The sequence below is a fragment of the Pseudomonas sp. PvP027 genome (assembly GCF_017833005.1).
Taxonomy (GTDB): Bacteria; Pseudomonadota; Gammaproteobacteria; order Pseudomonadales; family Pseudomonadaceae; genus Aquipseudomonas; species Aquipseudomonas congelans.
On sequence record NZ_JAFIBK010000001.1, the window covers coordinates 1843256 to 1900673 of the forward strand.

Sequence of the window (57418 nt, forward strand, 5' to 3'; positions counted from 1 at the left end):
TGCATATCCGCCGACAACACCGCCGCCATGAACGGCGCCGGGTAGTGAGTCTTCAGCCAGGCGGTCTGGTACGACACCAGCCCGTAGGCCGCGGAGTGGGATTTGTTGAAACCGTAACCGGCGAACTTCTCCACCAGGTCGAAAATGTTACCGGCAAGGTCGGGATCGATGTTATTGGTCTTGCAGCCATCGATGAAACCACCGCGCTGCTTGGCCATTTCCTCGGGCTTTTTCTTGCCCATTGCACGACGCAGCATGTCCGCACCGCCGAGGGTGTAACCGGCCATGACCTGGGCGATCTGCATCACCTGTTCCTGATACAGGATGATGCCGTAAGTCGGCGCCAGTACCGGCTTGAGGCCTTCGTACTGATAATCGACGTGCGGATAGGAGAGTTCGGCGCGACCGTGCTTACGGTTGATGAAGTCGTCCACCATGCCCGATTGCAGCGGGCCGGGACGGAACAGCGCCACCAGTGCGATCAAGTCTTCCAGGCAGTCGGGCTTGAGCTTTTTGATCAGCTCTTTCATGCCCCGCGACTCGAGCTGGAACACCGCTGTGGTCTCGGCGCGCTGCAGCAACTGATAGGTTGGCATGTCATCGAGCGGAATGAAGGCGATGTCCAGCGGCTCTTCGTTGACCTTGGCGCGGTCGCGATTGATGGTCTTGAGCGCCCAGTCGATGATGGTCAGGGTACGCAGACCGAGGAAGTCGAACTTCACCAGCCCCGCAGCCTCGACATCGTCCTTGTCGAACTGGGTTACCAGACCGTCACCGGCCTCGTCGCAATAGATCGGCGAGAAGTCGGTCAGCTTGGTCGGGGCAATAACCACACCACCGGCGTGCTTGCCGACGTTACGCACAATGCCCTCGAGCTTGAGCGCCATCTCCCAGATTTCCGCAGCTTCCTCATCGACCTTGAGGAAATCGCGAAGAATCTCTTCCTGCTCGTAAGCCTTTTCGAGGGTCATGCCGACTTCGAACGGGATCATCTTCGACAGACGATCGGCCAGCCCGTAAGACTTGCCCTGCACCCGCGCCACGTCACGCACCACCGCCTTGGCGGCCATGGAACCGAAGGTGATGATCTGGCTGACCGCGTTGCGACCATACTTCTCGGCCACATATTCGATCACCCGATCACGACCGTCCATGCAGAAGTCGACGTCGAAGTCGGGCATGGAAACCCGTTCCGGGTTCAGGAAGCGTTCGAACAGCAGGTCATATTCCAGCGGGTCGAGATCGGTAATCTTCTGCACATAGGCAACCAGCGAACCGGCACCCGAACCACGACCCGGTCCCACCGGTACGCCGTTGCTCTTGGCCCACTGGATGAAGTCCATCACGATCAGGAAATAACCGGGGAAGCCCATCTGGATAATGATATCCAGCTCGAAATTCAGCCGGTCGACATACACCTGACGCTTGGCTTCGTAATCTTCGGTGGTGTCCTTGGGCAACAGGACGGCAAGACGCTCTTCGAGACCGTCGAAGGAGACCTTGCGGAAATACTCATCGATGGTCATGCCATCGGGAATCGGGAAGTTGGGCAGGAAGTGCGTGCCCAGCTTGACGTCGATGTTGCAGCGCTTGGCAATCTCGACGGTGTTTTCCAGCGCTTCCGGCAGATCGCTGAACAGCTCGGCCATTTCTTCCGGGCTTTTCAGGTATTGCTGATCGCTGTAGTTGTGCGAGCGACGCGGGTCGTCCAGCGCACGCCCTTCACCGATGCATACGCGGGTTTCGTGAGCTTCGAAATCGGCCTGCTTGATGAAGCGCACATCGTTGGTCGCTACCAGCGGCGCGCCGTGACGCTCGGCCAGAGCCACCGCAGCGTGCAGATGTTCTTCGTCGTTGGCACGGTTGGTACGCTGCACTTCGATGTAGAAACGGTCAGGAAAGACTTCCAGCCATTCGCGCAACAGTTCGTCTGCCTCACCCGGATTACCGCCGAGTAACGCCATGCCGATCTCGCCTTCCTTGGCCGCGGAAAGCGCAATCACGCCTTCACTTGCCTGCGCCACCCACTGGCGCTGAATGACGATCTGTCCATTGCGCTGGCCTTCGATGAAGCCTCGGGAAATCAGCTCGGTCAGGTTGCGGTAGCCCTGGGCATTCATGGCCAGCAGGCTGATGCGGCTGAGCGCGGCATCTTCGTCCCTGCCCGCCAGCCACAGGTCGACACCACAGATAGGCTTGATGCCTGAGCCCTGGGCGGCCTTGTAGAACTTGACCAGCGAACACATGTTGTTCTGGTCGGTCACCGCCACGGCGGGCATGTTCATGCCGGTCAGCGCCTTGATCAACGGTTTGACCCGGACCAGACCGTCAACCAGCGAATATTCGGTGTGCAGGCGTAGATGAACGAAAGAAGCCGGCATGGTGATCCTATAAAACGCGAAAGTACAAAAAACGAAGGGCAGGATTGTAGCTGGCCCGGAGTGAAACGTCAGTCCTGCAGCAAACCGACTGACGGCGCAAGCGAGCCGCCGATCATTATCGTGGCGCGCGCTTCATGGGCTGCACGCACCGGAGCGAAGGAACGCCGATGAATGGGCGTAGGCCCGAGCCGGGCCAGTGCTTCCAGATGTACCGGCGTAGGATAACCCTTGTGCCCACCGATGCCATAACCCGGATAGATGAGTTCAAACGCCGCCATTTCCCGATCCCGGCTTACCTTGGCAAGAATCGAGGCGGCGGCGATGGCAGGTACTTTGGAGTCACCCTTTACCACCGGCGCCGAGGGCACCGACAACTGCGGGCAGCGGTTGCCGTCGATAAGCGCCAGCTTTGGCGTGATACTCAACCCTTCGACGGCGCGCTGCATGGCCAGCATGGTAGCGTGCAGGATATTCAACTGGTCGATCTCTTCGACTTCAGCCCTGGCGATGAACCAGCACAGGGCTTTCTCCTGAATTTCAACGTAGAGCTTTTCGCGCCGGGCTTCGGTCAGTTTCTTCGAGTCGTTGAGACCGAGGATGGGCCTGGCAGGGTCGAGAATGACGGCGGCGGTGACCACTGCACCGCACAGCGGGCCGCGACCCACTTCATCAACACCCGCCACCAGGTCCTCGACGAGGGTAAAATCCAGACCTGTTTGCAGCATGGGCGACCTCACAGTGAAGGCGACCGTCCGAGCAGGCTCAATACTGCATCGGCGGCCTGATTGGACGCATCGCGGCGCAGGATGCGGTGGATGGCATCAAAACCGGCGGTTTGCTCGCGACCGTCTTCGATCAATGGCAGCAGCGTACGCGCCAGGGCCTCGGGCGTGGCATCGTCCTGCAGCAACTCAGGCACCAGCAGACGCTGGGCCAGCAGGTTCGGCAGCGACACGTAAGGGCTTTTGACCATTCGTTTGAGTATCCAGAAGGTCAGCGGCGCCAGGCGGTAGGCAACCACCATGGGACGCTTGTACAGCAGGGCTTCCAGGGTCGCCGTGCCGGAGGCGATCAGTACCGCATCGCACGCGGCCAGGGCGACGTGCGACTGGCCGTCGAGCAGCGTGACGGGCAGATCACGCCCCTGCAGCAACTGCTCCACCTGAGCCCGCCGCTGCGGGCTGGCGCAGGGCAGTACGAAGCGCAGGCCAGGACGCCGGGCAAGCAGTAGCTCGGCCGTATCGAAAAACAACCCGCCCAGACGTCCCACCTCACCGCCGCGGCTGCCCGGCATCAACGCGACAACCGGCGCATCCGCCGCGAATCCCAGGCCAGCGCGGGCACCGGAACGATCGGACTCCAGAGGAATGGTGTCGGCCAGCGGATGACCGACAAAACGCACCGGCACGCCCTGCTCTTCGTAGAAACGCGCTTCGAACGGCAACAGGGTGAGCATCAGATCGCAGCCTTCACGAATCTTCAGCACACGCTTCTGACGCCAGGCCCAGACTGACGGGCTGACGTAGTGCACGGTCTTGATGCCGGCGCGACGCAGCTGAAGTTCGATATTGAGCGTGAAGTCAGGCGCGTCGATGCCGATGAAGACATCCGGCTTTTCATCGATCAGGGTCTGGACCAGCAACTTGCGACGGGCCAGCAGTTCGCGCAGTCGCCCGAGCACTTCAACCAGCCCCATCACCGACAGGCGCTCCATCGGGAAGGAGGACTGCATGCCTTCGGCTTCCATCAACGGACCGCCGACACCGATGAAGCGGATATCGGGATGGCGCACCTTGAGGGCACGCATCAGACCGGATCCGAGGATATCGCCGGATGCTTCACCCGCGACCAGAGCGATACAGAGTGGACTGGTCATGATTAGCGAATGATGCCGCGAGTCGACGTCTGAATGGACTGAAGAAATACGGCCACTTCAGGAAACTGCGCCGCAGGCTCTGCCAGATCGGCCAGCGCCTGACCGATGGTCAGACCCTGGCGATAAACCGTCTTGTAGGCTCTGCGCAGCGCATGAATGGCTTCTTCGGAGAAGCCCCGACGGCGCATACCCTCGAAGTTCATGCTGCGCGCCTCGGCCGGGTTGCCGAAGACCGTGACGAACGCAGGTACATCTTTGCCGATCGCAGTCCCCATGCCGGAGAAGCTGTGTGCACCGATGTGGCAGAACTGATGCACCAGGGTAAAGCCAGACAGGATAGCCCAGTCATCCACATGAACATGGCCTGCCAGGGCCGTATTGTTGACCAGAATCACGTGGTTGCCGATCACGCTGTCATGCCCGATGTGGGCATAGGCCATGATCAGGTTGTGATCGCCCAGCGTGGTTTCGGCACGGTCCTGAACGGTCCCGCGGTGAATGGTCACGCCTTCGCGGATCACGTTGTGATCGCCGATGACAAGACGGGTTTCCTCGCCCTTGTATTTCAGATCAGGCGTGTCCTCACCCACCGATGAAAACTGGTAGATACGGTTGTGCTTGCCGATTCTGGTTGGCCCCTTGAGGACAACATGAGGACCGACGACTGTACCCTCGCCAATTTCCACACCGGGTCCGATGATCGACCAGGGGCCGACCTCAACATTGGCGGCCAGAACGGCCGTCGGATCGATGATTGCGCGAGGGTCAATCAAACTCATAGTTTGCGTTCCGCACAGATGATTTCAGCAGAGCAGACTGCCTTGCCATCAACGGTAGCCTTGCATTCGAACTTCCAGATCTGACGCTTGCTGCTCAGGAATTTCGCCTCGAGAACCAACTGGTCGCCCGGCAGAACCGGCTGACGGAAGCGCAGTTTGTCCGAACCGACGAAATAATAGAGCGTGCCGTCCGACGGCTTGGAGTCGAGCATCTTGAACGCGAGGATACCGGCAGCCTGTGCCATCGCTTCGATGATCAGCACGCCCGGCATGATGGGATGCTCAGGGAAGTGACCGTTGAAAAAAGGCTCATTGACGCTGACATTCTTGTAGGCGCGAATGTTCTTGTTCTCGATATCCAGCTCAGTCACGCGATCCACCAACAGGAACGGGTAACGATGAGGCAGGTATTCGCGAATTTCTTTGATGTCCATCATTTCGAGGGGAAGCCTGTAGTAAAGATTAGGAGTGCGTCGCGACTGCGCAGCACCCCTCTACATCAAGGAGGCAGTTTATCGACTGAGCACGCTTGATATTAAAAAGGTATCAGCCATCAGATGAGCGATTACCCGAGGAGGTCACCGTCTCTACAACCTTTTCGAGCTTTTGCAGACGTCGCGCCATGTCGTCGATCTTGCGCAGACGAGCTGCACTCTTGCGCCATTCGTCCGCTGGCTGCATGGCCGTACCCGAGGAGTAGGAACCCGGCTCGGTGATGGAATGCGTGACCATGGTCATACCCGTGATGTAAACGCCATCGCAAATATCGATATGCCCCACCAGCCCGACACCGCCCGCCAGCATGCAATGCTTGCCGATTTTGGTGCTTCCGGAGATACCGACACACGCAGCCATCGCCGTGTGGTCGCCGACCTGCACGTTGTGGGCAATCTGAATCTGGTTGTCCAGTTTGACGCCATTGCCAATTCGCGTATCAGCCAGCGCACCACGATCGATTGCGGTATTGACGCCAACCTCGACGTCATCACCCAGGGTGACGCCACCGATCTGTGCAACCTTGTGGTAGATACCGTTATCCTTGGCAAAGCCAAAGCCTTCGCCGCCCAGCACGGCACCCGACTGGATGACCACGCGCTTGCCAATGCGCACATCGTGATAAAGCGTGACCCGCGGTGCCAGCCAGCCGTCTTCACCGATCTCGCAGCGAGCACCAATGAAGCAGTGAGCACCGATGGTGACACCTGCTGCAATGCGCACACCGCTCTCGATCACAGCAAAGGCGCCAATGCTGGCAGCAGGATCAATCAGCGCATCTGCGGCAATCACTGCCGTCGGATGAACGCCGGCGCTACTTTTAGGCTTGGGATCGAAAAAATGCGAAATGCGCGCGTAGGCCAGATAGGTATCAGGAACCACCAGCGCATTACCGGTATAACCGTCGGCGTCTGCAGGCTTGAGCAGCACGGCAGCGGCCTGGGTATCGACCAGCAATTTACGATACTTGGGATTTGCCAGGAAACTGACTTGACCAGGGCCGGCCTCTTGCAAAGTGGCCAGCCCGGTGATTTCGATATCCTTGTCGCCACGTAACGTGGCACCAAGGAACTCGGCCAACTGGCCGAGCTTGATGGTTATGCTCATGGTTACTTCAGCTGGTTCATGCGCTCGATGACCTGGCGAGTCACGTCATACTGAGGCTTGACGTCGATCACCGCACCGCGCTCGAAAACCAGGTCGAAACCACCTTTCTTGATGACTTCTTCTACAGCCTGATCCAGCTTCGGCTTCAACTGCTTGAGCATTTCACGGTCAGCAACTGCCTTGGCTTCGTTCAGTTCCTTGGACTGGAACTGGAAATCACGAGCCTTTTGCTTGAACTCAAGCTCCAGACGCTCGCGCTCAGGCTGAGCCATCTTGTCGCCGCCGCTGACCAGACGGTCCTGGATGCCCTTGGCGCTACTTTCCAGGCTTTTCAGCTTGGTCAGTTGCGGACCGAATTTCTTCTCGGCGTCCACTGCATAACGCTTGGCAGCGTCCGATTCCAGCAAGGCCATCTGATAGTTCAGTACCGCAATTTTCATGTCGGCGAATGCAGGGCTTGCGACCAGTACGGTTGCCAGCATTACCAGTTGAGTCAACTTACGCACAATACAACTCCTACAAAATTCGTTGCGTTATCAAAGATCAGACGCTTAGAAGGTCTGACCCAGGGAGAATTGGAAGACCTGCGTTTCGGCTTCGTCGTCCGGCTTCTTGATCGGCATCGCCAGAGCAAAGCTCAGCGGGCCGAGCGCGGTGATCCAGGTGACGCCGATACCCACAGAGCTGGCCATGCCGGAAAGGTCGATATTGTTGCACTCGACATTCTTGCCACTGGCAGTCTTTCTGCTGGAGTCGCAGTTGGTATCGAACACGTTACCCACGTCCCAGAACACGGACGTACGCAGCGAGCGCTGATCCTTGACGAACGGCAGCGGGAACATGACCTCTACGCCACCCTGAACCAGGGCATTACCACCGAACGGCAGTGGATCCTGGTCCGGGTCAGCCAATGTGCCCGGCTTGGAGCCATTACTTGGCGTACTGCGCGGACCAAGGGTACTGTCCTTGAAGCCACGTACCGAGTTGAAACCGCCTGCATAGTAGTTCTCGTAGAACGGCAGACCCGAGGTAGAACCGTATCCATCACCATAACCCAGCTCGGTGTGCAGACGCAGGGTGTAGTTATCGGTGATCGGGTGGAAGTACTGGGCCCGGTAATCCAGTTTGAAGAACGACAGGTCGCTACCCGGCAAGGTGGATTCGAACACCAGGCTTTGCGAGTGGCCACGGGTAGCCAGAACACCCTTGTTCAGAGTCGATTCGGACCAGCCGATCGAGCCCTTGAAGTTCAGGTACTTGTCGCCTTCCTTCTCGACGAAGTCGAAAATCTCGTCAACGGTGTACTTGCCGGTCTTGATCTCGTCCTGCTGCACGGTCAGACCGTAGGTCAGGCGCGAGGTCTCGCTGATCGGGTAGCCAAGGTTGATACCGGCACCCAGGCTGTCAACTGCGTAGCTTGCAACATCAACGTCGAGGTCGTCGTAGTTGGTGGTGCGGTAGAACGCGTTGTAACCCAGGCTGACACCGTCCGGCGTGTAGTACGGATCGACGTAACTGAAGTTGTAACGGCTCTGGTATTCGCTGCGGGTCAGGCCGATGCTGACCTTGTTACCGGTACCGAGGAAGTTGTTCTGGCTGATCGAACCACCGAGGATCAGACCGGCGCTTTGCGCAAAGCCAACGCTGGCGGTGATCGAACCGGACGCCTGCTCTTCAACGGCGTAGTTCACATCAACCTGATCGTCGGTGCCTGGGACAGGTGGCGTTTCGACGTTGACTTCCTTGAAGAAGCCCAGACGGTCCAGACGGGTTTTCGACTGGTCGATCAGGTAGGTCGATGCCCAGCCGCCTTCCATCTGGCGCATTTCGCGACGCAGCACTTCGTCTTCCGACTTGGTGTTGCCGCGGTAGTTGATACGGTTGACGTAGGCACGCTTGCCCGGGTCGACAACGAAGGTGATATCGACCGTGTGGTCTTCGTTATTCGGTGTCGGCACGCCGTTGACGTTAGCGAAGGTATAGCCTTCGTTACCCAGGCGGCGGGTGATCAGTTCGGACGTCGTGGTCATGACCTTGCGCGAGAAGACCTGACCCGGCTGCACCAGCAACAGGGATTTGACTTGGTCTTCAGGAACCTTCAGGTCACCGCTGAGCTTGACCGACTTGACGCTGTACTTCTCGCCTTCGTTGATGTTGACCGTGATGTACACGTTCTTCTTGTCAGGCGTGATCGACACCTGGGTCGAGGCGATATCCATGTTGATATAGCCGCGATCGAGGTAGTACGAACGCAGACGCTCAAGGTCACCCGACAGCTTTTCACGGGCGTACTTGTCGTCATTCTTGAAGAACGACAGCCAGTTGCTGGTCTTGAGCTCGAACAGGTCGGTCAGGTCTTCGTCGGAGAAGACCGTGTTGCCCACCACGTTGATGTGCTGAATGGAGGCTACGGTGCCTTCATTGATGTTGATCTTCAGGCCTACTCGGTTGCGCGGCTGAGGAACAACCTCGGCGTCAACCTCGGCGGAGTAACGACCCTGGGCAACGTATTGACGTTGCAGCTCGTTACGCACGCCTTCAAGGGTTGCACGCTGGAAAATCTCGCCTTCGGCCAGACCGGACTGTTTCAGCCCCTTCATCAGGTCCTCGGTGGAGATGGCCTTGTTACCCTCGATTTCGATACTTGCAACCGAAGGGCGCTCGACGACGTTGATGACGAGCACATTGCCGTCGCGACCCAGCTGGATATCTTGAAAGAAACCGGTTTTAAACAGCGAACGGGTAGCATCGACCAAACGACCATCGTCCGCCTGCTCGCCTACGTTCAGCGGCAGTGCACCAAAGACGCTGCCGGCGGAAACCCGCTGCAGGCCGTTGACACGGATATCGGAGATGGTGAAGGACTCGGCGTGAACTTCAGCGATCATCAGTGCGGAAAGAACCGCAGTTAGCAGCAGACGTTTCATGAAGTCCTTTCTTATTCCAACTGGCAATAAACAAACTGCCGCAAAATGCGGCAGATTCGCAACTCGGCAACGCTTTACAGTCGGCCCAGATCGTTGACCAGCGCGAGCAACATTACGCCCACTACCAGACTGATACCGATCTGCGCCCCCCAACCTTGAACCTTTTCCGAAAGGGGACGACCACGCGCCCACTCGATCAGATAAAACAGCAAATGCCCCCCGTCCAGGACGGGAATGGGCAGCAGATTCAGAACACCCAGGCTAATACTCAGATAAGCGAGGAAGTTCAGAAAATCTCCGATGCCCGACTGGGCCGAAGCGCCCGCCACTTTAGCAATGGTTATCGGTCCACTCAAGTTTTTTACCGAGAGCTCGCCGAACAACATTTTCTTCAGCGAGTCCAGGGTCAGCACACTCATGTTCCAGGTGCGCTTCACGCCCTCGGCCATCGCCGCGAAAGGCCCGTAGCTGACCTCGCGCAGCATTTCGGGTGGCCAATCGACAGCTTTCACACCAGCCCCCAGGTAACCTGCGGCAGCCTTGCCCTCGCCCTTGGCCGCGAGGGTCACCGGTACGTCCATTTGCACGCCGTCGCGCTCGATGCGCAGCGAAATCTTCGCTTCGGGACGCTCGCGCACCCGGTCGACAACCTGTTGCCACTCATTAAGCGGCTGACCGTCCATCGAAACGAGACGATCACCCGTTTTAAGCCCTGCGCTCTGCGCCGGACCTTTCGGATCGATTTCTGCCAGCACCGGCAGCAGCGCCGGACGCCACGGGCGAATACCCAGCGATTTGATCGGGTCAGGCTCTTCTGCGCCTCTCAGCCAGTCACTCAGGACCAGCTCGCGAGAGGTATCGACCGTAGAACCCTGATCCCTGACCTTGAAAGCGATAGTACCGCTTTCACCCAGACGACGGACCAGTTGCAGGTTGACACCGGCCCAGCCCGACGTGGGCTCTCCATCGACAGCGACGATTTCCTGCCCGGCGGTCAGGCCAGCCTGTTGAGCGATGCTTCCGGACTCGACTGCGCCGATAACCGGGCGCACCTGTTCGCTGCCCATCATCGCCAGCACCCAGAAAAATGCGATGGCGAGGAGGAAATTGGCTGTCGGACCGGCGATCACGATCGCGATGCGCTGGCCTACTGTCTTGCGGTTGAACGACTGATCGGCTAGCTCGGGCGGGACATTGCCTTCGCGCTCGTCGAGCATTTTCACGTAGCCGCCCAAGGGAATGGCAGCGACGACGTACTCGGTGCCCTGACGGTCATGCCAGCGCAGAAGAGGCGTGCCGAAGCCTACTGAAAAACGCAGCACTTTGACGCCACAGCGGCGAGCCACCCAAAAGTGGCCGAATTCGTGGAAGGTCACCAGCACGCCCAACGCAATCAGGGTGCCGAGAATCATGTATAAAGCGCTCATCAGCCTTCTCCGGGTACCGACTGGTCGGCCAGTGTGTTAATCATTGCAGACCTCCAGGCCCACCGTTGACGCACCACATCAACCCTTTCACTCACATCTTGTCGGGTTGTCAGATCGCTATCGCCCGTTTCGTTCAAGCCATTGGCCCGCCAGCAAACGCGCTTTCGCATCGGCGGCGAACACCGCATCGAGCTCTTCGACCGCGGTTACAGGCTCATGATCCAGAACCTCCTCGATAATACCGGCGATTTCCAGGTAGCGGATACGCCCATCGAGGAACGCAGCAACGGCCACTTCATTGGCCGCGTTGAGCATGGCAGGTGCGCTGCCTCCAGCCTCTGCCGCCTGTCGGGCCAGCCGCAGGCAAGGGAATCGCTCTTCGTCCGGCGCCTGAAAATCAAGCTGGCCGATACGAAACAGGTCCAGTGGCGCAACGCCAGAGTCTACACGCGCAGGCCATGCCAGTGCATTGGCGATGGGCGTACGCATGTCGGGATTGCCCAATTGAGCCAGCACCGAACCATCGACATAATCGACCAGCGAGTGGATCACGCTTTGCGGGTGAATGACCACCTCGACCTGATCCGGGCGCGCATCGAACAGCCAGCAGGCTTCGATGAGCTCAAGCCCCTTGTTCATCATGGTTGCCGAATCGACGGAGATCTTGCGACCCATCGACCAGACCGGATGGGCACAGGCCTGCTCAGGCGTGACATTCTGCAACTGCTCCAGCGGTGTTTCGCGGAACGGCCCGCCCGACGCAGTCAACATGATCCGCCGGACACCGACGGCACCCAGCCCGCGAGCGAAGTCGCCGGGCAGACACTGGAAAATCGCATTGTGTTCGCTGTCGATGGGCAGCAGCACGGCGCCATTGTGCCGGACAGCCTGCATGAACAGGGCGCCGGACATGACCAGCGCTTCCTTGTTGGCCAGCAATACCTTCTTGCCCGCCTCCACCGCAGCCAGCGTCGGACGCAAACCGGCAGCCCCGACAATGGCGGCCATGACCGCATCGACCCGAGGGTCTGCGGCCACTTCGCACAGACCGCCCTCGCCGACCAGCACCCGGGTATCGAGCCCGGCCGCCGCCAGATCGTCCTGCAGCTTGCGGGCGACAACCTGATCAGGCACTACGGCGTACTGCGGCGTGTGCCTGATGCACAAGGCCAGCAATTCTTCCATGCGGCTGAAGCCGGTAAGCGCGAACACTTGATAAAGCGCTGGATGACGGGCAACCACATCCAGCGTGCTCAGCCCTATGGAACCGGTTGCACCCAGAATGGTGATTTGTTGCGGCCCACTCACATGACACCCCAGTCAGCGGCCCAGAGCAGAACGGCAAATACCGGGATGGCCGCGGTCAGGCTGTCGATGCGGTCCAGTACTCCGCCATGGCCAGGCAGCAGATTACTGCTGTCCTTGACCCCGGACTGGCGCTTGAACATGCTTTCAGTCAGGTCGCCAATCACCGAAATGAATACGATCACCGCTGCACCAAAGAGCGCCGCGATGAACTGCGCAATCGTCCAGTCGCGGGAAAAGCCTACTGCTGCCGTGATGCCCAGACTGACCACCAGACCGCCATATACGCCTTCCCAGCTCTTGCCAGGACTCACCTTGGGCGCCAGCTTGCGCTTGCCAAAAGCCTTGCCGGAGAAATAGGCGCCGATGTCTGCGGCCCAGACCAGCACCATCACCGACAGAATCAGCCAGTTACCCAGCGGCCATTGCTTGATCAGGACCAGACCCTGCCACGCAGGCAGCAGAATCAGAAGGCCGATGACCAGCTTGCACGCTGCGCTTGCCCAGTGACTGCTGGAGTCCGGATAGGTAAGGACCAGAAAGGTCGCAACGCCCCACCAGATGACTGCAGCCACAAGCACCCAAGGCTCCAGCCCCGGCAGCAGATACATGAGGAAAAGCAGAACAGCGACCACAGCCGCATAGCCGATACGCATCGACTGCGCGGCAAAACCTGCGAGACGCGCCCATTCCCAGGCACCCAGAACGACGACCACCCCGATGAACAGGGCGAAGTACATGCCGGTCAGCAGGAAAAACCCGCACAAGGCGATCGGCAACAGAATGAGTGCCGTGATGATCCGTTGTTTCAGCATTAAGCCCGGGCTCCAGCTTCTACCTGTTCGCTGGTTTTACCGAAGCGACGTTGGCGAGAAGCGAAATCTGCCAGCGCAGCGCGCATGGCATCGTGTTTGAAGTCCGGCCAGAACAGGTCGGAGAAGTACAGCTCGGCGTAGGCCAGCTGCCAAAGCAGGAAGTTGCTGATGCGGTGCTCACCGCCGGTGCGGATGCACAGGTCCGGCAACGGCAGGTCGCCGGTTGCCAGGCAGGTCTGCAGCAGCTCGGGAGTAATATCCTCCGGCTGCAGGTGACCGGCCTGAACCTCACGCGCGAGCCGCTGGGCAGCCTGCGCGATGTCCCACTGCCCACCGTAGTTGGCAGCAATCTGCAGCACGAAGCGGCTGTTGCCTGAGGTGCGCACTTCCGCCTCGCGCATGGCAGCCTGAAGCTCAGGATGAAAGCGCGAGCGGTCGCCGATGATCCGCAGGCTGATCTCGTTCTCGTTGAGGCGCTTGGTTTCACGGCGCAGCGCCGTGAAAAACAGCTCCATCAACGCACCAACCTCTTCGGCCGGGCGCTGCCAGTTTTCACTGGAGAACGCGAACAGTGTCAGCACTTCGACCCGGGCTTCGGCGCAGACCTCGATAACGGCCCGCACAGCATCGACGCCCGCCTTGTGGCCTGCGACGCCTGGCAGCAAACGTTTCTTGGCCCAGCGATTATTACCATCCATGATAATCGCAACGTGGCGCGGCACCGAAGACGGCACGGCCGGTTTTATCTTTTCCATGAAAGCGTCCGAAACCTTAAACAGCCATCAGATCGGCTTCTTTCTGCTTGACAGCAACTTCGATGTCCGCCACGAACTTGTCAGTCAGCTTTTGTACGTCGTCAGCCGCACGACGCTCTTCGTCTTCGCTGATTTCCTTTTCCTTGACCAGGTCTTTCAACTGACTCAAGGCATCACGACGAATGTTACGGACGGCCACACGGGCATCTTCCGCGGCATCGCGCGCCTGCTTGGTGAAGCCCTTGCGGGTTTCTTCGGTCAGCGCCGGCATGGAGATCAGCAGCAGCTCACCCAGGTTGGTCGGGTTGAAACCCAGACCGGAGCTCTGGATAGCCTTGTCGACAGCGGCCAGCATGTTGCGCTCGAACGCCACGACCTGCAGGGTACGCGAGTCCTTGACGGTCACGTTGGCAACCTGGCTCAGCGGGGTATCGGCACCGTAGTAAGGAACCATCACACCACCGAGGATGCTCGGATGCGCCTTGCCGGTACGGATACGGGTGAACGCATGGGTCAGCGACTCCAGACTCTTCTGCATGCGGGTCTGAGCATCTTTCTTGATTTCGTTGATCATTATTGTGCTTCCTCGATCAGGGTCCCTTCAGCGCCACCATGGACGATATTCAGAAGGGCACCCGGCTTGTTCATGTTGAAGACGCGCAACGGCATCTTGTGATCGCGACACAGGCAGATTGCGGTCAGATCCATCACACCCAGCTTGCGATCCAGCACTTCATCGTACGTCAGATGATCGAACTTCTCGGCATTCGGGTCCTTGAACGGATCTGCGGTGTACACACCGTCCACCTTGGTGGCCTTGAGCACCACGTCGGCGTCAATCTCGATCGCGCGCAGACAGGCAGCAGAATCGGTCGTAAAGAACGGATTACCGGTACCGGCAGCAAAAATCACCACTTCCTTGGCGCTGAGATGGCGCATGGCCTTGCGACGATCGTAATGATCGGTCACACCCACCATGGAAATGGCCGACATCACGATGGCGGTGATATTAGCGCGCTCCAGCGCATCGCGCATTGCCAGGGCGTTCATCACAGTGGCCAGCATGCCCATGTGGTCGCCTGTCACCCGGTCCATGCCTGCGGCACTCAGGGCCGCGCCACGGAACAGGTTGCCGCCACCGATCACCAGACCGACCTGAACGCCGATACCGACCAGTTGGCCGACTTCCAGCGCCATGCGGTCCAGCACCTTGGGATCAATGCCGAACTCTTCCGAGCCCATGAGGGCCTCACCGCTGAGCTTGAGTAGAATGCGTTTATAGCGAGCCTGATAACCACTGCCCTGCTGAGCCATTGCGAATCTCTCCTGCGGCGTTTTCTGAAAAAAATCTGTGCGGGCTATTTCAAGCCTGCGCTTACTTTAGCTTGACGCTTTGCGAGCGTCGGGAGAATGCAGCCTTGTGAGCACAATCTCCAAGGAAAATTTCCTTTTCTCTTTCGACAAAGAGGCCGCACGCGTGAGCGGGCAGCCTCTTTGGGGCGACAGTTGAAAAACCGTCTTACTGCTTGGCGGCAGCCAGCTGAGCAGCTACTTCGTCAGCGAAGTTATCAACTGGCTTCTCGATGCCGTCGCCTACTTTGAAGTAGGTGAAGGAAACGATTTCAGCGCCGGCTTTCTTGGCCAGATCACCGACCTTGACTTCCGGGTTCTTGACGAACGCCTGCTCGACAAGGCTGGCTTCTGCCAGGAACTTGGTGATACGGCCGCCAACCATTTTCTCTACGATTTCAGCTGGCTTGCCTTTGATCTTGTCTTCGTTCAGTTGCAGGAAGACATTCTTCTCGCGCTCGATCGCTTCGGCAGAAACTTCCGAAGGGAACAGGAACTCGGGGTTGCTTGCCGCTACGTGCATGGCGATATCTTTGGCCAGCTCGACGTCGCCACCCTTCAGGGTAACCACAACACCGATCTTGTTGCCGTGCAGGTAAGTACCTACAACGTCACCTTCGATACGCTTCAGGCGGCGGATGTTGACATTTTCGCCAACCTTGCCGACCAGTACCAGACGCGAAGCTTCCTGAGCTTCGATCAACGGAGCGACATCAGTCAGCTTGTCGGCAAAGGCTTTTTCGACGCTTTCAGCAACGAAAGCCTTGAAGTCGTCCTGCAGAGCCAGGAAGTCGGTCTGCGAGTTGACTTCGATGATGACAGCAGCCTTGCCGTCGTCCTTGATGGCGATAGCGCCTTCAGCAGCAACGTTACCTGCTTTCTTGGCGGCCTTGATGGCGCCGGAAGCACGCATATCGTCGATTGCTTTTTCGATGTCGCCGCCAGCCTTGGTCAAGGCCTTTTTGCAATCCATCATGCCTTCGCCGGTACGCTCGCGCAGTTCTTTGACCAACGCTGCAGTAATCTCTGCCATTTCAAAATCCTCTTGGATAGGTCTTCAACCATTCCACCCGGCAGGCCGGGCGTGCAATTCTTGAAAAATCAGGGTGGCAGCAACACATGACAGCGAGGTCATGGCTACAGACCGACAAATCATTTCCTAGGTGGCAAAAAGGGGGCTAAGCCCCCTTTTCGCGTACTGAGTAAACGCCAGGCGTTTGTACTCAGCCTTCTACAGCAGCTGCAGCTGGAGCTTCTTCGACGAAGACGTCGGTGCCGCCAGCAACATTGTTACGACCACGGATAACAGCATCAGCCATCGAACCCATGTACAGCTGGATAGCGCGGATTGCGTCATCGTTGCCCGGGATGATGTAGTCAACGCCTTCCGGGCTGCTGTTGGTATCGACAACGCCGATAACCGGGATGCCCAGCTTGTTGGCTTCGGTGATCGCGATGCGCTCGTGATCAACGTCGATGACGAACAGAGCGTCCGGCAGACCGCCCATGTCCTTGATACCACCCAGGCTGCGATCCAGTTTTTCCAGATCACGGGTACGCATCAGGGCTTCTTTCTTGGTCAGCTTGGCGAAAGTACCGTCTTCGGCCTGTACTTCCAGCTCGCGCAGACGCTTGATCGACTGACGGATGGTCTTGAAGTTGGTCAGCATGCCGCCCAGCCAGCGATGGTCGACGTACGGCGAACCGCAACGTGCTGCTTCTTCAGCAACGATCTTGCCAGCGGAACGCTTGGTGCCGACGAACAGAATCTTGTTTTTGCCCGAGGCCAGGCGCTCAACGAAAGTCAGAGCTTCGTTGAACATAGGCAGGGTTTTTTCAAGGTTGATGATGTGAATCTTGTTACGCGCGCCGAAAATGTATTTACCCATTTTCGGATTCCAGTAACGGGTCTGGTGACCGAAGTGGCAACCAGCCTTCAGCATATCGCGCATATTGACTTGGGACATAAATAGTTCCTTGATAAGTCGGGTTAGGCCTCCACGTATCCCAATGACCAACCAATGGCATCTGCCAAGGGCACCCAGGTCATCGTGTCGACACGTGTGTGGGTTTGTGCTTCAAGGACGGACCTTGGAAAGCGGCGCATTTTATATCATAAAAGGGAAGAGAACGGAACTCCCATCAAGTGCTTGTTTTGCGGTGACTTTGCTGCTTCATGGACAGCCTATAGAAGGAAGCGATGATTACCCGGCACCGGCGGTCTGATAGAATTGCGCCTTTGCGCACCAACCGCGTGCCTGCCACGTCGAGAGATTCCGTATGACCATCACCCTCAAAACCCCGGAAGACATCGAAAAGATGCGCATCGCCGGTCGCCTGGCCGCCGATGTTCTGGAAATGATAGCGCCGCACGTCAAGCCCGGTGTGACCACCGAAGAGCTGGACCGCCTCTGCCACGACTATATCGTCAACGAACAGAAGGCGATCCCCGCCCCGCTGAACTACAAGGGCTTCCCCAAGTCGATCTGCACCTCGATCAACCAGGTGGTCTGCCACGGCATCCCGAGCGACAAGAAGCTGAAGAACGGCGACTCGCTGAACATCGACGTCACCGTCATAAAGGACGGCTACCATGGCGACACCAGTAGGATGTTCCATGTCGGCACCGTTCCGGTATGGGCCGAGCGCCTGTCCAAGGTGACCCAGGAATGCCTGTACAAGGCCATCGAAATCGTCAGACCCGGCACTCGCCTGGGCGATATCGGTGCCGTCATCCAGAAACACGCTGAAAAGAATGGTTTCTCAGTCGTTCGAGAGTTCTGCGGTCATGGCATCGGCAAGGTGTTTCATGAAGAGCCTCAGGTCATGCACTTTGGCGAGGCCGGAACCGGTATCGAGCTGCAGGAGGGCATGACTTTCACCATCGAACCGATGATCAACCAGGGTCGCCCTGAAACCAAGATCCTCGGCGATGGCTGGACGGCGATTACCAAGGACCGCAAGCTCTCGGCGCAATGGGAGCACACATTGCTGGTGACCGCCGACGGTTACGAAATCTTCACCCTGCGCAGCGACGACACTATTGCCCAAAAGGCTCCCTGACCCGAGACTGCCCGGCTGAACGCCCGCTTGTCACTTGCACAGCCCGACACGAGGAATACTGCTCAATGCCGCAAGTAGATCCAGACTTGTTCGATCGTGGCCAGTTCCAGGCCGAACTGGCCTTGAAAGCCAGCCCCATCGCTGCGTTCAAGAAGGCCATACGCCGAGCGAGAGACGTCCTTGATGAGCGCTTCAGGTCGGGCCGCGACATTCGACGACTGATCGAGGACCGGGCATGGTTTGTCGATAACATCCTGCAAAAGGCCTGGGATCAGTTCGAGTGGAGCGAAGACGCCGACATCGCGCTGCTGGCAGTGGGGGGCTACGGCCGTGGCGAGCTGCACCCGTACTCGGACATCGATCTGCTGATCCTGCTGGACAGTGACGACCACGAAGTTTTTCGCGAACCCATTGAGCGGTTTCTGACGCTGCTGTGGGACATCGGCCTGGAGGTAGGACAAAGCGTACGCTCCGTCAACGAGTGCGCAGAGGAAGGCCGCGCCGACCTGACCGTGATCACCAACCTGATGGAAAGTCGCACCATCGCCGGCCCCGAGCATCTGCGCCAGCGCATGCTGGAAGTCACCAGCACCGAGCACATGTGGCCGAGCAAGGAGTTCTTCCTCGCCAAGCATGCGGAACAGAAAAAACGCCACCACAAGTACAACGACACCGAATACAACCTGGAACCCAACGTCAAGGGGTCTCCGGGCGGCCTGCGCGATATTCAGACCATCCTCTGGGTCGCGCGACGCCAGTACGGCACGCTGAACCTGCATGCACTGGCAGGCGAAGGCTTCCTGCTGGGCAGCGAAAACGCCCTGCTCGCCTCCTCTCAGGAATTTTTGTGGAAAGTGCGTTACGCGCTGCACATGCTGGCCGGACGCTCCGAGGATCGGCTTCTGTTCGATTATCAGGTGCGCATCGCCGGGTTGCTGGGCTATGAAGACAATGATGCCAAGCTGGCCATAGAGCGCTTCATGCAGAAGTACTACCGGGTGGTCATGAGCATCGCCGAACTCAGCGATCTGATCATCCAGCATTTCGAAGAAGTGATTCTTTCCGACGACAGCGGTACAGCACAGCCGATCAATTCACGCTTTCAACTGCACGACGGCTATATAGAAGCCACCCATCCCCATGTCTTCAAGCGCACCCCGTTTGCCATGATCGAAATTTTCGTGCTCATGGCCCAGCACCCAGAGATAAAGGGTGTGCGCGCAGACACCATTCGCCTGCTGCGTGAACATCGGCACCTGATCAACGACGACTTTCGCAACGATATTCGCAACACCAGCCTGTTCATCGAGCTGTTCAAGTGCGAAATCGGCATTCATCGCAACCTGCGGCGGATGAACCGCTACGGCATTCTCGGCCTGTACTTGCCGGAGTTCGGCCATATCGTCGGCCAGATGCAGCATGACCTGTTCCACATCTATACCGTCGATGCGCACACGCTGAACCTGATCAAGCACCTGCGCAAGCTGCAGTACACCGAAGTGTCCGAGAAATTCCCGCTGGCCAGCAAGATCATGGGCCGCCTGCCGAAACCGGAGCTGATCTACCTGGCCGGGCTTTATCACGACATCGGCAAGGGTCGTGGCGGTGACCATTCGGAGCTCGGCGCAATCGATGCGCAAGCGTTCGGTACGCGTCATCATCTGCCTGCGTGGGACACCCGGCTCATCGTCTGGCTGGTGAGCAACCATCTGGTGATGTCGACCACCGCCCAGCGCAAGGATCTCTCCGACCCGCAGGTCATCCACGACTTTGCCCAGTTCGTTGGCGACGAAGTGCACCTGGATTATCTGTATGTGCTGACCGTTGCCGACATCAACGCGACCAATCCGACGCTCTGGAACTCATGGCGGGCCAGCCTGTTGCGCCAGCTGTACACCGAGACCAAGCGTGCCTTGCGCCGCGGCCTGGAAAATCCGGTTGACCGCGAAGAACAGATCCGTCGTACACAGACTGCAGCGCTGGATATTCTGGTACGCAACGGCACCGACCCTGATGACGTCGAGCAACTCTGGTCAGCGCTGGGCGATGATTACTTCCTGCGTCACACCGCCGGCGACGTGGCCTGGCACAGCGATGCGATTCTGCAGCAACCAGCCGACGGCGGCCCGCTGGTGCTGATCAAGGAGACCACGCAGCGTGAATTCGAGGGCGGTACGCAGATATTCATTTACGCCCCGGATCAGCATGATTTCTTCGCGGTTACCGTAGCGGCGATGGACCAGCTGAACCTGAACATTCACGACGCGCGCATTATTACTTCCAGCAGCAAATTCACACTCGACACCTACATCGTCCTCGACCATGAGGGCGGCTCGATCGGCAACAATCCGGAGCGCATTCAGGACATCCGCGAAGGCCTGACCGAAGCCCTGCGCAACCCGGATGATTACCCGACAATCATCAAGCGCCGCGTGCCACGTCAGCTCAAGCACTTTGCCTTCGCACCGCAAGTCACCATCCACAATGACGCCCAGCGTCCAGTGACGGTGCTCGAGTTGCTGGCACCGGATCGTCCCGGCCTGCTGGCACGCATCGGCAAGATCTTCCTGGAGTTCGACCTGTCCCTGCAGAACGCCAAGATTGCAACGCTGGGCGAACGCGTGGAAGACGTGTTCTTCATCACCGACGCCAACAATCACCCGCTGTCCGATCCGCAATTGTGTCGCCAGTTGCAGGATGCAATCGTCAAGCAACTGAGCGTCAACTCAGAGCAAGGCAGCGATTTGCGGATCAGCATATGAATACCCGGTCATACGAATCGACTCAACGCAGCTCATTGAGGAACACGCTCCATGAATAACGCCATGCAACTGCTTCAGCCTTACCCTTTCGAGAAGCTGCGCGCCTTGCTGGCCGGCGTAACGCCCAATCCGGAAAAGCGTCCGGTAGCGCTGTCGATTGGCGAACCGAAGCACCGCTCCCCCGATTTCGTCGCCAAGGCGCTGGCAGACAACCTCGATCAGATGGCGGTCTACCCGACCACGCTGGGTATTCCGGCACTGCGCGAAGCCATCGCTGGCTGGTGCAGCCGTCGATTCGGCGTGCCACAGGGCTGGATCGATCCGGCGCGCAATGTATTACCGGTCAACGGCACCCGCGAAGCGCTGTTCGCCTTCACCCAGACCGTGGTCAATCGCAGTGATGACGGCCTGGTGATCAGCCCGAATCCGTTTTACCAAATCTATGAAGGCGCTGCGTTTCTGGCAGGAGCTCAGCCGCACTATCTGCCATGCCTGAGCGCGAAAGGTTTCAATCCCGACTTCGATGCCGTAAGCGCGGACATCTGGAAGCGTTGCCAGATCCTCTTTTTGTGCTCGCCGGGCAACCCGACCGGGGCACTGATTCCGCTTGAAACCCTGAAAAAGCTCATCGCCCTGGCCGACGAACATGACTTTGTCATTGCTGCCGACGAGTGCTACAGCGAACTGTACTTCGACGAGCAGACCCCGCCGCCGGGCCTGCTCAGCGCCTGCGTCGAACTGGGTCGCGAGGACTTCAAACGCTGCGTGGTCTTCCACAGCCTGTCCAAACGCTCCAATCTGCCGGGCCTGCGCTCAGGCTTCGTGGCAGGTGACGCCGAGATCCTCAAGGCCTTCCTGCTGTATCGCACCTATCACGGCTGCGCCATGCCGGTTCAAACTCAACTGGCCAGTATCGCCGCCTGGAATGATGAAGAGCACGTACGCGCCAACCGTGATCTGTATCGGGAGAAGTTCGCTGCGGTGCTCGACATCCTGACCCCGGTGCTCGACGTTCAGCGCCCGGACGGCGGCTTTTACCTGTGGCCGAATGTCGGCACCGATGACGCTGCATTTTGCCGCGATCTGTTTGTCGATCAGCACGTCACCGCAGTACCGGGTTCGTACCTTTCCCGCGAAGTGGACGGCGTCAACCCTGGCGCAGGCCGGGTACGTCTGGCGCTCGTGGCACCGCTGGCGGAATGCATCGAAGCGGCCGAACGTATCCGCGCATTCCTGAGCAAGTAAAAGCGAAAACCAGAAACCGCCCCGCCGCATGCAATGTGCGGCGGGGTAAGTAATTAGTTACCACCTCCCGCCCACGGCGTGAACATACCCTCAACCTTCATTTTTCATGCTTCCGGACACGAAGCGAACCACCATGAAGGCCAATCCCATGCCCACACCCGCTGCTACCCAAGGCGTAAAACTGCCCGCATCCTGCTGCATGCGCAGCGCTGGAAATCACCAGGCTTCGTATGAAGCAGCGATTCGCGAGAACCCTGCCAACGCGGCAATCACCCCTGCTCACCAAGCGGAAACGGGCGACGACACCGGCCAGCCAAGGCACCTGGCGCGCCTGATGGTTTCGTTCAGCAAGTACTGGGCTCGCGGAAGAACCCTGAAAGTTCTGTTTCTGAATAATCCTCCTGCCGTCCTCACCGCCCCCATCGTAGAAGCGGCACGCAAATGGCTGCCTCACATAAACCTGAAATTCGAGTTCGTGGCGGACGGCGCGAGCGATATCCGAATCGGCTTCAATGAACATCTGAACTGGAGCGCCATTGGCACCGACACCCTGCTGGCCGAGCCGCATGAATCGACCATGGAGTTCAACGTCAAAGAGTTGTACACGGCGGACCAGAAGCCCATGCCGGACCTGACGCGCATCGTGCTGCATGAATTCGGGCACGCGCTGGGCGCGGTTCACGAGCATCAGCATCCACAGGCAAACATCCCCTGGAACGAACCGCTGGTGCGCTCACTGCTTTCGCAAACCGGGCTGAGTGACGAAGAGATCAATACCAATTTTTTCGACCGGTACGAGGCCGCCGACTTCCACCACTCGGCTTACGACCGGGATTCGGTCATGCATTTCGATATCCCCAACGACCTGACCCTCGGCGACTTCGAGATTATCAATGTGGGCAAGACGCTCAGCAGCAATGACATCGCCGTGATGAGCGCCATCTATGCAGACCGCGGCAACTCAAAATTTGAAAAACCCTGACAGGGCAGCCTGCGAACACCTGCTGATCACGCTCCAGTCAACAGCGCGCCATTCGTTTCTAACGGGTGGCGTGTCCGCCGGAAAAGTTTGCTGACTACTCCCGGGTTCGCAATTTTTCAGCCACCCAGCCGACTGCCCAGCTTACGGGGTCATGAGACTGCATGGGCAGCAGCGGCTTTCCTTCCCGGGCAGCCAATCGCCCCTGAGCCTCGGCTTCACCGTGAATCCAGATGGTACTTTGCTTGAAACCCTCGGCACGTTGACGCTCCCTGTAATAACGTTGCCGGACAAGCGCTTCCTGACGCTTCTTTTCTTGCTCAGACATAACGCACCCAAACTTCAAATGAAGAGTAATAATTGCCCGCAGCGGCCAGCCACTCAAGCGTGGGCGGGTGAAGTTTTCTTAATGATGGTTAGCCTTATTATCTAGTTTCCGTTCAGTCACCGTACTGGCGCTGTCACAACACTGAACGGACTGACGTGGCATAATAGCCGGCTAAATTGCGAGGAGAGGACGTGGGGAGTATCGAGCAAGATCAGCCACCCCACCTTAAACAATGACTTACACTCTATTTGGCATCAAAGCCTGCGACACGATGAAAAAGGCTCGTACCTGGCTCGACGAGCATTCGGCGAGCTACGAATTTCACGACTACAAGACCCAGGGTATCGACCGTGAGCACCTCGAGCAGTGGTGCAATGAACACGGATGGCAGGTTGTGCTGAACCGCGCAGGCACGACCTTTCGCAAGCTCGAAGACGGACAAAAGGCCGATCTCGACCAGGCGAAAGCCATAGAACTGATGCTCGCGCAGCCGTCCATGATCAAGCGTCCAGTGCTTGATCTGGGCGATAAAACCCTGATCGGCTTCAAGCCTGACCTGTATGCAGCGGCTTTACAGTAAGCCAGAGCGCTACTGAAAGCCCCTTGATAAAGCCACGAGGTATTTACATGTCCACCACCCTGTTCAGCCTGGCCTTCGGCGTCGGCACCCAAAATCGTCAAGGCGCATGGCTTGAAGTGTTTTATGCTCAGCCTCTGATCAATCCTTCTGCGGAACTGGTCGCGGCTATCGCACCGGTTCTGGGTTACACCGGCGGCAACCAGGCAATCACTTTCAATGTAGACCTGGCCTACAAGCTGGCCGAAGCGGCCAAATCCGTAGACACGACTCAAGCCGCACTGCTGACTCGTCTGGCCGAAAGCCAGAAGCCGCTGGTCGCCACCCTGCTGGCTGAAGACGCCACACTGACGTCGACTCCCGAGGCGTACCTCAAGCTGCATCTGCTGTCGCATCGCCTGGTCAAGCCGCACGGTCTGAACCTGGCAGGCATCTTCCCTCTGCTGCCAAACGTGGCCTGGACCAGCCAGGGCGCGGTCGATCTGGTCGAACTGGCCGAGCGTCAGCTCGAAGCACGCCTGAAGGGCGAGCTGCTGGAAGTATTCTCGGTCGACAAATTTCCGAAAATGACCGATTACGTTGTGCCGAGCGGCGTTCGTATCGCTGACAGCGCTCGCGTGCGTCTGGGCGCCTACATCGGCGAAGGCACGACCGTCATGCACGAAGGTTTCGTCAACTTCAATGGCGGCACCGAAGGTCCGGGCATGATCGAAGGCCGCGTTTCCGCTGGCGTATTCGTCGGCAAGGGCTCGGATCTGGGCGGCGGCTGCTCGACCATGGGTACGCTGTCCGGTGGTGGCAACATCATCATCAAGGTCGGCGAAGGCTGCCTGATCGGTGCCAACGCCGGCATCGGCATCCCGCTGGGTGATCGCAACACCGTGGAGTCAGGTCTGTACGTGACCGCGGGTACCAAGGTCGCGCTGCTCGACGAAAACAATGAGCTGGTCAAGATCGTCAAGGCGCGCGAGCTGGCGGGTCAGACCGACCTGTTGTTCCGTCGCAACTCGCAGACCGGCGCGGTGGAATGCAAAACCCACAAGTCGGCCATCGAGCTGAACGAAGCACTGCACGCTCACAACTGATGCTGTGTGCGGGTTCAAGGCTGATGGCTTTGAACCCGCCTCCACACGCTGGACGAACAATGCCCCTCTTCTCTCCCTGGCGCGGCGACTTCCCCGCCCTCGCCGCTCTGCAACGGCAAGGCCAGACCTATCTGGACAACGCCGCCACGACGCAAAAGCCTCAGGCGCTGATCGACGCCCTGACTCATTACTATGCCAACGGTGCCGCCAACGTGCATCGTGCCCAGCATCTGCCCGGCGCGCACGCCACTCAAGCGTTCGAGGCCAGCCGTGGCAAGGCCGCCCACTGGCTGAATGCCGGCGAGAACGGCCAGATCATCTTCACCCACGGCGCAACGTCTGCGCTGAACCTGCTGGCCTACGGGCTGGAACATGAATTCGCTGCGGGCGACGAAATCGCCATCAGCGCGCTGGAACACCACGCCAATCTGCTGCCATGGCAGCAACTGGCTCAGCGTCGCGGCCTGAAACTGGTGGTTCTGCCGCTGGACATAGACGGCGTGGTCGACTGCGACGCGGCCGCCAGTCTGATCGGGCCGCGCACGCGCCTGCTTGCAGTCACCCAGCTGTCCAACGTACTCGGCACCTGGCAACCCCTCGCCCGCCTTATCGCACTGGCCAAAACCCAAGGCGCACTCACCGTCGTAGACGGCTCGCAAGGCGTGGTGCACGGACGCCACGATGTGCAGGCGCTGGGCTGCGATTTTTATGTGTTTTCCAGCCACAAGCTGTATGGTCCGGAAGGACTCGGTGTGCTTTACGGACGCAACGAGGCGTTGCCCAGCCTCGCGCATTGGCAGTTCGGCGGCGAGATGGTGCTGACCGCCGATTATCAGCACGCGAAATTTCGCCCGGCGCCACTGGGTTTCGAGGCGGGCACACCGCCCATCGCCAGCGTGATCGGTCTGGGTGCTACGCTGGCCTATCTGGACAGCCTCGACCATCAGGCGGTTGCAGAACATGAAGCCAGACTGCACCGCCGCCTGCTCGAGGGGCTGCAACAGCGGGACGGCATTCAGGTTCTGGGCTCGCCGGATCTGGCACTGGTCAGCTTCGTCGTCGAAGGCATTCACAATGCCGATCTGGCCCACCTGCTGACCGAGCAGGGCATTGCCGTGCGGGCGGGTCATCACTGCGCAATGCCGCTGTTCAAGACCCTTGGCCTGCCCGGCGCGATTCGGGCGTCACTGGCGCTGTACAACGATTCGGACGATCTGCTGCAGTTCTTCAGCGCGCTGGATCAGGCGCTGGAGCTGCTTCGATGAGCCTGCCCGCATTGGCACAAACTGCTCTAGACAGTTTCTCCCGGCCGCAAGGCTGGGAACAGCGCGCACGCCTGCTGATGCAATGGGGCGATCAACTTGCACCACTGAGTGACGAAGAAAGGACCGACGACAACCTGGTACACGGCTGTGAAAGCAAGGTCTGGCTGATCGGCGAAGTCAGCGACAACGCCTGGCTGTTCCGGGCTGGCAGCGACGCTCGACTGATTCGTGGTCTGGTGGCGCTGTTGCTGGCGCGAGTCAACGGCCTGTCGGAACGAGAGCTGGCAGCCGTGGATTTACCTGACTGGTTCAATCAACTGGGCCTCGCCCGCCAACTCTCACCCTCGCGCAGCAACGGCCTGAATGCTGTGCTGCAGAAGATGCGTCAGCTGACTCAAGCCTGATCGGGCGTGGCCAGCGCTGGCTTGATCCGCTCCGAAGGCCGACGCGTGCCTGCCACCAGCTTGTCCACTGCACGGGTAGCGGCCACCATGCCAAAGGTCGCGGTCACCATCATCACTGCGCCGAAACCACCGGCGCAATCGAGCTTTACGCCCTCGCCGACGAATTTCTTTTCCAGACAAATGCTCCCATCCGGTTTGGGGTAGCGCAGTTGCTCACTGGAAAACACACACGGGACGCTGTAGTGACGGTTCGGCGTGCGTGAAAAACCATAGTCCCGACGCAGGGTCGAGCGCACCTTGGAGGCCAGCGGGTCATTGAAGGTGCGGTTGAGGTCGGCGATCTGAATCAGGGTCGGATCGATCTGCCCACCCGCCCCGCCGGTGGTGACCATCTGAATCTTGCGCCGCTTGCACCATGAAATCAGCGCAGCCTTGGCGTTGACGCTGTCGATGCAATCGATCACGAAGTCCATGTCCGGGGTAATGCACTCGGCCATGGTGTCGCGGGTCACGAAATCAGCCACGGCGTGCACGATGCAATCGGGGTTGATCGCGCGGATACGCTCGGCCATCACCTCGACCTTCGGCCGACCCACCGTGCTGTCCAGTGCATGCAATTGGCGGTTGCTGTTACTGACACAGACATCGTCCATGTCGAACAGCGAGATCTCGCCCACGCCACTGCGCGCCATGGCTTCCGCCGCCCAGGAGCCCACGCCGCCGATACCCACCACCGCCACATGAGCCGCGCGCAGGCGTGCCAGCCCCTCGATGCCATATAGACGGGCGATGCCAGCGAAACGTGGATCTTCTGCACTCATGATCAATACCTCAAAAACCGGCGCGCATTATAGGGGTTTGTCGACGGCAAGACACCTGACTTGACGCGATCCCTGCCGACCGCTCGACAGCGACCCTTTTAGGGACCCCGAAGAAAAGACGCCAGGCATCGAAAGCCCAGGGGTGCGACCAAGGTTCACAAACGCGAATGCAACACGCCCCTCTCCATCCATTGCCTGACATATCCGCAGGGCACGATAAACGACGGCCTCAAGTCGTCGTTTTGCTTTAAGATATCCGCCTTTTCGCGCCCAAAGTCTTGCTACCGGAGTTCTGTACATGACGGCCCCAGCCGACCTCTCGCCCACCCTCCAACTCGCCTGCGATCTGATCCGCCGTCCGTCAGTGACGCCGGTCGATGCCGATTGCCAGACCGTGATGATGCAGCGCCTGGGCGATGCCGGCTTCAAGCTCGAGCCAATGCGTATCGAAGACGTCGACAACTTTTGGGCCACACACGGCACTACCGACGGCCCGGTACTGTGTTTCGCCGGTCACACCGACGTGGTTCCGACAGGTCCGCTGCAGAATTGGCAGAACGATCCGTTCGATGCGTTGATCGACGAGCACGGCATGCTCTGCGGACGCGGCGCGGCAGACATGAAAGGCAGTCTGGCAGCCATGCTGGTAGCCGCCGAACGCTTTGTCGCCGATCACCCTGATCACAAGGGCTCGGTGGCGTTCCTGATTACCAGCGACGAAGAAGGTCCGGCGCATCACGGCACCAAAGCCGTGGTCGAACGCCTCGCCGCGCGTAACGAACGTCTGGACTGGTGCATCGTCGGCGAGCCTTCGAGCACCACGCTGGTCGGCGATGTGGTCAAGAACGGTCGGCGCGGTTCGCTGGGTGCGACGCTGACGGTGCGTGGCAAGCAGGGCCATGTGGCTTACCCGCACCTGGCGAAGAATCCGATCCACCTGGCCGCGCCGGCCCTGGCCGAACTGGCCGCCGAGCACTGGGACCATGGCAACGATTTCTTCCCGCCGACCAGCTTCCAGATCTCCAATCTGAACGCTGGCACCGGAGCCACCAATGTCATCCCCGGCGATCTGGTGGCGGTCTTCAACTTCCGTTTTTCCACCGAGTCGACCGTCGAAGGCCTGCAGCAGCGCGTTGCCGACATCCTCGACAGGCATGAACTGGACTGGCATGTGGACTGGGCCTTGTCGGGCCTGCCGTTCCTGACCGAGCCGGGCGCGTTGCTGGACGCCGTGTCTTCCAGCATCAAAAGCGTCACGGGCCGTGACACCCAAGCCTCGACCAGCGGCGGAACCTCCGATGGTCGCTTCATCGCTACCCTCGGCACTCAAGTGGTCGAACTGGGGCCGGTCAACGCGACGATCCATCAGGTCAACGAACGTATTCTGGCCAGCGACCTCGATGTGCTGACCGAGATCTACTACCAGACCCTGGTCAAGTTGCTCGCCTGATGCTGACCTGCCCGATCTGCTCAGCACCGCTCAGCACTGCCGACAACGGCGTGGTGTGCCCGGCCAATCACCGTTTCGACCGAGCCCGTCAGGGCTACCTGAACCTGTTGCCGGTGCAGCACAAGAACAGCCGCGACCCCGGCGACAATCAGGCCATGGTCGAGGCGCGACGCGACTTTCTCAATGCCGGGCATTACGCTCCGGTAGCCCGCCGTCTGGCTGAACTGGCCGCCGAGCGATCCCCCGCGCACTGGCTGGACATCGGCTGCGGCGAAGGCTATTACACCGCGCAGATTGCCGAAGCCCTGCCCCATGCCGATGGCTACGCGCTGGACATCTCACGTGAAGCGGTCAAGCGTGCCTGCCGTCGTGACCCGAGGCTGACCTGGATGGTCGCCAGCATGGCCCGTGTGCCACTTCCGGATGCCAGTTGCCAGTTTCTGGCCAGCGTGTTCAGCCCGCTGGACTGGCAGGAAGCCAAGCGTTTGCTGACCCCGGGCGGTGGACTGATGCGGGTCGGCCCGACCAGCGAGCACCTGATGGAGCTGCGTCAGCGGCTCTATGATGAAGTACGCGATTACGCCGACGACAAGCACCTGTCGCTGGTGCCGCAAGGTATGCAGTTGCAACACAGCGAAACCCTGCGCTACACGCTGAAGCTGATCGACGGCCAGTCCCGCGCCGATCTGCTGGCCATGACACCTCACGGTTGGCGCGCCAGCGCCGAACGCCGTACGGCCGTCATCGAGCAACCAGGACCTTTCAAGGTCACCGTTTCCATGCGCTACGATTATTTCGTGCTGCAATAAGCATTCAACAGAGGCCCCCATGCGCCAACCCGATATCGAGATTTACCTGAAAGACGAAGACGTCGATCACAAGGCAATCGCCCAGTGGCTCGGCGACGCGCTGGGCTCCTGCAGCGAATGGAAGCAGAAAGGCCAGACCTGGAAATGCACAGCGGGCACTGTAGCCGTGACCTGGCTGCCCAGAGCGGTCGGCAAGTGGAACAGCCTGCATCTGGACAGCGATCAGACCCCGTGGGAAGACGACATCGCCTGTGCCCGCGCCGCATTCAAAGCCTTGAACGTCGAAGTACGTTGCGCTCCGGGCACCTGGGTTGAAGAAGAAAGCGACGAGACGGCCGACCGCTGGATACGCGTGAGCGCCGACGGCGAGGAAGAGATTACCTGGCGAACCTCGTAGGATTTTTCGCTGCGACGTTCCTGATGCATGCCGTCGTGAGGTGAGCCCGGTTCGGCAAGCGGTCATTCGGACTTGATCCGCTCAGCCGACACACCGGTGCTTTTGCCGATCGCTTCGGGATACGTCACACTGGCGCCCATCCAGGGCAGCCGCCCGCCCCTCACTCAGCAGAATCCGTATGACCCGCTCTCCATTCCGTCGTCTTGTGTTCGGCACCCTGCGCCGGTTGTTGTATCTCTGGGTTCGCTCGGAAACCATCAATCAATCGTCTTTTACGCTGAATCTGGACCGCAGTCGCCCGGTGTTCTATGCACTGCAATCGCCATCAATCAGCGATCTGGCAGTGATCGACACAGAATGCCGCAAGGCCGGTCTGCCTCGTCCGGTCCTGTCGGTGGCGGTCGGCAACCTGATCGAACCCGCCGCATTCTTTTACCTGACACCCGCCCCCGACTGGCTCGGTCGCCAGGACAAGCGTGGTGCGCCACCGACGCTGGAGCGTGTGGTCGCCGCCGTCAGCCAGAACCCCAACGAAGACGCTCAGATCATCCCGGTCAGCGTGTTCTGGGGCCAGTCACCGGACCGCGAGTCCAGTGCCTGGAAGCTGCTGTTTGCCGACAGCTGGGCGGTGACCGGTCGGTTGCGCCGCCTGGTTAGCATCCTTATTCTGGGCCGCAAGACCCGCGTGCAGTTTTCCGCGCCCATCCACATGCGCGAACTGGTAGGTGAAAACAAGGGTTACGAGCTGACGCTGCGCATGACCCAGCGTCTGCTGCGCGTTCACTTCCGCAACCTGAAAAGCGCCGTGATCGGCCCGGACGTGTCGCACCGGCGCACGGTGGTCAAAGGTCTGCTGGACGAGCCGCTGGTCAAGCAGGCGATCATCGAAGAGGCCGAGCGTGAACACATCACCCAGGAAAAGGCCCGGGAACGGGCGCTGAGCTACGGCAACGAGATCGCCTCGGACTACACCTATTCGGTGATCCGCTTCATGGAAGTGGTCCTCAGCTGGTTCTGGAACAAGATCTACGACGGCATCAAGGTCAGCCACATCGAAGGCGTTCAGGAAGTCGCGCCGGGACACGAAGTCATTTATGTGCCTTGCCACCGCAGCCATATCGATTACCTGCTGCTGTCTTACCTGCTGTTTCGCAACGGCCTGACGCCGCCGCACATCGCCGCCGGCATCAACCTGAATATGCCTGTGGTCGGCAGCCTGCTGCGACGTGGCGGGGCATTTTTCATGCGCCGCACATTCAAGGGTAACCCGCTGTATACGGCGGTGTTCACCGAGTACCTGCACACGCTGTTCATCAAGGGCTTTCCGGTCGAATACTTTGTCGAAGGCGGTCGCTCGCGCACCGGGCGCATGCTGCAACCGAAAACCGGCATGCTCGCCATCACCCTGCGCAGCTTCCTGCGCAACTCGCGGATGCCCATTGTCTTCGTCCCGGTGTACATCGGCTACGAGCGTGTTCTGGAAGGCCGCACGTATCTGGGCGAGTTGCGCGGGGCAACCAAGAAGAAAGAGTCGATTTTCGATATCTTCAAAGTCATCGGCGCGCTGAAGCAGCGCTTCGGCCAGGTCTCGGTGAACTTCGGTGCGCCCATCAAGCTGGCCGAGTTTCTCGATGGCGAACAACCGGACTGGCGCGAACAGCAACTGGCCCCGCAATTTCGCCCCGAATGGCTGAGCGAGACCACCCACCGCCTGGGTGAGCGTGTCGCCCAGCATCTGAACGAAGCCGCTGCCGTCAACCCGATGAACCTGGTTGCCGTGGCGTTGCTGTCGACGCAAAGACTGGCGCTCGACGATCAGGCCATGGAGCGGGTTCTCGATCTGTATCTGACCCTGCTACGCGCCGTTCCGTACTCCCCGCACACGACACTGCCGGAAGGTGATGGCCGCTCGCTGATCGAACATGTCAAAGGCATGGACCTGCTCGCCGAGCAAAAAGATGCGCTGGGCAAAATTCTGTACCTGAACGAACAGAATGCGGTGTTGATGACGTACTACCGCAACAACGTCCTGCACATCTTCGCCCTGCCCTCACTGCTGGCGAGCTTTTTCCAGAGCTCGTCGCGCATGACCCGCGAACAGATCCTGCGCTACACACGTGCGCTGTACCCGTTCCTGCAATCGGAACTGTTCATTCGCTGGCCGCTGAACGAGCTGGATGAGGTGGTCGATCAATGGCTGGCGGCGTTCGTGGAACAAGGTCTGTTGCGCTTCAAAAAGGACGCCTACGTGCGCCCGGAGCCCAGCTCCCGCGAGTTCGTATTGCTGACGCTGTTGTCGCGCGCCATCGCCCAGACCCTGCAGCGTTTCTACATGGCCATCGCCTTGTTGCTCAACAGCGGGCAGAACACGCTGAGCCCAGAGCAGCTTGAGGACCTGTGCACGGTCATGGCCCAGCGCCTGTCGATCCTGCACGGCCTCAATGCCCCGGAGTTCTTCGACAAGAGCCTGTTCCGGCACTTCATCCAGACCCTGCTGGACCTGGAGGTTCTGCGCAAGGACAGTGCGGGCAAGCTGAGCTATCACCCGATGCTGGGCGAGCTGGCAGAAGGGGCAGCCAAGCGTGTATTGCCTGCCGAAATCCGCCTTTCGATCCGGCAAGTGGCCTTGCACAGCAATGAAGAGGAGCAGGATGTGGGAAGCGATCAAGAGAAAACGTAGGGCTTTTCCGTAACCTGACAGGGATTTTTAGACAGCTGTTCTCTGCTCTCTGGCCTCTGCCAGGGTTCGGTATGTGCCGATGACCGGGATTTATCAAATAAGGGGGCAAGTGCCTGTCGCGACTTCCTGATACGCTTGATCACGCACCGCACCACTATCGACCCGGGTTCAGGTCAGAACCCACTTCAACAAGGACGCTCTCATGCCTCGTTTTTCCTTCACCCTGGCCGGCCTGTGCGCTGGCCTTCTGTTGTCGACCAACGTCTTCGCGCTGTCGCTGAGCGACCTCTCGCAGTCGGACGCGACCGGTGGGCTCAAGGATGCCCTGACTCAGGGCGCGCAGGTCGCCGTCAAACAGCTCGGCGTTCCCGGCGGTTTCAGCAAAAATGAAGAGGTGCGCATCGAGCTGCCGGGCAAACTCGGCCAGATCGCGAAAAAAATGAAAATGCTGGGCATGGGCACTCAGGTCGATCAGCTGGAAACCAGCATGAACCAGGCCGCAGAAGCCGCAGTCCCTCAAGCTCAGGCACTGCTTGTCGATGCAGTGAAAAAGATGAGCGTAACTGATGCCAAGGCCATTCTCGGTGGCGGCAAGGACTCGGCGACCCAGTACCTGAGCAGCACCAGCCGCGAGCAGATCCGCGCCAGGTTCCTGCCTATCGTCAAGAAGTCCACTGATCAGGTGGGTCTGGCCCAGAAGTACAATGCCTTTGCCGGCAAAGCCGCAGCGCTTGGCGCACTGGACAGCAAAAATGCCAACCTTGAAAGCTACGTGACCGAACAAGCGCTGAACGGGCTGTTCGAAATGATCGCCAAACAGGAAGAAACCATCCGCGCCAACCCTGCCGCCGCCGCTACGGGGCTGGCGAAGAAGGTGTTTGGCGCGCTTTGAGTGCAGGGTTTGCGCCTGTATTCACAGGCGCATCTGCGTTTGACTCTGCCCCGGGCGGTCGACGATAGGCGCTATACACCACTCTCGTCTGTGGCTGCCTTGGGCTTCAAGGCCTTCTTCGGATAGATGTCGTAGCGGCTGGATTTGCCGTCCAGTGCATAACCCGGCTTGAGGCCGTCAATGCAGGGTGCCTTGCGCGGGCGTTTGACCACCACGCGATGGGTGGCAAGCGCCAGTGCTGCTTCCAGTAACGCAGGCGCGTCCATGTCATCGCCGACCAGTGGCCGGAACAGACGCATTTCCTTTTTCACCAGTGCGGTCTTTTCCCGGTGCGGAAACATCGGGTCCAGGTAGATGACCTGGGGCGGCTCCCCTGCCCAGGCGCGGATGATGTCGATCGAGTTGCCGGTCAACAGCTGCATCCGGGCGATGATAGAACCGACATCACGATCACCGCGCCCGCGGGCCAGACCGTCTTCCAGCAATGCAGCGATGATCGGCTGACGCTCGATCAGGCTCATGTCGCAGCCCAGACTTGCCAGCACGAACGCATCCTTGCCAAGACCTGCCGTTGCATCCAGCACGCTGGGGCGAATACCTGGCTGAATACCGACCGCCTTGGCAATCATCTGCCCGGTCCCGCCACCGAACAGCCGCCGATGAGCCACTGCACCCTCGACAAAATCGACACGTACTGCGCCCGGTGCATCATCACCCAACTGCTGCAATTGCAGCCCGTCGTCAGTCAATTGCAGTGCAAAATCAGCTTGCGCGTCGCTCAACGGCAGGCCCAGGCGCTGCGCCCACTGCGCCGCCAGCTCCTGTCCGCCAGCGGCCAGGGCTTCAACCCGGATACGACTGCCTGCTTGCTGCTCAATCATTGCGTTTACACACTCAAAAATTGTTAATGATCGGCAAAGTCTGCCGATAACCAAGTATCCGGCATTTTGCCAGACCCAAGGCCAGTACTGATCGCTATGTCAGAGATTGTTCAATCATCCATCGGCTATTTGTCGCACTCAGGCGACTTTAGCGTAAGCAACAGCCGCACACTCGGTGGTGTGACACAGCTGTGGTCGGATGCATTTGCCCGGGCGATGGCGGATCAGGTCAGTGACAGCGCTCCAGTAGCCGTGCACCCGACGGCTGTCGAGGTGGATGTAGAAACAGGCGAACCGGTCGCTGGCGCAAAAACCCTGAGCAAGATCGTCGAGCAACGTGCCTGCCCGGTCACCGACACCGAGGTCAAGCCTCCGGAGCCGCTGTTCCTGCCGATTGCCGAGTTTGACCTGGATCTGCTGCCTCCACCTGCAGAACCGTTCAGCATGGCTGAAATGATCGAACAGCAACGCAACCTGGAATTCGAGAGCCACTGGGTGCGCCCTACCGTTCTGAACCCTTATGACGATAGCGTCAAACCAGGCCCTGGCCCGCAACCACGCCCGCTTCATCTACCGATTGCCGAGTTCGAATGGGAACTGGCCGACAAGCCTGCCCTGCCCCTGGATGAGCAGACCATCGCCGCTCAACAACGCCAGTTCGACTACGAGAACAGCTGGGCACGCCCACTGATACTGCAGAACCTGCGGATGGCGGCATAAGCCCCGAACGCTCCTGCCTGCAGCTTACAGACTCTCTACCTGCACACCGACCAACGCCCCATGTCGACGTGAAAGTGATCGCGATGCGCCGCGTTGTACTCAGGCCCGAGCACCGTGCTGAAGTTTTTGCACGCGCCGTCACGTAACAGCCTCAGAAAACGCCCCTTGTCGCCTTTGTCGTCCCAATCCTTGAGAACACCGATGCGCTGACCGTCTGCCAGGCGAAAACCTGCCATGTCCAGCGCATTGGCCGTCGCGTGCTGGCTGAGCCGAGCGTTGGCGCGGTTGTAGATATTGCGGCAGGCGAAGCTGCCCAAGTGATCGATCCGCGCTACCCGCTGGCCGAAAACTGCCTGGGCAGCAGGTTGCAACGTGTGAATATCAAATAGCGCATAGGCGACCGCCAACGGACAGCTGGCCAGAAAGCTGCTGCTCAGCGCCACTTCGCCACCCTGGATGCGCAGGGTATTTTCCAGAGGGCAACGGGCAGAAGGGTCACTGTCGGCCTGGCGACTGAAACGCAACCCTGACGAACTCAGCACCTGATCGCACAGCGCAGCATCGTTCTGCAGTCGCGACAGTTTGTAGGGCGTCAGAAAGTTGGGCTCGGCCCGCACATCCAGTGGCGCCCAGGGATTCCAGCGCTCGGGTACATCGACCCAGCCACGCCAGACTGCGAACGCTCCCATTGCGCAGAGCGCCAAGAATACCAGCAGCACACGCATGCTCAACCCTCGCGCCGGACAACAGGCGCGAATCGGACGAAGCGTTTGTAAACAGGGGCAAAACAGCGCAGTTGCGAATCCATAAGCGGGCTCTCCACAAGGTCGGACTCTATCAGCCCACACCTGGAAGACCTCAGAGCAAGCCCAACTGTTCCACCTTAGGCCCGCGATCCAGTTCGAACAATGCCGGCAAGCCAGGCAATCGAGTCATCAGTTGCTGATGAAAACGCATGGCCTGCTCGGCCGCCTTGATGTTGTCCGGCGTGTGCAGAAAGACATAAGGCGTGCGCCCCTCTTCAATCCACACAGCGACCTTTTCCACCCATTGCACCAGAAACTGATCGTTGGCCTCCAGGTCCGGACCGCCGATGAAACGAACCTGGGGAAACAGCGTCAGCGCAGCCGGACGAGGCGGCACTTTGGGCTTTTTCGATTGAGCGTGCAGGACTGCTGGATCACTCGAGACGCAGCTGAACAATGCCCGGGAATCGAGACAGATGCGCTCGACGCCTCGGTCCAGCAACAGACGATTGAGCATGCGCTCTTCGTCACCTTTCATGAAAAACGCCATGTTGCGCACCTCTACGGCGAGCGGCACGTTGAGCTCGTCAAGAAAGCCGGCCAGCTCGGCCAGACGCTGCGCTGTGAAGCTGGCCGGCAACTGCAGCCAGAACGGCGCGATCCGTCCGCCCAGCGGCGCGAGCAGGCGGATGAATTCCTCAGCGGCGCCTACCTGCTCACGAAGGTCGCCGTTGTGGCTGATGTCTTTATGGAATTTGGCGGTGAAGCGGAAATCGTCCGGCATTGTTTCTGCCCAGCGCTGCACCGTGGTGGCGGCGGGACGGGCATAGAACGTGGTGTTGCCTTCAACAGCATTGAATACCTGAGAGTAGAGACTCAGGAAATCATTGGGGCGGGCATCTTCGGGGTACAGCGACTCGCGCCAGGCGTTTTCACTCCATGACGGACAACCGACGTAGTAAGGCAGGCGAGACACAATCAGACGTGCAGATCGAGCCCCGATACTTCAAGGTCCCAATCGACAAAACTGGCAGTGGCCATATAACTGGCCAACGCGTGGGCGACACGAGAGCTCATGGAGCGCGGGAAAATGATGTCTTGCGGACGAGCAGGTACGTTGGCAGTGCTGCCAATCGGTGAATCACCCGTTTCACGGCGAGCGCGCGCTGGGGGCGGCGGCAACTCGGCATCAACTACGACTTCCTCAAAAGAACCTTCGACTGTCGAAGGCGTTTTCTGCGGCTTTCGCTTGATGGGGTATGAGCGTGATGAGGTTCCGTCTATGCGCATCGATTATGTACTCGGCGTCGATAGTGGCAATTTAGCGTTACTGCCTTGTAGTTCGCAAATTGCTTAACGATAACTAGACCACATATCTTGCAACTTGTTATCGCCAAATGAGATTAAAGACCATTCAGACGATAAACGGTAGATGGCAAATTGATATTTTTTCAGCACTGGCTGACAGATTGGCGAGTATTGAAAGGCATTTTCATGAAACGCGGCGGGCACTGTGCAATACCGGCCCCCTTCAGTCAACGCGCCTTCGGCGTTGCCACCTTGTCACGCAGGTAAACCGGCTGAGCGTCATCTGCGGGCAGCGCTTCGCCGCGGTGCCAGGCAAAGGTCGCCAGCGTCAACAGATCCTGCGCGTGGGGCAGCAGGCCTGCATCATGGCCTGCCGGGATGACCGGAATACGCTCTGCATAGCCCCAGCCTGTGCCGGCACCAAACCATTCACCGCTGGCGTGCGCAGGCAGCGCGGCCAATTCGGGAGCCATTACAGCTTCGTCGCCCAATAGACGCATCTCTCCGGCGCTCTCGTGATAGCAGCCCCAGTACACCTCGTCCATACGTGCATCGATGGCCGATGCCACCTGCGACACGCCATGCTCGCGGTAGGCGCGCTGCGCCAGCACGGCAAGATTCGATACGGGCAGCACCGGACGCTCCAGGGCAAATGCCAGGCCTTGCACGACGCCGATGGCAATGCGCACGCCGGTGAATGCACCGGGACCGCGTCCGAAAGCGATGGCGTCCAACGCGGACATGGCAATGCCCGCCTCGGCCATCAGGCTTTTGATCATGGGCAGCAGCCGCTGGGCGTGCAGGCGTGGGATCACCTCGTAGTGGCTCAGCACTTTGCCGTCATGCAGCAAAGCGACCGAGCAGGCTTCAGTGGCGGTGTCCAGGGCCAGCAAGGTGGTCATCGGTGTTTCCGTCGTGGTCAATGTGAAAAGTGCAGCAGTATAAATGACAAATGGCCCGCAAGCGGGCCATTTATTGTTCAGCCTGCAAGCCTCAGCTCAAGGCTTTCAGTACTTTTGCAGTGATGTCCTCGACCGAGCCGACGCCCGGAATATGGCTGCATTTTGGCTTGCCGTTCTTCGCTTGCAGCTGGCTGTAGAACTCGACCAGCGGCTTGGTCTGGGCGTGGTACACCGCCAGGCGATGACGCACGGTCTCTTCGACGTCGTCCTTGCGCTGCAGCAGCGGCTCGCCAGTCACATCATCGATACCTTCGACCTTCGGCGGATTGAAGATGGTGTGGTAGATGCGCCCGGAACCTTCGTGAACCCGGCGGCCGGACATGCGCTTGACGATTTCTTCGTCATCGACGGCGATTTCCAGCACATGGTCGATTTCCAGACCGGCTTTCAGCAGGGCTTCGGCTTGTGGAATGGTGCGCGGGAAGCCATCGAACAGCACGCCGTTCGCGCAGTCCGGCTCGGCCAGGCGGTCCTTGATCAGGCCGATGATCAGGTCATCGGAAACCAGACCGCCCGAGTCCATGACGCTCTTGGCCTTCAGGCCCAGCTCGGTTTCAGCCTTGACTGCAGCGCGCAGCATGTCGCCTGTCGAAACCTGCGGGATGCCGAACTTTTCAGTGATGAATTTTGCCTGAGTACCTTTACCGGCCCCGGGAGCTCCCAGCAGAATCACGCGCATCGTCATGCTCCTCAAATTTTTTATAGTGAAATCATCGGATTCGCCTCGGGGGCCAATCTAAAAAATGAATCAGGCCAATAGGCCGAAAGGCTGATCAAGATACACAGCAGACCGAGGCCGCACAAGCCGCCGAAAGTCGCACTAACCGCAGGCGTACCGCCTTGCCAGCCTTGATTTCAGACTGATATGACCTGCATCAACGTTTGCGGCAGGCCAGCCGGCAAATCCGGCGCTGGCCATCATCGGACCGAAAAGGCCCGACGATGACATTGGCCCGATCCGTCAGCCCGTGTTGCGCAGACCGGCAGCAATCCCCGCTACAGACACCAGCAGCGCCAGTTCCAGAGGACTGTCCAGACTGGCTTCACGATTACGCGAGCGCGACAGCAGCTCTGCCTGAAGCAAATGCAACGGGTCAAGGTAGGTGTTGCGCAGACTGATGAATTCCAGCGTTTCAGGGCTGTGAGCCAGCAGTTGCGTCTGCCCGGTCAGGCCCAGAACCACATTGCACGCCTGCGACAATAGGTCGCGTAAATGTGCGCCCAAATGTTGCAGTTCAGCACTGACCAGACGTTCGTCGTAGAGTCGGGCGATGTCCGCATCGGCTTTGGCAAGGACCATTTCCAGCATGTCGATGCGGGTTCTGAAGAACGGCCACTGCTCACGCATCTGCGCCAGCACCTCGCCTTCGCCGCGCTCCAGCGCCTTGCTCAGTGCCGCCTCCCAGCCCAGCCAGGCGGGCAGCATCAGACGCGTCTGCGTCCAGGCGAAGATCCACGGAATGGCACGAAGACTCTCTACACCGCCCTCGCGGCGCTTGGCCGGACGACTGCCGAGTGGCAAACGCCCAAGTTCCTGCTCGGGCGTCGCCTGCCGGAAATACTCGACGAATTCCGGGTTCTCGCGCACCACCGCGCGGTAGGCATTGACCCCGTCGCCGGCCATCTGGTCCATCATCGTCCGCCACGCCGGTTGTGGAGGTGGCGGCGGCAACAGGGTCGCTTCCAGTACCGCGGCCAGATAAAGATTGAGGTTCTGCTCGGCGATGTCCGGCAGACCGAATTTGAAACGAATCATTTCCCCTTGTTCGGTGGTCCGGAAACGCCCGGCCACAGAACCTGGGGGCTGCGACAGAATTGCCGCATGCGCCGGACCGCCGCCACGACCGACTGTACCGCCGCGGCCGTGGAACAGCAGCAATTCGACCTGCTGCTCGCGACAGATGTCCACCAACCGTTCCTGGGCACGATACTGCGCCCAGGCCGCTGCCGTCGTGCCGGCATCCTTGGCCGAATCGGAATAGCCGATCATCACCTCTTGCGGCCCGTGCAGACGCGAGCGATAGCCCGGCAGCCCCAGCAGCGTCTCGATCACCGGCCCGGCGTTATCCAGGTCGGCCAGGGTCTCGAACAACGGCACCACACGCATGGGCCGCTGCAGTCCGGATTCCTTGAGCAGCAATTGCACGGCCAGCACGTCCGAAGCCGAGCCGGCCATGGAGATCACATAAGACCCCAGTGACGCCGCCGGAGCGGCCGCCACCTCGCGACAGGTTGCCAGCACCTCTGCGGTGTCGGCTGCCGGTTTGAAGTAGCTCGGCAGCAGCGGTCTGCGGTTATTCAGTTCACGCAACAGGAAGTCGATGCGGGTCTGCTCATCCCACTCTTCGTAGCGGCCCAGCCCCAGATAATCAGTGATTTCGGTCATCGCTGCGCAGTGACGGCTGGAATCCTGGCGAACATCCAGACGCACCAGGAACAGACCGAATGTGACGGCCCGACGCAGGCAATCCAGAAGCGGCCCATCGGCGATCACACCCATGCCACATTCGTGCAGCGACTGGAAACACAGCATCAACGGGTCGAGCAGTTCACGGTTGTCTTGCAGCACCGCTTCCGGCGCAGGCAGGGTTTCGCTTAGTGAGGCATTGGCCCAATTGCGCGTCGCACGCAAGCGCTCGCGCAGGCGTTTGAGTTCCGCCCTATAAGGCTCGGCACTGTCACCCACACTGGCTCGCAGAGCGTCGCTGGCCTGCTGCATCGACAGTTCTGCGGCGAGGTTGTCCACGTCACGCAAATACAGGTCAGCCGCCATCCAGCGCGCCAGCAACAGTACTTCGCGAGTGACCGCAGCCGTGACATTCGGGTTGCCGTCACGGTCGCCGCCCATCCAGGAGGCAAAGCGGATCGGCGCGGCTTCCAGGGGCAGATGCAGGCCGGTGGCCGCATGCAGCGCATGGTCTGCCTTGCGCAGATAGTTGGGAATGGCGTGCCAGAGCGAGTGTTCAATAACCGCGAAACCCCATTTGGCCTCATCGACCGGGGTGGGCCGGATGCGCCGGATCTCTTCGGTATGCCAGGCCTCGGCAATCAGCCGCTGCAGGCGCGAAGTAATCTGTGTGCGCTCGATACTGTTGAGATCGCGATGATCAAGTGCGGCCAGTTGCGCAGCGATGGCGTCGTATTTCTGAATCAGCGTGCGACGTGCTACCTCGGTCGGGTGCGCCGTCAGCACCAGCTCGATCTCCAACTTGCTCAACTGGCGTGCCAGAGCGTCAGGTGAATGGCCTTCGGCTTTCAGACGATCAAGCAGCTCGGGCAGCACTCGCGACTCGAACGGCAGCGGCTGTTTATCGTCGCGGCGGTGCATGAGCTGATACTGCTCGGCAATATTGGCCAGGTTGAGAAACTGGTTGAACGCACGTGCAACCGGCAGGAGTTCATCATCACCCAGACCGTCGACGCTGGAACTGAGTTGCTCGGCCCCTTCTGCGGAACCACGTCTGCCCGCTTTGGCGCCTTTGCGAATACGCTCGATCTTGTCGAGAAATTCAGCGCCTCGCTGCTCACGAATCGTATTCCCCAACAGCTCACCCAACAGGTGAACGTCTTCGCGCAGACGCGCATCGATATCGGCCATCGTTCCTCTCCCGTTTTTTATCTGGGCTCAGTTGCGTACCCGCTCGGCAGCACGGGCGTACGTGAATTCAAATCCGCTATGCCAACAGTGCACCAAAAGCCTGCAATTGGACAAATGCTTCAGCAAAAACCTGAGCGTCATCAGGGTTATTGATCCAGGTTCGACGCCTCTTCATATGACGATCAACATACTGGCACTCATCCGGATGTCTCTGAAGATTCCTGACCGGTCAGTAGATATTTATCTGAACTATTCAAAAACCGCGCAGGTCGGAACGATTAACCATTACAGGAAAGCCCGAAAGGCAGTAGGCGGATGTACGACCTGATGCCCGGACTTGATGCAACGACTGTCATGGATAACCACGTTGGAGTCAGACATTGGAGTTGATCAACATGAACACCCTAACTGCCAAAACCAAATTCAAAGGCCTGCGCGGTCTCAAGCTGGCTGCGCTGGCACTCGGTAGCACCTTTATCCTGGCCGGCTGTGCCGGTAACCCGCCATCCGAGCAGTACGCGGTTTCGCAATCGGCCGTCAACAGCGCAGTGAGCGCTGGCGGTACCGAGTTCGCAGCGGTGGAAATGAAGTCGGCGCAGGACAAGCTCAAGGCAGCTGACCTGGCTATGCAGGACCACAAATACGATGAAGCACGCCGACTGGCTGAACAGGCCGAGTGGGACGCTCGTGTAGCAGAACGCAAATCTCAGGCCGCCAAAGCTGCCAAGGCTGTGCAGGACGCTCGTCAAGGCGTCAACGAACTCCGTGAAGAAGGTCTGCGTCAGGTGCAGTGATTGCCCTGAACACCCTTCTGTTTTCATGAATTCGTAACCGATTAAAGGACGACCCTATTATGCGCAAACAATTGATGATCCCTGCTCTGCTGGCCATGAGCGTTGCCCTGGCAGCCTGTGCAACCAAGCCAAACCCTAACCTGGAACAGGCTCGCAGCAACTTCACCGCGCTGCAGACCAACCCGGAAGCCACCAAAGTCGCGGCCCTTGAAACCAAGGACGCCAGCGAATGGCTGGCCAAGGCAGAACAGGCCTTCCGCAACGATGACGACGTACAGAAAGTCGACCAACTGTCGTATCTGACCAGCCAGCGTGTCGAGCTGGCCAAGCAGACCATCGCTCTGCGCACCTCTGAAGCAGCCCTGCAAAACGCTTCTGCCGACCGTGCCAAGGCTCGTCTGGAAGCGCGTGACGCGCAGATCGCTGCACTGAAAAACAGCCTGAACGCCAAGCAGACCGAACGCGGTACGCTGGTGACGTTCGGCGACGTGCTGTTCGACTACAACAAGGCCGAACTGAAGCCAACCGCCCAGGGCGACATTGGCAAGCTGGCTGGCTTCCTGCAGGAAAACCCTGACCGTAAAGTGATTGTCGAAGGCTATACCGACAGCACCGGTTCGGCTTCCTACAACCAGTCGCTGTCCGAGCGCCGCGCCGACTCTGTGCGCATGGCACTGGTACGCATGGGTGTAGACCCAGCGCGCATTGTGACCATGGGCTATGGCAAGGAATATCCGGTTGCTGACAACTCCAGCAACTCGGGCCGCGCCATGAACCGTCGTGTGGAAGTCACCATCTCCAACGACAACCAGCCTGTTGCACCACGCTCTTCGATGAAATAAGCGACTGAGCTGCTGCACCGAAGCCCCGCCTGCGCATACAGGCGGGGCTTTTTCATGGGCGATGTTTTTTCAAGGCTGTCTTTATTGCCGGGGCGTTTGCTGGCCCAGGCAACGCACTGCCTGCCTGCGGTCATCGATCAATACGCCCGACAGACCTTTTCGCGACGTATCGAACAACACCAGTACACCATCAACGCATTGCGCAACCTCGGCGGCTGGCGTGGCAGCGACCTTGTAATCCTCGCCGGGCACGGTTTTGAGCAGCGTGAATTCACCGAGCAGCAGGGCATCCTCAGGCTTTGCGAAGTGCAGGTAGCCGTAGAACCACAGACAGCCCACCGTACCGATGACTGCTCCAACAGCGCTGAGGATCATGCCATTGAGGTTACGGTCGCGGCTCATGGCGCTGGCGGTGTTGCGGGGGTCGGGTAGTTGGGCACTTCCGCCAGGCGGCGCAGGCCGTTGAAATGCGTCGGGTCATCCAGATAGCGCAGCATCACCTGACGCCAGAGAGGGTCTGCGAACGTCTGTACGTGTTCGCCGCGGGTCAATTGCAATACACGCGGTGGCGGCGCGGCCTTGTACAGCTCGATGCCGTTGACCAGCGGCACCAGCGTGTCGTCCATGCTGTGAAAGATCAGCATTGGTGTGCCGGCCAGTCGTGGCAGGCCGTTGACGGCGCTGTCGGCCTCCGGGATCAGCCAGGACAGGGGCGTTTTCAATGGCCAGGTCAGCCACGATTTGCTCAGCGAGTTTCGCGCGACGCTGCGGTAGCTGGCCGGCACGCTATCCAGTACCAGCGCCTTGATCCGCGAGCGCTCTTGCGGGTGTTCTGACAGGTAATGCACCGCCAGCGCCCCACCAATGCTTTGCCCCAGGACCACAAGGGGTTTGCCTTGCACTTGCGGGGCAGTGTTCAACCAGTCGAAAGCGGCCTGAACATCCTCATAGACCGCCGGCAAGCTCGGCTCGCCCTGCGACTTGCCATAGCCTCGGTAATCCAGCATCAGTACCTGATAGCCCTGCTCTGGCAACCACCAGACGCCACCAAGGTGCCAGGACAGGTTGCCACCGTTGCCGTGCAGATGCAGCACCGTGCCCTTCACCGGCACACCTTCCTTGGCGGGCAGCCACCAGCCATGCAGGCGCGTACCGTCGGCAGCAGTGAGGTTCACGTCCTGATACTGCAGGCGCGCCTTGTCGGGGGTGAACGGAACGCCCTGCTCGGGGTAGAACAACATCGAACTGCAACCGGTGAGCGCGAGGATCAGGACGAAAATGCCGAGCAGTTTCAAATGAGTTTTCCTTGTTGTTTTCATCGCAAAATCAATGCCGAGCCGACGCAGAGCAATGGCACGATAGTTACAAGATTATCGTTCCTCACGCTCCTGCGTGGGAATGCCGTTCTGGACGCTCTGCGTCCGATCCTGACTGTGCAGCGCGGCGCAGATTTGTGACGCGGAGCGTCACCCACTGCGTGCCAACGCGGAGCATTGGCACGATAGTAAGTTCGACTGGCGTACGGCGACGATCGATGCCTACAAAATATTCGAGTAATCCGCTTCGATACGGTCCAGGCTCAGGTGGTTGAGGAAGTTGGAAAAGCACATCCAGGCCGACAGGGCGTTCATGTCACGGAACTGCTCGGGCAGGTACTTGGGTGCAACCACCAGCCCTTCGTCCACCAGTTGGCGCAGGGTACGCATGTCTTCCAGCGTGGTCTTGCCACAGAACAGCAGCGGAACCTGTTCGAGCTTGCCCTTGCGCACGGCCAGCTGAATGTAGTTGTAGACCATGATGAAGCCCTTCAGGTAGGACAAGTCCTTGGTGAAGGGCAGGCCGTTGGGCACCGAGCCGCGGAAGACGCGACTGGCATTGCCGTAGCTCTCGGACATGCCAAAGCCTTGCTCACGGTAAAACTCGAACACCTGCAGAAAGTCGGCGCCCTGCTCCGCCATGTGAATGGCGCGGGTGCGATTGGTCAGTTTGCGCAGGCGGCTGGGATAGGATGCAAAGGCGATGACTTCCATGAGAATCGCCAGACCTTCCTGCGTCACCGTCGACGACGGCGGGCCCTTGGACAAGAAGGTACAGATCGGCTGGTTTTGCCCGTTCAGCGTGGTGCCCACGTGCACCAGCCCCTCGTGAACTTCCAGCGCACGCACATCGCGCTCGTTGAACATCGCGTCGGTGCGGATCTTGATGTAGTCGGCACCGGCAGCCGCATCGGCAACGATCCCGTCGGATTCGAAAACCCGGATGGTCTCCTCGGCTTCACCGAATACGCGGTTCAAACGCGATTGCAGCAGCGAAACGGCGTCCTTGGCGGTGAGCGTTTTCGGCTCGTCCTTCAGGTCGCCACGCCCGGCAATATTGTTCAGGTAGTCGGAAAGCATCAAGCCAAGATCGGCCAGCGTCGGATCACCCGCATGAAAGGCGTCGGATGCCGCGCCGTACAGTTCCTGAGAAATCAGCCCGAAGTCGGACGTGCCGCGCGCCTCAAGCATACGCACCACCATGCGGTACTCACGGCACATGCGGCGCATGATCTGCCCGACCGGGTTGAACTGACCCAGTTGACGCGTGACGTCGCGCTCGATGTTCTGAAACTCCTGCTTCAAGGCGGAAGAGTCGAAACCCAGCGGACGGTTTTCGTAGTAGGCGCGGTCCACGTTGGGAAGCGCCTTGCCTTTGGCGGCCAGAAAATCCTTGCGGACGGTCTCATCCCATTTAACTGCATCCAGAATGCGAATCGGCGTCTGTGCAACGACGATCCGATCCGATAAAGCACGAATAGTCTGTTGATACTCGTCCACCGGTACTCCTTGGCTGGCTGTCACGCTACTGCTTGGCGGCGCGGAACAACACGCCACCTCTGGAAAATATCGAAACTGGCAGGATCGTCAAGCCGTCTGAACAGCCGATCCGATGCACTCGCGCAGCAGTATAGTCACCCCCGAACCGGCTGCGGGGTCCCCAGGACCAGACGCATTTGCCGGGTCAGGATACAGAGCATTTCTTCATCCGCCTGACGCTGCGGCCCGTGAAGCAGGCCCTGATACTCGATGCGACGGATAAGTCCCGTCAACACCTGAGCATCCTGATAGGGCTGCAGGGAACCTATCACCTGGAAGAACTGACAACTGCCTTGCAGCAGAATTTCCTGATGGGCCATAACCAATGGCGTCAGGCGCGGGTTGATCAGTGCCTCGTGATAGAACGCCTGCTCGGCGATCAGGTAGTCACGCCGGGTCAGCAATTGGTGGCGGATATGCTCCATCACCATACGCGCAATGTCGTCGGCCAGACGAAACCGGTCGGTCGGACTCCCGGAACTGCGGCTCATCATCTCGCGCAGAATGCCTTCGGTGTTCTGCCACAGCCGCGCCAGATAGTCAGCGCTGCGCTGTACATACTGAGCGAAGGCATCGGTCAGCAGGTCATTGATGTCCTTGAAGTAATAGGTGGTTGCCGACAGCGGCACACTGGCTTCGGCGGCCACTGCGCGATGGCGCACGGCACGTACACCGTCACGCACCACGATACGCATGGCGGCATCGAGAATGACCTGCCTGCGCTGCTCACTGCCCTCGCGCGCAGCCTTGCGCCCCTGATACTTGACACTTTTGGCCACCGCGCTAGCTACTCCGGCGGCCCCTTCTCTGGCAATCGTCACGACGGCTTCCTTATAAGTCGCTCTGAAATGAGTCGATCTGAAAAACACCTAAAAAAAAGCCGCCCATTGAAGGCGGCTGTTTTTCCACTGATTACGCTTGCGGGCGCATGTGCGGGAAGAGAATCACGTCGCGGATCGACGGCGAGTCGGTGAGCAACATCACCAACCGGTCGATACCGATCCCCTCGCCCGCCGTAGGCGGCATGCCGTACTCCAGCGCACGGACGAAGTCGGCGTCGTAGTGCATTGCTTCGTCGTCACCGGCATCCTTGTCGGCCACCTGAGCCTGGAAGCGTTCGGCCTGATCCTCGGCATCGTTGAGCTCGGAGTAGGCATTGGCGATTTCGCGACCGCCGATGAACAGCTCGAAACGGTCGGTGACGTTCGGGTTTTCATCATTGCGACGCGCCAGCGGCGACACTTCGAACGGGTACTGGGTGATGAAGTGCGGCTGCTCCAGCTTGTGCTCGACCAGCTCTTCGAAAATCATCACCTGCAGTTTGCCCAGGCCCTCGAAGCCCAACACCTTGGCTCCGGCCTTTTTAGCAATGGCGCGCGCCTTGTCGATGTCCTGCAGGTCGGCAGCGGTCAGCTCAGGGTTGTACTTGAGGATCGAGTCGAACACCGACAGGCGCACGAAGGGTTCGCCGAAGTGGAAGACCTTGTCGCCATAAGGCACGTCAGTGGTGCCCAGCACCAGTTGCGCCAGTTCGCGGAACAGTTCCTCGGTGAGGTCCATGTTGTCTTCGTAATCGGCGTAGGCCTGGTAGAACTCGAGCATGGTGAACTCGGGGTTGTGCCGGGTCGAAACACCTTCGTTACGGAAGTTGCGGTTGATCTCGAAGACCTTCTCGAAACCACCGACCACCAGACGCTTGAGGTACAGCTCAGGAGCGATACGCAGGAACATTTCCAGGTCCAGCGCGTTGTGGTGGGTTTCGAACGGCTTGGCCGCCGCACCGCCGGGAATGGTCTGCAGCATCGGCGTTTCGACTTCGAGGAAGTCGCGCTTCATCAGGAAGCTGCGGATGTGAGCGATAACCTGCGAGCGTACGCGGAAGGTTTCGCGCACTTCCTCGTTGACGATGAGGTCGACGTAACGCTGGCGATAGCGCTGTTCGGTGTCGGTCAGGCCGTGGTGCTTGTCGGGCAGCGGACGCAACGATTTGGTGAGCAAGCGAACGCTGGTCATCTCGACGTACAGGTCGCCCTTGCCGGAACGGGCCAGAGTACCTTCGGCGGCGATGATGTCGCCCAGGTCCCAGGTTTTCACCTCGGCCAGGGTTTCTTCAGGCAGGGTCTTGCGGTTGACGTAGACCTGGATACGCCCGGTCATGTCCTGGATCACCATGAACGAGCCACGGTTGAGCATGATGCGACCGGCAACCTTGACCGGAATCGCTGCCTCTGCCAGTTCTTCCTTGGTCTTGTCGACGTACTGTTTCTGCAGATCATTGCAGTAGCTGTCGCGGCGGAAGTCATTGGGGAAGGCCTGACCCTTTGCACGGCCTGCTGCAAGCTTTTCCTTGCGCAAGGCGATCAGGGTGTTTTCTTCCTGTTGCAGGGCTTGCGGGTCGAGTTGTTGGTCGCTCATGTCTTTAAATATTCCATCACAGGTTCGCCCTCGCCTTGCGACGAGGGGCTTGAGGTGTCGGCTGACGGTTTACAGCCCTTGCTTGAGGCTCGCGATCAGGTATTCGTCGATATCGCCATCAAGCACCTTGTCGCAGTCACTGCGTTCGATGTTGGTCCGCAGGTCCTTGATACGCGAAGCGTCCAGTACGTAGGAGCGAATCTGGTGACCCCAGCCGATATCGGACTTGGTGTCTTCGAGCGCCTGGGACGCCGCGTTGCGCTTCTGCACTTCCTGCTCATACAAACGGGCCCGCAGCATTTTCATGGCGGTGTCCTTGTTCGCATGCTGGGAACGCTCGTTCTGACAGCTGACCACGGTATTGGTCGGAACGTGGGTGATACGCACCGCCGAGTCAGTGGTGTTTACGTGCTGACCACCGGCCCCGGATGAGCGATAGGTGTCGATGCGCAGGTCCGCCGGGTTGATGTCGATTTCGATGTTGTCATCGATTTCCGGCGAAACGAACACGGCCGAGAACGAGGTGTGGCGACGGTTGCCGGAGTCGAACGGGCTCTTGCGCACCAGACGGTGCACGCCGATCTCGGTACGCAGCCAGCCAAAGGCGTACTCGCCCTTGATGTGCACGGTAGCGCCCTTGATACCGGCGACTTCACCGGCGGAAAGCTCCATGATGGTGGCGTCGAAACCGCGCTTGTCAGCCCAGCGCAGGTACATGCGCAGCAGAATGTTCGCCCAGTCCTGCGCTTCGGTACCGCCAGAGCCGGCCTGGATGTCCAGATAGGCGTTGTTGGGGTCCATGTCGCCGCTGAACATGCGGCGGAATTCGAGCTTTTCCAGCGATTCGCGCAGGCGCTCGACTTCGGCGGCGACGTCATCGACGGCAGCCTGGTCTTCTTCTTCGGCAGACATCAGCAACAGGTCTTTGGCATCGGCCAGACCCGAGGACATTTCGTCCAGGGTTTCTACGATCTGCGCCAGCAGGGAGCGCTCGCGCCCCAGTTCCTGGGCATAGGCAGGGTTGTTCCAGACGTTCGGATCTTCGAGCTCGCGGTTGACTTCGGTCAGACGATCATGTTTGTGATCGTAGTCAAAGATACCCCCGAATGGTTTCGGAGCGCTCGGACAAATCCTTGATGCTGTTTAGGATCGGGTTGATTTCCATGATAGGCAGCACTCGCAGGCGAAATTTTCAAAGCCGACGAGTATACCCCAGGCCGGACCACGAAAGCAGCCCGTCGGGCAGGCGTTGTGAGGCCTATTTTACGTGTCGCTGCCGGCGTCAGCCCGCAGAGACCTGATTGCGTCCGTTGTTCTTGGCCTGATAAAGCCCTTTGTCGGCATCCAGAATAAGCTGACGGCTTTGCATCCCGACCTGTGGCGTCATGGTCGCCACACCGATACTCACCGTCAGGCTGGAACCGGGCACTGGCGCAATGTGCGGGATGTTCATGCCCGCCACGCTTTGGCGCAGCTTCTCTGCCAGCAGACGTGCGCCGCCGGGCGAGGTATTGGGCAGGACCATGGCGAATTCTTCACCACCGTAGCGTGCTGGCAAATCAGATGGGCGACTGCAACTGTTGCGGATGGCCTTGGCGACCTGGCGCAGGGCCTCGTCGCCCTCCAGGTGGCCGAAGTTATCGTTGTAGGGTTTGAAGTAGTCGACATCGATCATCAGCATCGACAACTGGGATTGCTCGCGAGTTGCCCGGCGCCACTCCAGCTCCAGATACTCATCGAAATGACGACGGTTCGACAGCCCTGTGAGGCCATCGGAATTCATCAGGCGCTGCAACACCAGATTGGTATCGAGCAGTTGCTGTTGGCTGACGCGCAGGGCCCGATAGGCCTCGTCGCGCTGCAACAGGGTCATGTACGAGCGCGAGTGATAGCGAATACGCGCAACCAGCTCGATGTTGTCCGGCAGCTTGACCAGATAGTCGTTGGCACCGGCCGTAAACGCCGCGCTCTTGATCAGCGGGTCTTCCTTGGTGGACAGCACGATGATCGGGATATCGCGGGTCAACGGGTTGCTGCGGTACTCACGAACCAGCGTCAACCCGTCGAGGCCCGGCATCACCAGGTCCTGGAGAATCACCGTCGGCTTGATCTGCACGGCCTGGGCAATCGCCTGATGCGGGTCGGCGCAAAAATGAAAGTCGATCGACTCATGGCCGGCCAGACCGCGCCGCACAGCTTCACCAATCATGGCCTGATCATCCACCAGGAGCACCATTGCGCTGTTTTCATCCGGTGTCTTGATCTCATCCGTTTGCAGGTCATTCATGATCTTTCTCCTGATCGCCGACTGCCGCTGAGTCCAGCAGAACAGTCATTGAGTAAATACCTCGATCAAGCGAGGTGCTATGGCGGGCAACGGACAGATTTCCACGGCAGCATCAATCGCTGCGGCAGCCTTGGGCATGCCATACACAGCAGAACTGGCCTGATCCTGAGCGATGGTCAGAAACCCCCGCTCGCGCATGGCCTTGAGCCCCTGTGCACCGTCGCGCCCCATCCCTGTCAACAGAACGCCGACCGCTTCGCCATTCCAATAACGGGTAACGCTCTCGAAAAACACATCAATCGAGGGCCTGTAAACTTCATTCACCGGCTCCGCCGTGTAGGCCAGCGTGCCGTCCTTGAGCAAACGGATATGATGATTGGTGCCCGCCAGCAACACCACCCCCGGCTGTGGCGTTTCGCCCTCCCTTGCCAGACGTACCGGCAGACCGGAGGCCGAGCTCAACCAGTCGGCCATACCGGCAGCGAAGACCTGATCGACGTGCTGCACAAGGACAATCGCCGCCGGGAAGCTCACCGGAAGCCCCTTGAGCAGAATCTCCAGCGCCGCAGGCCCGCCTGCCGAAGAGCCGATCGCCACGAGCCGGTCGCGTTTCGAGGGCGGGGAAGCCGGTGCCGCCGCAACTCGGGCAAGGCCGACACGCTGACCGATCAGCCAGTCGATATTGAGGATCTTGCGCAGCAGTGGCGCCGCCGCCTCCTTGGGATTGGGACCACCGATGGCCGGCGTGTCCACCACATCCAGCGCGCCGTGCCCCATCGCTTCGAACACGCGGCGCATGTTCTGCTCGCGGTCGACGGTTACGATGACGATGGCGCAGGGTGTTTCGGCCATGATCCGGCGCGTGGCTTCCACGCCATCCATCACCGGCATGATCAGGTCCATCAGGATCAGATCCGGGGTCTGCTCGACACAACGCTGCACGGCGTCGGCACCATTGGAGGCCACCCAGATGATCTGGTGCGCGGGCTCGAAGGCCAGCGCGCGACGCAGGGCTTCGATGGCCATTGGCATATCGTTGACAATGGCAATCTTCATCCTTGAGCGTCTCCTATCAATTCGACAACAGCATCGAGCAAGGCATCATCGTGGAAACTGGCTTTGGCCAGGTAATAATCGGCGCCGGCGTCCAGGCCGCGACGCCGGTCTTCTTCGCGGTCCTTGTAGGACACGACCATGACCGGCAAGGACTGCAAGCGGGTATCGCGGCGCAACAGGGTCACCAGCTCGATACCGTCCATACGCGGCATGTCGATGTCGGTAATCAGCAAGTCGAAGTCCTCGGCGCGCAGCGCGTTCCAGCCGTCCATTCCGTCTACGGCCACCGACACGTCGTAACCTCGACTGAGCAGAAGCTTGCGCTCCAGCTCGCGCACGGTCAAAGAATCATCGACCACCAGCACGCGCTTGCGTGAAGCCAGATCTACCTGACGATTGCGTCGATCAATGCGCTCCAGACGGCCGGTATTCAGGAGTTTTTCCACCGAGCGCAGCATGTCTTCGACATCGATGATCAACACCACCGAGCCGTCGTCCAGCAAGGCCCCTGCCGAAACGTCCTGAACCTTGCCCAGGCGCGGATCGAGCGGCATCACCACCAGCGTGCGCTCACCGATGAAGCGTTCGACGGCCACGCCATAAACAGCGTCGCGCTCGCGAATCACCACGACCTTGAGCGTTTCTCCGGCCTTCTGCGCAGGCGGCCGGTTCAACAGTTGGCTGGCCGAGACCAGCCCCACATGACGCTCTTCATCCCAGAAATGCTGACGCCCTTCCAGCTGCAGAATGTCGTCAGGCTGCAGGTCGCGCATGCGCTCGATATGCGCAAGCGGAAAGGCGTAGGCTTCACCGCCCACCTCCACAACCAGGCTGCGCACCACTGAAAGCGTCAGCGGCAGTTCAATTCTGAAACGGCTGCCCTCGCCCGCCCATTGCTGCAGCTCCACGCTGCCATGCATTTGGCGAACCATATGCTGCACGGCATCAAGGCCGACCCCTCGGCCGGAAATCTGCGTGACCTTGTCGCGCATGCTGAAGCCCGGCAGGAACAGAAAACTCAGCAGTTCCTCTTCGCTCAACTGCGCGGCGGTCTCGGCAGGCGAAAGCTTGCGGTCGACGATACTCTGGCGCACACGCTCAAGGTCCACGCCGCCACCGTCGTCGCTCAACTCGACGACCAGCAAGCCGGCCTGATGCGAGGCCTGCAGACGAATCAGACCTTCAGGGTCCTTGCCGGACGCCACGCGTTTCTCGGGCGATTCGATGCCGTGGTCCACGGCGTTGCGCAACAGATGGGTCAATGGCGCATCGAGCTTTTCCAGCACATCGCGATCAACCTGCGTCTTCTCGCCTTCGATCTGCAAGCGGACCTGTTTGCCCAGTTCACGCCCCAAGTCGCGGACCATGCGTGCCTGGCCGTTCAGTACATCGGCGAAAGGTCGCATGCGGCAGGCGAGCGCCGTGTCGTATAGCAGCTGCGCACGTTGCGCCGACTGCCAGCCGAACTCGTCCAGCTCGGCAGTGTGCCGGGCCAACACCTGTTGCGCCTGGGACAAGAGATTGCGCGCGTCTTCCAGGGCTTTTTGCACATCGGCCGAAGGACCTTCCTCGCCAAAGCTGGCGCCCAGTACTTCAAGCGCACGATCGCTGCTGCTTTGCAGGCGCTTGAGCCGCTGCATACCGGCCAGCAGCGGCTTGAGGCGCTGAGTTTCGACCAGCGATTTGCTGGACATGTCCAGCAGCCCGTTGAGGCGCTCGGCGGTGACTCGCAAGACCCGCTCGCCACCTTCGGCCACACGCCGTTCACGCAACGGCGTAAACGGCGCTTCAGGTTCCGGGACAGGCATGGCGGCTGGATTGGCGGGCACTGGCGAGTCAACAGCCGAGGGCTCAGGCACGGACTCCGGCACAGCTGCCCCGCTGGACGTCTCGAACTGCAGCATGGCGCTGGCAAGTAAAGCGTCCGAGGCAGGGTCCGGCAGTGGCGTACTGACCGCGCGCGCTGCGCCGGCGCCGGAAGACAGCAACGCATTGAGCCTTTCGACGTAACTGTCGATATCAGGCTGACCAATACCGTCGCTGCCTGGCGTGGCGATACGCATCAACAGATCAGTACCCGACAGCAACGCGTCGATATGTTCGGCCTGAAGCAGCAGTCGCCCTTCCTGGGCGCTGACCAGACAGTCTTCCATCACATGCGCGACGCTCACGCCGAAATCGACGCCGACAATCCGCGCTGCGCCCTTGAGCGAATGCGCGGCACGCATGCAGGCTTCCAGCTGATCCGCCTGGGTCGGGTTACGTTCGAGTGCCAGCAGGCCCGCACTCAGTACCTGAGTCTGCGCGTCGGCTTCCAGCGTGAACAGTTCGAACAGCGAGGCGTCACGCATTTGATCTGGCGTCATGTGAGGCTCCGATACACCGCCGACAACAACTCTTCTTCGTCCAGCCAGCGCAGGCTGCGGCCTTTCCATTGCAGAACGCCACGGGTGAAACGGGCGTTGGCGTGCGTGCCGGAAGCCGAAGCGGCCTCCAGCTCACGCTCGTCGATGGCGTGAATGCCGTCCACCTCGTCGACCGGCACCACCACCGGGCCACCTTCTACGCTCACGATCAGCATGCGCGGCACCACCCGCGCCGACGGGGTATTCACAACGGTGCTGTCCAGCCCAAGCAGCTCGACCAATGAAATGCACGCTACCAGAGCGCCGCGTACATTGGCGACACCCAGCAACGCACGCGAACGCTGGTGTGGCAGTGAATGGATGGTCTGGCTGAGAGCCACTTCCGAGAGGCAGCGCGACGCCAGGCCCAGCCACTCTTCGCCAAGACGGAATACCAGAATCGAACGGGTCTCGATATCGCGCAGCAACACCGAACCCTGAAAATGCTCAGGCGACTCCTGGGCCAGCGAATAGCGATCCAGCAAACGAGTGGCAGCAGCCGAATAAACTGCGCAGTTGCGGCAGTGAATGTGCTCTGCAAGCAATGGGCAGGAGCGATCGCCATGAATCCCGATGCGGTTCCAGCAATCATCGAGATCCACCGCCTGATCATGGGTGAGACTGGAAAAACCGGACACGCCCGCCATCAGTGGTTTCCTTGTTTATTCGCGCCACGCGCAGCGCGGTCCTGCAGGCGGCGTGCGCCGGCAGTGTCACCCTGAGCAGCCAGCAATGCTGCCAGTTGGGCCAGCGATTCGGAATGCTGCGGTTGCAGATACAGCGCCTTGCGATAAAAGCCCTGCGCCTGTGGCACAAGCCCTTCCACTTCGCTGAGCAGACCCAGCCAGTAAAACACCTGCGCGACCGGCTCATGCTGCTGCAGATAACGCTCGCATGCAGCCCGCGCCTCGGCACTTTTGCCTTCGTTGGCCAGCCCCGCAATCCTGTCGAGCAATGCAGACACATCGCTATTGCCCGCCGCAGCGACGGGTTTCGCAACAGGCGCAAATGCCGCGGATGTGCGCGGCGCAGGTCGTGGTGCGACCGCTCTGGCAGGTGCCTCGACGACAGGACGGGGTGCAACGGGTGCAGTGACCTGCCTGGGCGTCGGAGCAGGCACCGCAGCCTCGACAGGTGCGTGCCGGAAAGCGAACGACTGGGCGATACCTATCGAGCGCATGCCGATACCAGCCAGCAGGTTGCCCTCCGCCGGACCGATAAACAGCAGGCCGTCTTCACGGGTCAGTTGTTTGAGCACCTTGAACACATGTTGCTGGGTCTGCCGATCGAAATAGATCACCAGATTGCGGCAGAAGACGATGTCATAGGCCGCCTGCGAAACGAGTTTCGGGTCGAGCAGGTTGCCCGGCTGAAAACTCACACAGGCGCGAACACTGTCAGCGATTTCAAAGCCGTCAGCGACCGGATTGAAATAGCGCTCGCGATAACTGATGTCGCTGCCACGGAACGAGTTTTTGCCGTAAACACCGTGCTCGGCCTTGGCAATCGAAACAGGGCTGATATCGATGGCATCGACCTTGAATTGCCTGGCGTCGACCCCGGCGTCGAATAACGCCATGGCGATGGAATAAGGTTCCTCACCGGTCGAGCACGGCAGGCTGAGGATGCGCAAGGAGCGCACACCGGCAAGACTGGCGATACGCTCGCGGGCCAGCATGCCCAGGGTGACAAACGATTCGGGATAACGAAAGAACCAGGTCTCGGGCACGATCACCGCTTCGATCAGCGCCTGCTGCTCCTGCGGCGAAGAGACCAGCAGATGCCAGTAGGCATCACTGTCAGCGCAGTGGGCGGCCGTCGCACGCTGACGCAAGGCACGCTCGATGATCGCTTCGCCGACGGACGTCACATCCAGGCCGATACGCTCCTTGAGAAAGCTGAAGAAGCGCGAGTCATCCACCTTCATTGCGCGTCCTCGAGCAGCTCGAGGTCAATCGGCGGAACCGGATACAACAACTCGCGGACCGGCTCGCTCAACAGCTCATGAACGTGAATCCACTGCAACAGGCCCTGCTCATCCTCACGCACCGGTCCGAGATACGGTGACAGGCGATTGTCCAGCCCGTAGGCCTTGAACTGCGCAACCGGGCAGCGCAGCGTTTCGGTCGCCTGTTCCAGAATCAGCCCGAGCAATTGCGCCGGGTGCGCGTCGTCGTAGCGATAATGCACCAGCACCATTCGCGTACTGGTGCGCGAGCGCGCCGGCTGGCCGGAATTCAGCGCACTGATGTCAATCACCGGCACGATCTCGCCGCGGTGGGCAAAGATTCCCGCTACCCAGTGAGGTGCCTGGGCAATGGTCTTGAGCTTCACACGCGGCAGGATTTCAGCGATCTCGGTCGCGTCCAGCGCATAGCGGTCCTCGCCGATGCAAAACAGCAGAAAGAGCTTGCTGGCGGTCAGTGGCGTGCCATTGCGCCTCGGCGATTGATCGCTCATTGAGCCTTCAGACCTTGAATCGCGAAACGCCACTGCGCAGCCCGACCGCGACCTGACTCAACTCGTCGATGGCGAAACTGGCTTGACGCAGTGAGTCGACGGTCTGGCTGCTGGC

54 protein-coding genes (2 of these 54 cut by a window edge) are annotated in these 57418 nt (G+C 59.7%); 16 read left to right on the plus strand and 38 right to left on the minus strand.

The window, feature by feature from the left end; genetic code table 11:
- The 16 genes from dnaE to rpsB form a co-directional block, all read right to left on the minus strand.
- Positions 1 to 2381, minus strand: partial view of a DNA polymerase III subunit alpha gene (gene dnaE, locus JOE33_RS07520; protein ID WP_003415548.1) — the 5' portion only. 1141 nt of this gene lie to the left of the window's left edge; the window shows 2381 of its 3522 coding nt (coding positions 1-2381); the start codon lies at positions 2379 to 2381; its stop codon lies beyond the left edge, outside the window.
- Between the two features lie 68 nt (positions 2382 to 2449).
- Complete coding sequence (gene rnhB, locus JOE33_RS07525) at positions 2450 to 3103, minus strand: ribonuclease HII (RefSeq protein ID WP_025991020.1); 654 nt, start codon at positions 3101 to 3103, stop codon at positions 2450 to 2452.
- Between the two features lie 11 nt (positions 3104 to 3114).
- Positions 3115 to 4257: a lipid-A-disaccharide synthase gene (gene lpxB, locus JOE33_RS07530; RefSeq protein WP_122591856.1), complete on the minus strand. Its 1143-nt coding sequence runs from the start codon at positions 4255 to 4257 to the stop codon at positions 3115 to 3117.
- A 2-nt stretch (positions 4258 to 4259) separates the two neighbouring features.
- On the minus strand, positions 4260 to 5036 hold the full coding sequence (gene lpxA, locus JOE33_RS07535; protein ID WP_010434243.1) for an acyl-ACP--UDP-N-acetylglucosamine O-acyltransferase: 777 nt from the start codon (positions 5034 to 5036) through the stop codon (positions 4260 to 4262).
- The gene (gene fabZ, locus JOE33_RS07540) at positions 5033 to 5473 is read right to left on the minus strand and encodes a 3-hydroxyacyl-ACP dehydratase FabZ (RefSeq protein WP_002554719.1); all 441 of its coding nucleotides are present in this window, start codon (positions 5471 to 5473) and stop codon (positions 5033 to 5035) included. The genes lpxA and fabZ overlap by 4 nt, the downstream gene beginning before the upstream one ends.
- Before the next feature lie 109 nt (positions 5474 to 5582).
- Complete coding sequence (gene lpxD / locus JOE33_RS07545; protein WP_096243123.1) at positions 5583 to 6638, minus strand: UDP-3-O-(3-hydroxymyristoyl)glucosamine N-acyltransferase; 1056 nt, start codon at positions 6636 to 6638, stop codon at positions 5583 to 5585.
- Positions 6639 to 6640: 2 nt separating this feature from the next.
- Positions 6641 to 7144 (minus strand): OmpH family outer membrane protein, encoded by a 504-nt coding sequence (locus JOE33_RS07550; RefSeq protein ID WP_003314303.1) that lies wholly within the window; start codon positions 7142 to 7144, stop codon positions 6641 to 6643.
- Positions 7145 to 7189: 45 nt separating this feature from the next.
- The gene (gene bamA, locus JOE33_RS07555) at positions 7190 to 9565 is read right to left on the minus strand and encodes an outer membrane protein assembly factor BamA (RefSeq protein WP_032616028.1); all 2376 of its coding nucleotides are present in this window, start codon (positions 9563 to 9565) and stop codon (positions 7190 to 7192) included.
- Positions 9566 to 9639: 74 nt separating this feature from the next.
- Positions 9640 to 10992: a sigma E protease regulator RseP gene (gene rseP / locus JOE33_RS07560; RefSeq protein ID WP_032616026.1), complete on the minus strand. Its 1353-nt coding sequence runs from the start codon at positions 10990 to 10992 to the stop codon at positions 9640 to 9642.
- Between the two features lie 117 nt (positions 10993 to 11109).
- Entirely contained in the window at positions 11110 to 12300 is a 1191-nt protein-coding gene (gene ispC, locus JOE33_RS07565; protein ID WP_096243122.1) for a 1-deoxy-D-xylulose-5-phosphate reductoisomerase, read from the minus strand.
- Positions 12297 to 13112: a phosphatidate cytidylyltransferase gene (locus JOE33_RS07570; protein ID WP_010434232.1), complete on the minus strand. Its 816-nt coding sequence runs from the start codon at positions 13110 to 13112 to the stop codon at positions 12297 to 12299. The genes ispC and JOE33_RS07570 overlap by 4 nt, the downstream gene beginning before the upstream one ends.
- Positions 13112 to 13867 carry a polyprenyl diphosphate synthase gene (gene uppS, locus JOE33_RS07575; RefSeq protein WP_010434230.1) on the minus strand — a complete coding sequence of 252 codons (756 nt, stop codon included), beginning with the start codon at positions 13865 to 13867 and terminating at the stop codon, positions 13112 to 13114. The genes JOE33_RS07570 and uppS overlap by 1 nt, the downstream gene beginning before the upstream one ends.
- Positions 13868 to 13883: 16 nt before the next feature.
- A complete protein-coding gene (gene frr / locus JOE33_RS07580; RefSeq protein WP_010434227.1) occupies positions 13884 to 14441 on the minus strand; it encodes a ribosome recycling factor in 558 nt (185 codons plus the stop codon).
- A complete protein-coding gene (pyrH, locus tag JOE33_RS07585; RefSeq protein ID WP_003339591.1) occupies positions 14441 to 15181 on the minus strand; it encodes a UMP kinase in 741 nt (246 codons plus the stop codon). Before pyrH ends, frr begins: the two co-directional genes overlap by 1 nt.
- A 205-nt stretch (positions 15182 to 15386) precedes the next feature.
- Positions 15387 to 16250: a translation elongation factor Ts gene (gene tsf / locus JOE33_RS07590; protein ID WP_010434225.1), complete on the minus strand. Its 864-nt coding sequence runs from the start codon at positions 16248 to 16250 to the stop codon at positions 15387 to 15389.
- A gap of 190 nt (positions 16251 to 16440) precedes the next feature.
- Positions 16441 to 17184, minus strand: a complete 744-nt coding sequence (rpsB, locus tag JOE33_RS07595; protein WP_003314293.1) for a 30S ribosomal protein S2 — start codon at positions 17182 to 17184, stop codon at positions 16441 to 16443.
- A 313-nt stretch (positions 17185 to 17497) separates the two neighbouring features.
- Between rpsB and map the strand changes: the two genes are divergently transcribed.
- The 4 genes from map to JOE33_RS07615 all read left to right on the plus strand — a co-directional run bounded on the left by map (position 17498) and on the right by JOE33_RS07615 (position 23269).
- Complete coding sequence (map, locus tag JOE33_RS07600) at positions 17498 to 18280, plus strand: type I methionyl aminopeptidase (RefSeq protein WP_032616022.1); 783 nt, start codon at positions 17498 to 17500, stop codon at positions 18278 to 18280.
- 65 nt (positions 18281 to 18345) lie between these two features.
- Positions 18346 to 21042, plus strand: a complete 2697-nt coding sequence (locus JOE33_RS07605; protein ID WP_187625101.1) for a [protein-PII] uridylyltransferase — start codon at positions 18346 to 18348, stop codon at positions 21040 to 21042.
- 51 nt (positions 21043 to 21093) lie between these two features.
- Positions 21094 to 22287 carry a succinyldiaminopimelate transaminase gene (gene dapC / locus JOE33_RS07610; protein ID WP_010434218.1) on the plus strand — a complete coding sequence of 398 codons (1194 nt, stop codon included), beginning with the start codon at positions 21094 to 21096 and terminating at the stop codon, positions 22285 to 22287.
- 133 nt (positions 22288 to 22420) lie between these two features.
- Positions 22421 to 23269, plus strand: a complete 849-nt coding sequence (locus JOE33_RS07615) for a matrixin family metalloprotease (RefSeq protein ID WP_187625102.1) — start codon at positions 22421 to 22423, stop codon at positions 23267 to 23269.
- Between the two features lie 94 nt (positions 23270 to 23363).
- Here the strand turns inward: JOE33_RS07615 and JOE33_RS07620 are convergent, their stop codons facing one another.
- Positions 23364 to 23594: a hypothetical protein gene (locus JOE33_RS07620; RefSeq protein WP_010434214.1), complete on the minus strand. Its 231-nt coding sequence runs from the start codon at positions 23592 to 23594 to the stop codon at positions 23364 to 23366.
- 232 nt (positions 23595 to 23826) lie between these two features.
- Between JOE33_RS07620 and JOE33_RS07625 the strand changes: the two genes are divergently transcribed.
- From JOE33_RS07625 to JOE33_RS07640, 4 genes are read left to right on the plus strand one after another with little or no spacing between them, the layout of a single operon-like run.
- The gene (locus JOE33_RS07625; RefSeq protein WP_003314287.1) at positions 23827 to 24174 is read left to right on the plus strand and encodes an ArsC family reductase; all 348 of its coding nucleotides are present in this window, start codon (positions 23827 to 23829) and stop codon (positions 24172 to 24174) included.
- A gap of 47 nt (positions 24175 to 24221) precedes the next feature.
- Complete coding sequence (gene dapD, locus JOE33_RS07630; protein ID WP_054994280.1) at positions 24222 to 25256, plus strand: 2,3,4,5-tetrahydropyridine-2,6-dicarboxylate N-succinyltransferase; 1035 nt, start codon at positions 24222 to 24224, stop codon at positions 25254 to 25256.
- Positions 25257 to 25315: 59 nt separating this feature from the next.
- Complete coding sequence (locus JOE33_RS07635) at positions 25316 to 26521, plus strand: cysteine desulfurase (RefSeq protein WP_187625103.1); 1206 nt, start codon at positions 25316 to 25318, stop codon at positions 26519 to 26521.
- A complete protein-coding gene (locus tag JOE33_RS07640) occupies positions 26518 to 26925 on the plus strand; it encodes a SufE family protein (RefSeq protein WP_010434210.1) in 408 nt (135 codons plus the stop codon). Before JOE33_RS07635 ends, JOE33_RS07640 begins: the two co-directional genes overlap by 4 nt.
- Here JOE33_RS07640 and tcdA read toward each other — a convergent pair.
- Complete coding sequence (gene tcdA, locus JOE33_RS07645; RefSeq protein ID WP_010434209.1) at positions 26916 to 27746, minus strand: tRNA cyclic N6-threonylcarbamoyladenosine(37) synthase TcdA; 831 nt, start codon at positions 27744 to 27746, stop codon at positions 26916 to 26918. The two genes, JOE33_RS07640 and tcdA, sit on opposite strands and share 10 nt — an antisense overlap.
- A gap of 298 nt (positions 27747 to 28044) precedes the next feature.
- Here tcdA and dapE point away from each other — a divergent pair, with 298 nt between their 5' ends.
- From dapE to JOE33_RS07670, 5 genes are all read left to right on the plus strand, one after another.
- Positions 28045 to 29196: a succinyl-diaminopimelate desuccinylase gene (dapE, locus tag JOE33_RS07650; protein WP_096138774.1), complete on the plus strand. Its 1152-nt coding sequence runs from the start codon at positions 28045 to 28047 to the stop codon at positions 29194 to 29196.
- Positions 29196 to 30005 (plus strand): putative RNA methyltransferase, encoded by an 810-nt coding sequence (locus JOE33_RS07655; protein WP_032616008.1) that lies wholly within the window; start codon positions 29196 to 29198, stop codon positions 30003 to 30005. The genes dapE and JOE33_RS07655 overlap by 1 nt, the downstream gene beginning before the upstream one ends.
- A gap of 19 nt (positions 30006 to 30024) precedes the next feature.
- Complete coding sequence (locus JOE33_RS07660; protein WP_003415513.1) at positions 30025 to 30402, plus strand: hypothetical protein; 378 nt, start codon at positions 30025 to 30027, stop codon at positions 30400 to 30402.
- A gap of 178 nt (positions 30403 to 30580) precedes the next feature.
- On the plus strand, positions 30581 to 33082 hold the full coding sequence (gene plsB, locus JOE33_RS07665; protein WP_096243118.1) for a glycerol-3-phosphate 1-O-acyltransferase PlsB: 2502 nt from the start codon (positions 30581 to 30583) through the stop codon (positions 33080 to 33082).
- Positions 33083 to 33284: 202 nt separating this feature from the next.
- Complete coding sequence (locus JOE33_RS07670) at positions 33285 to 33974, plus strand: DUF4197 domain-containing protein (protein WP_010434196.1); 690 nt, start codon at positions 33285 to 33287, stop codon at positions 33972 to 33974.
- A 71-nt stretch (positions 33975 to 34045) separates the two neighbouring features.
- Here JOE33_RS07670 and JOE33_RS07675 read toward each other — a convergent pair whose 3' ends face one another.
- Entirely contained in the window at positions 34046 to 34855 is an 810-nt protein-coding gene (locus JOE33_RS07675) for a class I SAM-dependent methyltransferase (protein WP_032616002.1), read from the minus strand.
- A gap of 96 nt (positions 34856 to 34951) precedes the next feature.
- Here JOE33_RS07675 and JOE33_RS07680 point away from each other — a divergent pair, with 96 nt between their 5' ends.
- Positions 34952 to 35575 (plus strand): hypothetical protein, encoded by a 624-nt coding sequence (locus JOE33_RS07680; RefSeq protein WP_010434192.1) that lies wholly within the window; start codon positions 34952 to 34954, stop codon positions 35573 to 35575.
- Between the two features lie 35 nt (positions 35576 to 35610).
- Here JOE33_RS07680 and JOE33_RS07685 read toward each other — a convergent pair whose 3' ends face one another.
- From JOE33_RS07685 to ppc, 6 genes are all read right to left on the minus strand, one after another.
- Positions 35611 to 36300 (minus strand): extensin family protein, encoded by a 690-nt coding sequence (locus JOE33_RS07685; RefSeq protein WP_122693614.1) that lies wholly within the window; start codon positions 36298 to 36300, stop codon positions 35611 to 35613.
- A gap of 133 nt (positions 36301 to 36433) precedes the next feature.
- A complete protein-coding gene (locus JOE33_RS07690; RefSeq protein ID WP_187625104.1) occupies positions 36434 to 37297 on the minus strand; it encodes a DUF72 domain-containing protein in 864 nt (287 codons plus the stop codon).
- A 2-nt stretch (positions 37298 to 37299) separates the two neighbouring features.
- Positions 37300 to 37611: a hypothetical protein gene (locus JOE33_RS07695; RefSeq protein ID WP_003364898.1), complete on the minus strand. Its 312-nt coding sequence runs from the start codon at positions 37609 to 37611 to the stop codon at positions 37300 to 37302.
- A 245-nt stretch (positions 37612 to 37856) separates the two neighbouring features.
- The gene (gene tsaB / locus JOE33_RS07700) at positions 37857 to 38531 is read right to left on the minus strand and encodes a tRNA (adenosine(37)-N6)-threonylcarbamoyltransferase complex dimerization subunit type 1 TsaB (RefSeq protein ID WP_096125088.1); all 675 of its coding nucleotides are present in this window, start codon (positions 38529 to 38531) and stop codon (positions 37857 to 37859) included.
- Between the two features lie 91 nt (positions 38532 to 38622).
- On the minus strand, positions 38623 to 39270 hold the full coding sequence (adk, locus tag JOE33_RS07705) for an adenylate kinase (RefSeq protein ID WP_010434184.1): 648 nt from the start codon (positions 39268 to 39270) through the stop codon (positions 38623 to 38625).
- Positions 39271 to 39552: 282 nt separating this feature from the next.
- The gene (gene ppc, locus JOE33_RS07710) at positions 39553 to 42189 is read right to left on the minus strand and encodes a phosphoenolpyruvate carboxylase (RefSeq protein WP_187625105.1); all 2637 of its coding nucleotides are present in this window, start codon (positions 42187 to 42189) and stop codon (positions 39553 to 39555) included.
- Positions 42190 to 42569: 380 nt separating this feature from the next.
- Here ppc and JOE33_RS07715 point away from each other — a divergent pair, with 380 nt between their 5' ends.
- Positions 42570 to 42983 carry a DUF4398 domain-containing protein gene (locus JOE33_RS07715; RefSeq protein WP_003409265.1) on the plus strand — a complete coding sequence of 138 codons (414 nt, stop codon included), beginning with the start codon at positions 42570 to 42572 and terminating at the stop codon, positions 42981 to 42983.
- A gap of 59 nt (positions 42984 to 43042) precedes the next feature.
- A complete protein-coding gene (locus tag JOE33_RS07720) occupies positions 43043 to 43825 on the plus strand; it encodes an OmpA family protein (protein WP_010434167.1) in 783 nt (260 codons plus the stop codon).
- 81 nt (positions 43826 to 43906) lie between these two features.
- Here JOE33_RS07720 and JOE33_RS07725 read toward each other — a convergent pair whose 3' ends face one another.
- From JOE33_RS07725 to JOE33_RS07785, 13 genes are all read right to left on the minus strand, one after another.
- Positions 43907 to 44227, minus strand: coding sequence for a hypothetical protein (locus tag JOE33_RS07725; protein WP_010434166.1), 321 nt, complete (start codon positions 44225 to 44227; stop codon positions 43907 to 43909).
- A complete protein-coding gene (locus tag JOE33_RS07730; protein ID WP_096243112.1) occupies positions 44224 to 45120 on the minus strand; it encodes an alpha/beta hydrolase in 897 nt (298 codons plus the stop codon). The genes JOE33_RS07725 and JOE33_RS07730 overlap by 4 nt, the downstream gene beginning before the upstream one ends.
- Before the next feature lie 243 nt (positions 45121 to 45363).
- Positions 45364 to 46641: a flavohemoglobin expression-modulating QEGLA motif protein gene (locus JOE33_RS07735; RefSeq protein ID WP_010434163.1), complete on the minus strand. Its 1278-nt coding sequence runs from the start codon at positions 46639 to 46641 to the stop codon at positions 45364 to 45366.
- Between the two features lie 134 nt (positions 46642 to 46775).
- A complete protein-coding gene (locus JOE33_RS07740) occupies positions 46776 to 47501 on the minus strand; it encodes a TetR family transcriptional regulator (RefSeq protein WP_005743405.1) in 726 nt (241 codons plus the stop codon).
- 91 nt (positions 47502 to 47592) lie between these two features.
- Complete coding sequence (gene lysS, locus JOE33_RS07745; protein WP_032615990.1) at positions 47593 to 49095, minus strand: lysine--tRNA ligase; 1503 nt, start codon at positions 49093 to 49095, stop codon at positions 47593 to 47595.
- A 69-nt stretch (positions 49096 to 49164) separates the two neighbouring features.
- Positions 49165 to 50260 (minus strand): peptide chain release factor 2 gene (gene prfB, locus JOE33_RS07750; RefSeq protein ID WP_096102164.1). Its coding sequence is split into 2 segments (ribosomal slippage): positions 49165 to 50187 and positions 50189 to 50260, totalling 1095 coding nucleotides; the frame shifts between segments, so codons are not numbered across the junction.
- Positions 50261 to 50377: 117 nt separating this feature from the next.
- Entirely contained in the window at positions 50378 to 51382 is a 1005-nt protein-coding gene (locus tag JOE33_RS07755; RefSeq protein WP_010427979.1) for a PleD family two-component system response regulator, read from the minus strand.
- Between the two features lie 45 nt (positions 51383 to 51427).
- Positions 51428 to 52438: a chemotaxis response regulator protein-glutamate methylesterase gene (locus JOE33_RS07760; protein ID WP_010427977.1), complete on the minus strand. Its 1011-nt coding sequence runs from the start codon at positions 52436 to 52438 to the stop codon at positions 51428 to 51430.
- Positions 52435 to 54804 (minus strand): hybrid sensor histidine kinase/response regulator, encoded by a 2370-nt coding sequence (locus tag JOE33_RS07765; protein WP_054994290.1) that lies wholly within the window; start codon positions 54802 to 54804, stop codon positions 52435 to 52437. Before JOE33_RS07765 ends, JOE33_RS07760 begins: the two co-directional genes overlap by 4 nt.
- Positions 54801 to 55490, minus strand: coding sequence for a chemotaxis protein CheW (locus tag JOE33_RS07770; protein ID WP_010427973.1), 690 nt, complete (start codon positions 55488 to 55490; stop codon positions 54801 to 54803). The genes JOE33_RS07765 and JOE33_RS07770 overlap by 4 nt, the downstream gene beginning before the upstream one ends.
- Positions 55490 to 56770, minus strand: a complete 1281-nt coding sequence (locus JOE33_RS07775) for a protein-glutamate O-methyltransferase CheR (RefSeq protein WP_010427971.1) — start codon at positions 56768 to 56770, stop codon at positions 55490 to 55492. Before JOE33_RS07775 ends, JOE33_RS07770 begins: the two co-directional genes overlap by 1 nt.
- Positions 56767 to 57303 carry a chemotaxis protein CheW gene (locus tag JOE33_RS07780; protein ID WP_010427969.1) on the minus strand — a complete coding sequence of 179 codons (537 nt, stop codon included), beginning with the start codon at positions 57301 to 57303 and terminating at the stop codon, positions 56767 to 56769. Before JOE33_RS07780 ends, JOE33_RS07775 begins: the two co-directional genes overlap by 4 nt.
- A gap of 7 nt (positions 57304 to 57310) precedes the next feature.
- A protein-coding gene (locus tag JOE33_RS07785; RefSeq protein ID WP_096126184.1) for a methyl-accepting chemotaxis protein crosses the window boundary here: on the minus strand, positions 57311 to 57418 show its final stretch. It continues 1515 nt past the right edge of the window; only the last 108 of its 1623 coding nucleotides appear in the window; its start codon lies off the right edge, out of view — the gene reads right to left on this strand; its stop codon occupies positions 57311 to 57313.

What these genes read in the sequence shown, in the direction of transcription:
- lpxB (WP_122591856.1), bottom strand. Translation starts at nt 4,257, where the DNA reads ATGACCAGTCCACTCTGTATCGCTCTGGTCGCGGGTGAAGCATCCGGC.
- JOE33_RS07685 (WP_122693614.1), bottom strand. Translation starts at nt 36,300, where the DNA reads ATGCGTGTGCTGCTGGTATTCTTGGCGCTCTGCGCAATGGGAGCGTTC.
- ppc (WP_187625105.1), bottom strand. Translation starts at nt 42,189, where the DNA reads ATGGCCGATATCGATGCGCGTCTGCGCGAAGACGTTCACCTGTTGGGT.
- JOE33_RS07675 (WP_032616002.1), bottom strand. Translation starts at nt 34,855, where the DNA reads ATGATTGAGCAGCAAGCAGGCAGTCGTATCCGGGTTGAAGCCCTGGCC.
- pyrH (WP_003339591.1), bottom strand. Translation starts at nt 15,181, where the DNA reads ATGGCTCAGCAGGGCAGTGGTTATCAGGCTCGCTATAAACGCATTCTA.
- frr (WP_010434227.1), bottom strand. Translation starts at nt 14,441, where the DNA reads ATGATCAACGAAATCAAGAAAGATGCTCAGACCCGCATGCAGAAGAGT.
- JOE33_RS07670 (WP_010434196.1), top strand. Translation starts at nt 33,285, where the DNA reads ATGCCTCGTTTTTCCTTCACCCTGGCCGGCCTGTGCGCTGGCCTTCTG.
- dapE (WP_096138774.1), top strand. Translation starts at nt 28,045, where the DNA reads ATGACGGCCCCAGCCGACCTCTCGCCCACCCTCCAACTCGCCTGCGAT.
- JOE33_RS07770 (WP_010427973.1), bottom strand. Translation starts at nt 55,490, where the DNA reads ATGGCGGGCGTGTCCGGTTTTTCCAGTCTCACCCATGATCAGGCGGTG.
- JOE33_RS07720 (WP_010434167.1), top strand. Translation starts at nt 43,043, where the DNA reads ATGCGCAAACAATTGATGATCCCTGCTCTGCTGGCCATGAGCGTTGCC.
- tsaB (WP_096125088.1), bottom strand. Translation starts at nt 38,531, where the DNA reads ATGACCACCTTGCTGGCCCTGGACACCGCCACTGAAGCCTGCTCGGTC.
- JOE33_RS07625 (WP_003314287.1), top strand. Translation starts at nt 23,827, where the DNA reads ATGACTTACACTCTATTTGGCATCAAAGCCTGCGACACGATGAAAAAG.
- rpsB (WP_003314293.1), bottom strand. Translation starts at nt 17,184, where the DNA reads ATGTCCCAAGTCAATATGCGCGATATGCTGAAGGCTGGTTGCCACTTC.
- adk (WP_010434184.1), bottom strand. Translation starts at nt 39,270, where the DNA reads ATGCGCGTGATTCTGCTGGGAGCTCCCGGGGCCGGTAAAGGTACTCAG.
- uppS (WP_010434230.1), bottom strand. Translation starts at nt 13,867, where the DNA reads ATGGAAAAGATAAAACCGGCCGTGCCGTCTTCGGTGCCGCGCCACGTT.
- JOE33_RS07635 (WP_187625103.1), top strand. Translation starts at nt 25,316, where the DNA reads ATGCCCCTCTTCTCTCCCTGGCGCGGCGACTTCCCCGCCCTCGCCGCT.
- fabZ (WP_002554719.1), bottom strand. Translation starts at nt 5,473, where the DNA reads ATGATGGACATCAAAGAAATTCGCGAATACCTGCCTCATCGTTACCCG.
- plsB (WP_096243118.1), top strand. Translation starts at nt 30,581, where the DNA reads ATGACCCGCTCTCCATTCCGTCGTCTTGTGTTCGGCACCCTGCGCCGG.
- lpxA (WP_010434243.1), bottom strand. Translation starts at nt 5,036, where the DNA reads ATGAGTTTGATTGACCCTCGCGCAATCATCGATCCGACGGCCGTTCTG.
- JOE33_RS07775 (WP_010427971.1), bottom strand. Translation starts at nt 56,770, where the DNA reads ATGAAGGTGGATGACTCGCGCTTCTTCAGCTTTCTCAAGGAGCGTATC.
- lpxD (WP_096243123.1), bottom strand. Translation starts at nt 6,638, where the DNA reads ATGAGCATAACCATCAAGCTCGGCCAGTTGGCCGAGTTCCTTGGTGCC.
- JOE33_RS07570 (WP_010434232.1), bottom strand. Translation starts at nt 13,112, where the DNA reads ATGCTGAAACAACGGATCATCACGGCACTCATTCTGTTGCCGATCGCC.
- JOE33_RS07680 (WP_010434192.1), top strand. Translation starts at nt 34,952, where the DNA reads ATGTCAGAGATTGTTCAATCATCCATCGGCTATTTGTCGCACTCAGGC.
- JOE33_RS07615 (WP_187625102.1), top strand. Translation starts at nt 22,421, where the DNA reads ATGAAGGCCAATCCCATGCCCACACCCGCTGCTACCCAAGGCGTAAAA.
- JOE33_RS07760 (WP_010427977.1), bottom strand. Translation starts at nt 52,438, where the DNA reads ATGAAGATTGCCATTGTCAACGATATGCCAATGGCCATCGAAGCCCTG.
- dapD (WP_054994280.1), top strand. Translation starts at nt 24,222, where the DNA reads ATGTCCACCACCCTGTTCAGCCTGGCCTTCGGCGTCGGCACCCAAAAT.
- JOE33_RS07640 (WP_010434210.1), top strand. Translation starts at nt 26,518, where the DNA reads ATGAGCCTGCCCGCATTGGCACAAACTGCTCTAGACAGTTTCTCCCGG.
- lysS (WP_032615990.1), bottom strand. Translation starts at nt 49,095, where the DNA reads ATGAGCGACCAACAACTCGACCCGCAAGCCCTGCAACAGGAAGAAAAC.
- dapC (WP_010434218.1), top strand. Translation starts at nt 21,094, where the DNA reads ATGAATAACGCCATGCAACTGCTTCAGCCTTACCCTTTCGAGAAGCTG.
- map (WP_032616022.1), top strand. Translation starts at nt 17,498, where the DNA reads ATGACCATCACCCTCAAAACCCCGGAAGACATCGAAAAGATGCGCATC.
- JOE33_RS07780 (WP_010427969.1), bottom strand. Translation starts at nt 57,303, where the DNA reads ATGAGCGATCAATCGCCGAGGCGCAATGGCACGCCACTGACCGCCAGC.
- bamA (WP_032616028.1), bottom strand. Translation starts at nt 9,565, where the DNA reads ATGAAACGTCTGCTGCTAACTGCGGTTCTTTCCGCACTGATGATCGCT.
- JOE33_RS07655 (WP_032616008.1), top strand. Translation starts at nt 29,196, where the DNA reads ATGCTGACCTGCCCGATCTGCTCAGCACCGCTCAGCACTGCCGACAAC.
- tcdA (WP_010434209.1), bottom strand. Translation starts at nt 27,746, where the DNA reads ATGAGTGCAGAAGATCCACGTTTCGCTGGCATCGCCCGTCTATATGGC.
- JOE33_RS07755 (WP_010427979.1), bottom strand. Translation starts at nt 51,382, where the DNA reads ATGAATGACCTGCAAACGGATGAGATCAAGACACCGGATGAAAACAGC.
- JOE33_RS07660 (WP_003415513.1), top strand. Translation starts at nt 30,025, where the DNA reads ATGCGCCAACCCGATATCGAGATTTACCTGAAAGACGAAGACGTCGAT.
- JOE33_RS07725 (WP_010434166.1), bottom strand. Translation starts at nt 44,227, where the DNA reads ATGAGCCGCGACCGTAACCTCAATGGCATGATCCTCAGCGCTGTTGGA.
- tsf (WP_010434225.1), bottom strand. Translation starts at nt 16,250, where the DNA reads ATGGCAGAGATTACTGCAGCGTTGGTCAAAGAACTGCGCGAGCGTACC.
- JOE33_RS07605 (WP_187625101.1), top strand. Translation starts at nt 18,346, where the DNA reads ATGCCGCAAGTAGATCCAGACTTGTTCGATCGTGGCCAGTTCCAGGCC.
- rseP (WP_032616026.1), bottom strand. Translation starts at nt 10,992, where the DNA reads ATGAGCGCTTTATACATGATTCTCGGCACCCTGATTGCGTTGGGCGTG.
- JOE33_RS07695 (WP_003364898.1), bottom strand. Translation starts at nt 37,611, where the DNA reads ATGCGCATAGACGGAACCTCATCACGCTCATACCCCATCAAGCGAAAG.
- JOE33_RS07765 (WP_054994290.1), bottom strand. Translation starts at nt 54,804, where the DNA reads ATGACGCCAGATCAAATGCGTGACGCCTCGCTGTTCGAACTGTTCACG.
- JOE33_RS07620 (WP_010434214.1), bottom strand. Translation starts at nt 23,594, where the DNA reads ATGTCTGAGCAAGAAAAGAAGCGTCAGGAAGCGCTTGTCCGGCAACGT.